The 45,894-nt window shown below is 71.2% G+C and carries 48 protein-coding genes; 21 read left to right on the top strand and 27 right to left on the bottom strand.

Annotated features, from left to right (window positions below):
- Window positions 1–190: 190 nt before the first annotated feature.
- The 7 genes from ACFVQ0_RS12285 to ACFVQ0_RS12255 form a co-directional block, all read right to left on the bottom strand.
- Entirely contained in the window at window positions 191–1,774 is a 1,584-nt protein-coding gene (locus ACFVQ0_RS12285; RefSeq protein WP_390087072.1) for a dipeptide ABC transporter ATP-binding protein, read from the bottom strand.
- The gene (locus ACFVQ0_RS12280) at window positions 1,771–2,760 is read right to left on the bottom strand and encodes an ABC transporter permease (protein WP_390087070.1); all 990 of its coding nucleotides are present in this window, start codon (window positions 2,758–2,760) and stop codon (window positions 1,771–1,773) included. Before ACFVQ0_RS12280 ends, ACFVQ0_RS12285 begins: the two co-directional genes overlap by 4 nt.
- Window positions 2,757–3,740, bottom strand: coding sequence for an ABC transporter permease (locus ACFVQ0_RS12275; protein WP_390087068.1), 984 nt, complete (start codon window positions 3,738–3,740; stop codon window positions 2,757–2,759). The genes ACFVQ0_RS12280 and ACFVQ0_RS12275 overlap by 4 nt, the downstream gene beginning before the upstream one ends.
- 2 nt (window positions 3,741–3,742) lie before the next feature.
- Window positions 3,743–5,470 carry an ABC transporter substrate-binding protein gene (locus ACFVQ0_RS12270; RefSeq protein WP_390087066.1) on the bottom strand — a complete coding sequence of 576 codons (1,728 nt, stop codon included), beginning with the start codon at window positions 5,468–5,470 and terminating at the stop codon, window positions 3,743–3,745.
- A gap of 220 nt (window positions 5,471–5,690) precedes the next feature.
- Window positions 5,691–5,786, bottom strand: coding sequence for an Ms4533A family Cys-rich leader peptide (locus ACFVQ0_RS12265; protein ID WP_371776274.1), 96 nt, complete (start codon window positions 5,784–5,786; stop codon window positions 5,691–5,693).
- Window positions 5,787–5,943: 157 nt separating this feature from the next.
- On the bottom strand, window positions 5,944–7,275 hold the full coding sequence (locus ACFVQ0_RS12260) for a DUF3152 domain-containing protein (protein WP_390087064.1): 1,332 nt from the start codon (window positions 7,273–7,275) through the stop codon (window positions 5,944–5,946).
- Window positions 7,276–7,283: 8 nt separating this feature from the next.
- Window positions 7,284–8,252: an alpha/beta fold hydrolase gene (locus tag ACFVQ0_RS12255; protein ID WP_390087062.1), complete on the bottom strand. Its 969-nt coding sequence runs from the start codon at window positions 8,250–8,252 to the stop codon at window positions 7,284–7,286.
- A 109-nt stretch (window positions 8,253–8,361) separates the two neighbouring features.
- Between ACFVQ0_RS12255 and ACFVQ0_RS12250 the strand changes: the two genes are divergently transcribed.
- The 4 genes from ACFVQ0_RS12250 to ACFVQ0_RS12235 all read left to right on the top strand — a co-directional run bounded on the left by ACFVQ0_RS12250 (window position 8,362) and on the right by ACFVQ0_RS12235 (window position 10,285).
- Complete coding sequence (locus tag ACFVQ0_RS12250) at window positions 8,362–8,586, top strand: hypothetical protein (RefSeq protein ID WP_390087060.1); 225 nt, start codon at window positions 8,362–8,364, stop codon at window positions 8,584–8,586.
- Between the two features lie 169 nt (window positions 8,587–8,755).
- Complete coding sequence (locus tag ACFVQ0_RS12245) at window positions 8,756–9,397, top strand: TetR/AcrR family transcriptional regulator (RefSeq protein ID WP_018105511.1); 642 nt, start codon at window positions 8,756–8,758, stop codon at window positions 9,395–9,397.
- Window positions 9,398–9,540: 143 nt separating this feature from the next.
- Window positions 9,541–9,768 carry a DUF3107 domain-containing protein gene (locus tag ACFVQ0_RS12240; protein WP_390087058.1) on the top strand — a complete coding sequence of 76 codons (228 nt, stop codon included), beginning with the start codon at window positions 9,541–9,543 and terminating at the stop codon, window positions 9,766–9,768.
- A gap of 247 nt (window positions 9,769–10,015) precedes the next feature.
- Window positions 10,016–10,285 (top strand): hypothetical protein, encoded by a 270-nt coding sequence (locus ACFVQ0_RS12235; RefSeq protein WP_389215016.1) that lies wholly within the window; start codon window positions 10,016–10,018, stop codon window positions 10,283–10,285.
- Window positions 10,286–10,299: 14 nt separating this feature from the next.
- Here the strand turns inward: ACFVQ0_RS12235 and ACFVQ0_RS12230 are convergent, their stop codons facing one another.
- Window positions 10,300–11,034: a ferritin-like fold-containing protein gene (locus tag ACFVQ0_RS12230; protein ID WP_390087056.1), complete on the bottom strand. Its 735-nt coding sequence runs from the start codon at window positions 11,032–11,034 to the stop codon at window positions 10,300–10,302.
- A 475-nt stretch (window positions 11,035–11,509) separates the two neighbouring features.
- Here ACFVQ0_RS12230 and ACFVQ0_RS12225 point away from each other — a divergent pair, with 475 nt between their 5' ends.
- A complete protein-coding gene (locus tag ACFVQ0_RS12225; protein ID WP_390087054.1) occupies window positions 11,510–13,423 on the top strand; it encodes a DEAD/DEAH box helicase in 1,914 nt (637 codons plus the stop codon).
- A 100-nt stretch (window positions 13,424–13,523) separates the two neighbouring features.
- A complete protein-coding gene (locus ACFVQ0_RS12220) occupies window positions 13,524–14,372 on the top strand; it encodes an alpha/beta fold hydrolase (protein ID WP_390087052.1) in 849 nt (282 codons plus the stop codon).
- A 61-nt stretch (window positions 14,373–14,433) separates the two neighbouring features.
- Here the strand turns inward: ACFVQ0_RS12220 and ACFVQ0_RS12215 are convergent, their stop codons facing one another.
- Window positions 14,434–15,321, bottom strand: coding sequence for an NYN domain-containing protein (locus tag ACFVQ0_RS12215; protein WP_073736584.1), 888 nt, complete (start codon window positions 15,319–15,321; stop codon window positions 14,434–14,436).
- A 222-nt stretch (window positions 15,322–15,543) separates the two neighbouring features.
- On the opposite strand from ACFVQ0_RS12215, the gene ACFVQ0_RS12210 reads away from it, so the two are divergent.
- Window positions 15,544–15,696, top strand: coding sequence for a hypothetical protein (locus ACFVQ0_RS12210; RefSeq protein ID WP_199884445.1), 153 nt, complete (start codon window positions 15,544–15,546; stop codon window positions 15,694–15,696).
- Window positions 15,697–15,793: 97 nt separating this feature from the next.
- Here the strand turns inward: ACFVQ0_RS12210 and ACFVQ0_RS12205 are convergent, their stop codons facing one another.
- From ACFVQ0_RS12205 to ACFVQ0_RS12195, 3 genes are all read right to left on the bottom strand, one after another.
- The gene (locus ACFVQ0_RS12205) at window positions 15,794–16,399 is read right to left on the bottom strand and encodes a MarC family protein (protein WP_073736585.1); all 606 of its coding nucleotides are present in this window, start codon (window positions 16,397–16,399) and stop codon (window positions 15,794–15,796) included.
- A 175-nt stretch (window positions 16,400–16,574) separates the two neighbouring features.
- The gene (locus ACFVQ0_RS12200) at window positions 16,575–17,444 is read right to left on the bottom strand and encodes a PHP domain-containing protein (protein WP_390087049.1); all 870 of its coding nucleotides are present in this window, start codon (window positions 17,442–17,444) and stop codon (window positions 16,575–16,577) included.
- A 99-nt stretch (window positions 17,445–17,543) separates the two neighbouring features.
- Window positions 17,544–18,188 (bottom strand): DUF6758 family protein, encoded by a 645-nt coding sequence (locus ACFVQ0_RS12195; protein ID WP_390087047.1) that lies wholly within the window; start codon window positions 18,186–18,188, stop codon window positions 17,544–17,546.
- A gap of 157 nt (window positions 18,189–18,345) precedes the next feature.
- Between ACFVQ0_RS12195 and ACFVQ0_RS12190 the strand changes: the two genes are divergently transcribed.
- Window positions 18,346–19,578: an MFS transporter gene (locus ACFVQ0_RS12190; RefSeq protein ID WP_390087045.1), complete on the top strand. Its 1,233-nt coding sequence runs from the start codon at window positions 18,346–18,348 to the stop codon at window positions 19,576–19,578.
- Between the two features lie 84 nt (window positions 19,579–19,662).
- On the opposite strand, the gene ACFVQ0_RS12185 is transcribed toward ACFVQ0_RS12190, so the two are convergent.
- The gene (locus ACFVQ0_RS12185) at window positions 19,663–20,247 is read right to left on the bottom strand and encodes a suppressor of fused domain protein (protein WP_390087043.1); all 585 of its coding nucleotides are present in this window, start codon (window positions 20,245–20,247) and stop codon (window positions 19,663–19,665) included.
- 411 nt (window positions 20,248–20,658) lie between these two features.
- Here ACFVQ0_RS12185 and ACFVQ0_RS12180 point away from each other — a divergent pair, with 411 nt between their 5' ends.
- Window positions 20,659–21,780, top strand: a complete 1,122-nt coding sequence (locus tag ACFVQ0_RS12180; RefSeq protein ID WP_390087042.1) for a magnesium and cobalt transport protein CorA — start codon at window positions 20,659–20,661, stop codon at window positions 21,778–21,780.
- A 51-nt stretch (window positions 21,781–21,831) separates the two neighbouring features.
- Window positions 21,832–22,350 carry a hypothetical protein gene (locus ACFVQ0_RS12175; RefSeq protein ID WP_390087040.1) on the top strand — a complete coding sequence of 173 codons (519 nt, stop codon included), beginning with the start codon at window positions 21,832–21,834 and terminating at the stop codon, window positions 22,348–22,350.
- Window positions 22,351–22,365: 15 nt separating this feature from the next.
- Here the strand turns inward: ACFVQ0_RS12175 and ACFVQ0_RS12170 are convergent, their stop codons facing one another.
- Window positions 22,366–23,136, bottom strand: coding sequence for a hypothetical protein (locus ACFVQ0_RS12170; RefSeq protein ID WP_390087038.1), 771 nt, complete (start codon window positions 23,134–23,136; stop codon window positions 22,366–22,368).
- A 205-nt stretch (window positions 23,137–23,341) separates the two neighbouring features.
- On the opposite strand from ACFVQ0_RS12170, the gene ACFVQ0_RS12165 reads away from it, so the two are divergent.
- The 3 genes from ACFVQ0_RS12165 to ACFVQ0_RS12155 are packed head-to-tail and all read left to right on the top strand — an operon-like array spanning window position 23,342 to window position 26,338.
- Window positions 23,342–24,616, top strand: coding sequence for a magnesium transporter MgtE N-terminal domain-containing protein (locus ACFVQ0_RS12165; RefSeq protein WP_073736593.1), 1,275 nt, complete (start codon window positions 23,342–23,344; stop codon window positions 24,614–24,616).
- Window positions 24,606–25,160: a DUF1003 domain-containing protein gene (locus ACFVQ0_RS12160; protein ID WP_390087036.1), complete on the top strand. Its 555-nt coding sequence runs from the start codon at window positions 24,606–24,608 to the stop codon at window positions 25,158–25,160. Before ACFVQ0_RS12165 ends, ACFVQ0_RS12160 begins: the two co-directional genes overlap by 11 nt.
- A 44-nt stretch (window positions 25,161–25,204) precedes the next feature.
- Entirely contained in the window at window positions 25,205–26,338 is a 1,134-nt protein-coding gene (locus ACFVQ0_RS12155; RefSeq protein WP_390087034.1) for an Mrp/NBP35 family ATP-binding protein, read from the top strand.
- 64 nt (window positions 26,339–26,402) lie between these two features.
- On the opposite strand, the gene ACFVQ0_RS12150 is transcribed toward ACFVQ0_RS12155, so the two are convergent.
- The 5 genes from ACFVQ0_RS12150 to sigE form a co-directional block, all read right to left on the bottom strand.
- Window positions 26,403–27,062: a hypothetical protein gene (locus ACFVQ0_RS12150; protein ID WP_390087032.1), complete on the bottom strand. Its 660-nt coding sequence runs from the start codon at window positions 27,060–27,062 to the stop codon at window positions 26,403–26,405.
- A 118-nt stretch (window positions 27,063–27,180) separates the two neighbouring features.
- A complete protein-coding gene (locus ACFVQ0_RS12145; protein ID WP_390087030.1) occupies window positions 27,181–27,657 on the bottom strand; it encodes a sec-independent translocase in 477 nt (158 codons plus the stop codon).
- Between the two features lie 99 nt (window positions 27,658–27,756).
- A complete protein-coding gene (locus ACFVQ0_RS12140; protein ID WP_390087028.1) occupies window positions 27,757–29,439 on the bottom strand; it encodes a S1C family serine protease in 1,683 nt (560 codons plus the stop codon).
- A 110-nt stretch (window positions 29,440–29,549) separates the two neighbouring features.
- The gene (locus ACFVQ0_RS12135; protein ID WP_390087026.1) at window positions 29,550–30,536 is read right to left on the bottom strand and encodes a zf-HC2 domain-containing protein; all 987 of its coding nucleotides are present in this window, start codon (window positions 30,534–30,536) and stop codon (window positions 29,550–29,552) included.
- Window positions 30,533–31,291: an RNA polymerase sigma factor SigE gene (gene sigE, locus ACFVQ0_RS12130; protein ID WP_199884446.1), complete on the bottom strand. Its 759-nt coding sequence runs from the start codon at window positions 31,289–31,291 to the stop codon at window positions 30,533–30,535. Before sigE ends, ACFVQ0_RS12135 begins: the two co-directional genes overlap by 4 nt.
- Before the next feature lie 182 nt (window positions 31,292–31,473).
- On the opposite strand from sigE, the gene ACFVQ0_RS12125 reads away from it, so the two are divergent.
- Window positions 31,474–32,139 carry an O-methyltransferase gene (locus tag ACFVQ0_RS12125; RefSeq protein ID WP_073736600.1) on the top strand — a complete coding sequence of 222 codons (666 nt, stop codon included), beginning with the start codon at window positions 31,474–31,476 and terminating at the stop codon, window positions 32,137–32,139.
- Window positions 32,140–32,280: 141 nt separating this feature from the next.
- On the opposite strand, the gene ACFVQ0_RS12120 is transcribed toward ACFVQ0_RS12125, so the two are convergent.
- Window positions 32,281–32,448 carry a DUF3117 domain-containing protein gene (locus ACFVQ0_RS12120; protein WP_003966491.1) on the bottom strand — a complete coding sequence of 56 codons (168 nt, stop codon included), beginning with the start codon at window positions 32,446–32,448 and terminating at the stop codon, window positions 32,281–32,283.
- A gap of 313 nt (window positions 32,449–32,761) precedes the next feature.
- Here ACFVQ0_RS12120 and ACFVQ0_RS12115 point away from each other — a divergent pair, with 313 nt between their 5' ends.
- The gene (locus ACFVQ0_RS12115) at window positions 32,762–33,565 is read left to right on the top strand and encodes an enoyl-CoA hydratase/isomerase family protein (protein ID WP_390087023.1); all 804 of its coding nucleotides are present in this window, start codon (window positions 32,762–32,764) and stop codon (window positions 33,563–33,565) included.
- A gap of 45 nt (window positions 33,566–33,610) precedes the next feature.
- Here the strand turns inward: ACFVQ0_RS12115 and ACFVQ0_RS12110 are convergent, their stop codons facing one another.
- Both ACFVQ0_RS12110 and ACFVQ0_RS12105 read right to left on the bottom strand, forming a co-directional pair.
- Window positions 33,611–34,198 (bottom strand): DNA-3-methyladenine glycosylase I, encoded by a 588-nt coding sequence (locus ACFVQ0_RS12110; RefSeq protein ID WP_390087021.1) that lies wholly within the window; start codon window positions 34,196–34,198, stop codon window positions 33,611–33,613.
- Window positions 34,195–34,632, bottom strand: coding sequence for a DivIVA domain-containing protein (locus tag ACFVQ0_RS12105; protein ID WP_390087019.1), 438 nt, complete (start codon window positions 34,630–34,632; stop codon window positions 34,195–34,197). The genes ACFVQ0_RS12110 and ACFVQ0_RS12105 overlap by 4 nt, the downstream gene beginning before the upstream one ends.
- A gap of 122 nt (window positions 34,633–34,754) precedes the next feature.
- Between ACFVQ0_RS12105 and folP the strand changes: the two genes are divergently transcribed.
- Window positions 34,755–35,627, top strand: coding sequence for a dihydropteroate synthase (folP, locus tag ACFVQ0_RS12100; protein ID WP_390087017.1), 873 nt, complete (start codon window positions 34,755–34,757; stop codon window positions 35,625–35,627).
- Between the two features lie 38 nt (window positions 35,628–35,665).
- Here the strand turns inward: folP and ACFVQ0_RS12095 are convergent, their stop codons facing one another.
- Window positions 35,666–36,451 (bottom strand): TIGR00730 family Rossman fold protein, encoded by a 786-nt coding sequence (locus ACFVQ0_RS12095; RefSeq protein ID WP_390087015.1) that lies wholly within the window; start codon window positions 36,449–36,451, stop codon window positions 35,666–35,668.
- Between the two features lie 96 nt (window positions 36,452–36,547).
- Complete coding sequence (dapE, locus tag ACFVQ0_RS12090) at window positions 36,548–37,627, bottom strand: succinyl-diaminopimelate desuccinylase (RefSeq protein ID WP_390087013.1); 1,080 nt, start codon at window positions 37,625–37,627, stop codon at window positions 36,548–36,550.
- Window positions 37,628–37,662: 35 nt separating this feature from the next.
- Here dapE and ACFVQ0_RS12085 point away from each other — a divergent pair, with 35 nt between their 5' ends.
- Together ACFVQ0_RS12085 and ACFVQ0_RS12080 are read left to right on the top strand one after the other, a co-directional pair.
- Window positions 37,663–38,607, top strand: coding sequence for a hypothetical protein (locus ACFVQ0_RS12085; protein WP_390087011.1), 945 nt, complete (start codon window positions 37,663–37,665; stop codon window positions 38,605–38,607).
- Between the two features lie 287 nt (window positions 38,608–38,894).
- On the top strand, window positions 38,895–39,272 hold the full coding sequence (locus ACFVQ0_RS12080; protein WP_390087009.1) for an ATP-binding protein: 378 nt from the start codon (window positions 38,895–38,897) through the stop codon (window positions 39,270–39,272).
- 83 nt (window positions 39,273–39,355) lie between these two features.
- Here the strand turns inward: ACFVQ0_RS12080 and dapC are convergent, their stop codons facing one another.
- Both dapC and fdxA read right to left on the bottom strand, forming a co-directional pair.
- Entirely contained in the window at window positions 39,356–40,453 is a 1,098-nt protein-coding gene (gene dapC, locus ACFVQ0_RS12075; protein ID WP_390087007.1) for a succinyldiaminopimelate transaminase, read from the bottom strand.
- A 118-nt stretch (window positions 40,454–40,571) separates the two neighbouring features.
- A complete protein-coding gene (gene fdxA / locus ACFVQ0_RS12070) occupies window positions 40,572–40,892 on the bottom strand; it encodes a ferredoxin (protein WP_018956287.1) in 321 nt (106 codons plus the stop codon).
- Window positions 40,893–41,009: 117 nt separating this feature from the next.
- On the opposite strand from fdxA, the gene ACFVQ0_RS12065 reads away from it, so the two are divergent.
- Both ACFVQ0_RS12065 and ACFVQ0_RS12060 read left to right on the top strand, forming a co-directional pair.
- Window positions 41,010–42,020, top strand: a complete 1,011-nt coding sequence (locus ACFVQ0_RS12065; protein ID WP_390087005.1) for a GNAT family N-acetyltransferase — start codon at window positions 41,010–41,012, stop codon at window positions 42,018–42,020.
- 4 nt (window positions 42,021–42,024) lie between these two features.
- Window positions 42,025–42,864, top strand: coding sequence for a tetratricopeptide repeat protein (locus tag ACFVQ0_RS12060; RefSeq protein ID WP_390087003.1), 840 nt, complete (start codon window positions 42,025–42,027; stop codon window positions 42,862–42,864).
- A 39-nt stretch (window positions 42,865–42,903) separates the two neighbouring features.
- On the opposite strand, the gene ACFVQ0_RS12055 is transcribed toward ACFVQ0_RS12060, so the two are convergent.
- Window positions 42,904–44,922: a GTP-binding protein gene (locus tag ACFVQ0_RS12055; RefSeq protein ID WP_390087001.1), complete on the bottom strand. Its 2,019-nt coding sequence runs from the start codon at window positions 44,920–44,922 to the stop codon at window positions 42,904–42,906.
- A 406-nt stretch (window positions 44,923–45,328) separates the two neighbouring features.
- On the opposite strand from ACFVQ0_RS12055, the gene ACFVQ0_RS12050 reads away from it, so the two are divergent.
- On the top strand, window positions 45,329–45,894 hold a 566-nt coding region (locus tag ACFVQ0_RS12050), incomplete at its 3' end, for a hypothetical protein (RefSeq protein ID WP_390086999.1).

Raw genomic sequence — 45,894 nt, 5'->3', positions numbered from 1 at the left:
TACCCCCCCCCCCATCCCCGTGGGGGGGGCCCACGGTGGGCGGGGCTACCCCCTGGGGCACGACCGCACGGGGAACCGCGGGTGGGGCGCGGGGGGGGGGCCCCCCCCACCACCGAAAGGGGTGAACCGGCGTAACTTTCCCACCCCTGTAGCGTTCCGTCGCGCTATAGAGGCGGTCGACTACGTACGGTCAGGCGGCGGTGGCCTCCGCCCGCGCCGCGCGGCGGACCGCCGCGAGGGCTGGATCGAGCGCCGGGACGGCCGCCAGGAGCTGTCTGGTGTACGGGTCGCGGGGCGCTCCGTAGACCTGTTCCACCGGGCCCTCCTCGACGATCCGGCCGTGGCGCATGACGGCCACCCGGTCGCTGACCTGCCGGACGACCGCGAGATCGTGCGCGATGAAGACCAGCGCGAGTCCCAGTTCCCGCTGGAGCTCGGCCAGCAGCGCGGTGACCTGGGCCTGGGTCGTCACGTCGAGGGCGGAGACCGCCTCGTCGCAGACGATCAGCCTCGGCTCCGCGGCCAGCGCCCGCGCGATGCCGACGCGTTGGCGCTGCCCGCCGCTGAACTCGTGCGGATAGCGGTCGTACTGCTCCGGATCGAGCCCGACGCGCTCCAGCAGGTCCCGTACGCGCGCCCTGATCGCGCTCTCGTCGCGCTGCCCGCGTGCCCGCAGCGGATCCGCGACGGACTCGCCCACGGAGCGGCGCGGGTTGAGCGAGGAGACCGGGTCCTGGAAGACCATCTGCACCCGGTCCACCCGGCTGAGCCGGCCCGAGGTGGGCTCCAGGAGGCCGACAAGCATCCGGCCGAGGGTGGTCTTGCCGCTGCCGCTCTCCCCGACGATGCCGAGCGTCTCGCCGTGGCGGACGGTGAGGGAGACCCCGTCGACGGCGGCGCGGGCGGACTTCCCGCGCCCGAACACCTGCCGCAGACCGTCGGCCTCTACGAGCACCTCGGCCGTGTCCGGGACAGAACGCGCGACCGCACCGCCCGGCTCCGGGGCGATGCGCGGAACCGCGGAGAGCAGCGCCTTGGTGTAGGGCTCGCGCGGCGCGCGCAGGACCTCGGCCACCGGCCCCCGTTCCACCGCGAGGCCCGACCGCATGACCAGCACCTCGTCCACCGACTCCGCCGCCACGCCCACGTCATGGGTGACCAGCAGCAGCCCCATGCCCGTCTCGCGGCGCAGGCCGTGCAGCAGGTCGAGGATCTGGGCCTGGACGGTGACGTCGAGCGCGGTCGTCGGCTCGTCCGCGATCAGCAGCTCCGGTTCGCAGGCGAGCGCCATCGCGATGAGTGCGCGCTGCCGCATCCCGCCGGAGAACTCGTGCGGCCGGGAGCGGGAGCGGCGTACCGCGTCGGGAATTCCGACCCGATCCAGCACCTCGACGGCCCTGGTCCGGGCCGCCCGCCGGGAGACCCGGTTGTGGACCCGGTACACCTGGGCGATCTGGTCGCCCACCGCGTAGTACGGGTCCAGCGAGGAGAGCGGGTCCTGGAAGACCATCGCGGCCTTGGCCCCGCGCAGCCCGCGCAGTTCGGCGTCCCCGGCGGTCTGGACGTCCACGCCGGCGACCCGGACCGAGCCGCCGACCTTCGCGCCGGTCCCCCGGTGCAGTCCGAGCAGGGCGTACGCGGAGGCGCTCTTGCCGGAGCCGGACTCACCGACGACGCCGAGCGCGCCACCGGCCTCCAGCGAGAACGACAGTCCGCGCACCGCGTGCACGTCTCCGAAGGAGATCGAGAGATCGGTGACCTCGACGAGACTCATGACAGCACCACCCGACGGTCGGCCATCGCCTGGAGGATGTCCGCGACGGCATTGGCGAGGACGACGAAGAACCCGGTGACGAGCACCAGACCGACGACGACCGGGAGGTCCACGTTCCGTACGGCCGCGACGAGTTCGCGGCCGACCCCCGGAATCCCGAAGAGGGACTCGGTGAGCACGGCTCCGCCGAACATCGCGCCGATGTCCACGGCGCCGAGCGCGATCACCGGGGCGAGCGCGCCGCGCAGGGCGTGCCGTCCGACGATCGCGCGCTCACTGACCCCGTACGCCCTGAAGGTGCGCACATGGTCCTCCGCGAGCGTCTCCAGCATCGAGGCGCGGGTCATCCGCGCGTACGGGGCGGCGGAGACGAGCGCCAGGGAGATCCAGGGCAACAGCAGGTTCCAGGCCCACTGCTCCGGATCGTCCGTGAACGGCACGTAGTCCGGGAACGGCAGGATCTGGAGCGCGGTGACGCAGATGATGATCAGCAGCAGGCCGATCACGAAGACCGGCGTGGCCATGCCGGCCAGGGTGATCCCGGTGAGGACGCGCTCGGTGGCGCGGCCGCGCCGCCACACCGAGAGCACTCCGGTGCCGACCCCGAGCACCATCCACAGCACGAAGGCGCCGACGGCGAGCGAGGCGGTGGCCGGCAGCTTGGCGACGATCAGCTGGGTGACCTGCTGACCGCTCTGGTACGAGAGCCCCAGGCAGGGGGCCTGGCAGTGCACCACACCGGTTCCGGTGGAGTAGTCGCGGCCGGTGACCAGCGCCTGGAGGAAGTGCGCGTACTGCACGTACACCGGGTCGTCGAGCCGCAGTTGCTCGCTGACCTGGGCGACCTGGGCGGGCGAGCAGCGAGGACCGCAGGCGATCTGCGCGACGTCGCCCGGTGCCACGTAGAACGCGGCGTAGACGACGACGCTGAGGGCGAGCAGCACGAAGAGTGCTCCGCCCAGGCGCCGCAGCAGGAAGGACGTCATGCCCCGGCCTCCTTCTTCGCGCCGGTGCCGATCCGCAGCCGGGAGGCGGCGCGGGGGTCGAGCGCGGTGCGCACGCCCTCACCGAGGACGGTGAGGGCCAGCACGGTGACGAAGAGCAGTCCGGCCGGGATCAGCAGATACGTGGGCGCGGCCTGGTACCAGGTGTCGGCGTCGCTGAGCATCTGTCCCCAGGACGGCGTGGGCGGCTTGATGCCGACGCCGAGGAAGGACAGTGCCGCCTCTACGACGATGTTGGAGGGGAAGAGCAGGACGGCGTACGTGATGACGGGCGCCGCCAGGGCGGGCAGCAGTTCGCGCCGGGCGATCTGCCAGGGACCCCAGCCGCTAAGCCGGGCGGCGGCGACGTGGTCGAGCGATTTCAGGGCGAGGGTCTTCGCGCGCACGACCTTGGAGATGTGGGTCCAGCCGACCAGTCCGACGAGCAGCGCGATCAGTACCGGGCGCGGGAATCCGGCCGGGACGACGGCGAGCGCGCCGAGGGCGGCCACCATGACCGGCAGGGCGACCATGACGTCGGTGATCCGGCTGAACACCTGGTCGACGAAGCGGTTGCCGAGTCCGGCCGCGAGGCCGACGCCGACGCCGATGGCGACCTGGAGCAGCGTCGCGCCGAGTGCCACGCCGAGCGAGACGCGGGCGCCGTAGACGATGCGGGCGAAGAGGTCGCGCCCGGTGAGCGGTTCGACGCCGAGCCAGTGCTCGGCGCTGATCCCGCCGAAGGAGCCGAGCGGTACCCCGCCGGTGGCCGAGTCGACGAGATCGGGGTGGTACGTGGTGGGGTTCTGGCCCTCGATGCCCGCGAGCAGCGGCGCCGCGAGGGCGGTCAGGACCAGCAGGGCGACGAGGACGGCGGCGACCAGGGCGGAGCGCCGGGCGCGCAGCCGCCGCCAGAACGGATGGGCCCCGGAGGCGGGGGCCGCGACGGCCCCCGCCTCCTTGACCAGCAGAGCTTCGGTCATGGCTACTTGACCGCGACCTGCGAGATGTCGAGCACGCCGGTCCAGTCGCTGATCACGATGTTCTTGACGGACTCGCCGTACAGACGCTTGTAGACCGGGTGGAACAGCGGCACGGTCAGCGCCTGCTCACCGACCTTCTTGTCGAGCGCGCCCCAGCGCTTGGCGGCGGCGCTCAGGTCGGTCAGCTTGTTGATCTCGTCGATCTCCTTGTTGACCGCGGGGTCGTTCAGCTGGGAGGAGTTGAAGTTGTACCCGGCCTTGACGATCTGGCGCCCGTCGAAGATCGGGGCGAAGAACGGGCCGCCCGAGGGCCAGTCCGCGCCCCAGCCACCGAGGAAGAAGCCGGGCTCGGTCTTCACGTTGTAGACGGTGTCCGAGTAGGCGTTGGACTCCAGGCCGCGGAGCTTGACGGTGATCCCGGCCTTCTTCAGCGCCTCCTGGAGCGCGGTGGCGATCTCCGGGCTGGTCGCGAAGTTCTTCTCGTTGTTGTGCGTCAGGGTGACGGTCAGCCCCTTGGGGTAACCGGCCTCCTTCAGCAGTTCCCTCGCCTTGGCCGCGTTGCCGTTCTTCCCGGCCGGGAAGGCGTCGTACGGCGTGTAGCCGAAGGAGGTCTGGTCGGGCAGGAAGGTGGTGGCGGGCTCGGCGAGCGAGGAGCCGCCCGCGGCGTTGACGACGGAGGTGCGGTCGACGGCGTACGAGATCGCCTGGCGCACCTTCGGGTTGTCGAACGGCTTCACCTTCGGGTTGAAGGCGATGTAGTTGGTGTAGCCGAAGTGGCCGGTGCCGACCCGGGCGGCGAGCTTCTTGTCGCCGCTGACCTTGGCGAGCTCGGCCGGGCCGAGGTTGGTGTCGGTGGTGACGGCGGCGGCGTCGGCGCCCTGCGAGGCGGACAGCCGCTGGTTGATGACGGCGGAGTCGAGACCGGAGCGGACGTCGATCCGGTCGGGGTAGGCCTTGCGCTCCTCGTCGGTGGCGGCCGACCAGTGGGTGTTGCGCTCCAGGATGAGGCGCTCACCGTCGCCCTCGTTCTTGACGACCTTGTACGGGCCGGAGGAGAGCGGGTGCTCCTCGTACTTCGTGCCGGTGTCCTTGGCCTTGGGTACGGGGGTGGTCTGGGTCTGGCTGGCCAGGAAGGGGAACTCGCCCTCGGGCTTGTTGAGGTGGAAGACGATCGTCTTCGCGTCGGGCGTCTCGATCGAGTCGAGGCCCTTCTTGTCCTTGTAGGGGCCCTGGTAGCCGGCCCCGCCGATCAGCCAGTCGCGCAGGTAGGGCGCGCCACCGGAGAGTTCGGCGGCGAAGGAGCGCTCGACGCCGTACTTGATGTCGGCGCTCGTGATCGCGGTGCCGTCCTCGTACTTGAGGTTGTCCTTGAGCGTGTACGTCCAGACGGTGGCGTTCTTGCTCGGCTTGCCGAGGTCGGTCGCCAGGTCGGGGACGACCTTCGAGCCGGCCGCGCCGTCCTCCCGGTTGCGGGTGGTGAGGGTGCGGAAGACGAGCGAGGGGACGTTGCCGCCGCCGGACGTGTAGAGCCGGCCGGGGTCGAAGTCCTCCTGCGGAGCGCTGTTGAGGACGGTCAGCGTGCCGCCCTTCCTGGGCGCGCCCGCCGCACCGGAGCTGTCGTCGCTCCCCTTGCCGCTGCCCTCTGGCCCGCAGGCCGCGGCGGTTGCGGCCACGACGAGTACTGCGGCGGCCGCTGCTGCGCGGCGCGATATGACGGACGGTTGACGCATCGGAAGATGACCTCTCGGAGAACTGCCTGGGTGAGGGATACGGAAGTGGATCCGTGCAGGCGGCGAGAGGGACATGTGCGTACGACCGGTCGGTACCGGGACCGGAACACTGGTAACTGCCGCGCCTGCGGACGGAGTACGCCCGGTGCGGCAGTCGGGGAGGGGCCGGCCGGCCCGTCAGGGCTGGGACGGCGGGAGCCGACGCGCACTCGGGCAGGCGTCAGCAACAGTCGACGTCGGCGACACTGTGCCCGGTCACACCGATGAGCGCCAGCTCGATGGCTGCGCGCTCGGAGGTGACGGGGCTGTGTGACATGCCGAGAAATATGGGCGACGGCCCACACGATGTCAACGCGATATGAGACGGCGGTCTCAGTATTCGGACAGGCGGTGCCGGGAGACCGCCCCGACGGCCCGGCGACAGGCCTCCCGGACACCCGGCCCGCACCCCCTCACGCGGCTGCGGGCGGGGCTCAACCCTTCGGGTACACCCAGGCGTTGGGCCGGCACTTGATGTTGTCGATATCGAGTGATTTGGTCTGCTGCTGCATCACCGGAGCGAGGGTGCCCGGCGTGCGGCAGCTCACATGGTTGTGGCCCAGCCGGTGGCCCACCTCGTGGTTGATGAGCATCTGGCGGTAGGAGTAGAGCTTGTCCGGGCCGAAGGTGGACGAGCCCTGGGCCCAGCGATAGGCGTTGATCATCACGCGCTCGGTGGCGGCGGAGTCGCAGGAGACGTTGTCCACGGTCGTGTCCAGGCCCGACTTCTCGCACCAGACGCCGGTGGTTCCCGGACTGGCCAGCGTGATCACGAAATCCGGATCGCCGGTGGAAATCCGTTCGAAGGTCATCGCGCCGTCGTGCGCCCAACTGCGTTCATCATTAAGGGTCTTCTGGACCGCCTCGGCGAAGAGCGAGGAATCGAGCCCGAGTCCCTTCTCGACATCGATCCGGTAGACGTACCGGTGCCCCTTGCCCGGAGCCTTCGCCGCTCCCGGCACCGCCTCGAATTTCCCGGAAGCCTTGAGCTTCGGTGCCAGCGGATAGGGCTTGGCCATTTTCTGCTCGTACGTCAGCGGCTTGACCGCCACCTTGGGCTCGGGGGTCTTCCTGCCGTCCGAACGGGAGGCGCTGTCCGCGCCGTCCCGGTCGACGCCCGCGGCCTGGGCGGCACCCGAACGGCCGCCGCCGTCGTGGGCGACCTGGCCCGCCACGATCACCGCGAGCACCGTGGTCACCGCGGCGGCCGCGATCCCGGTGAAGGTGCGGCCCCTGCCGCCCCTGGAGCCCTTGGGCGCGCCGTCCTCGCCGCCGGGCGGCCGCCCGTCCCGGTCACCGGCGGGGCTGCGCGGGCCGGCGGGGGCGTCCTGCTCCGGCACCGGGCCGCGAGGGGGCCGGCCGGACGGGGCGGACCGGGCCGGCTGGGCGTCGAACGCCTCGACGAACTCCCTGCGCGGTCCCGGTATCAGCGGCTTGGTGCCGGTCCCCTGAGCCTGCGGACGCGGCGACGCCGACGCCTGGACACCGGTGCGGCCGGGCCCACCGGCCGGCGGACCCGGCCGCGCGACGGGTCCGGTGCCCCAGCCGCCACCGGGTTCGCGCTGTTCGGGGTGGCCGCCGCGCACCTGGGGTGTGCCCTGGAACGGGGTGGGGGCGCCGGTGGCCGGTGGCGCCTCGCCCGGCCGCCTGCGCCGGCCGTTGCCGGGTGCCGGCCTGGTGTCCTCGCGCCCGGCACCCGCTTCCGCCGGGGCGGACCCGGCCTCCGGGGCCTCGGGCCCAGGGCCCTTTCGACTGTGTCGTCCCACGCCCCGGATCAGCTCCCGCCGTCTTCGTCGAGCAGTTCCCGGAACGCCTGGGCGACCGCCTCCGGGTACTCCATCATCGCCACGTGCCCCGCGTCGGGCAGTGTCAGCAGCCGCGAATCGCGGAATGCCGCGGACGCCCTGCGTGCCATCCGGTACGAGACGAGCCGGTCCCGTCCGCCGTACACGAGCTGGGTCGGTGCGAGCACCCGCTCGGCCTGACGCCACAGCCCGTGCTGGCCGCCCAGCGTGTACGCGTCGACGATGCCACGTGCCGAGCGCGCCATGGCGTCCCAGAAGTACGGCAGTTCCAGCCGTCGCTCCATTTCGGCCACCGCCGCACGGAAGCCCTCCTGCGAGACCCGTGCCGGATCGCCGTAACAGAGTGCCATGACTCCGCGGGTGCGTTCTTCCGCGGTCCAGTCCCGGGACATCCGGGAGAACAGGGAGACGAGTCCCGGAACCGCGAGCAGTGCGGTCGGCGCGGCCGACAGCTGCACCCGGATCTCGGGGAGCGCGGGCGAGATCAGGGTCAGCGTGCGCACCAGGTCGGGGCGGACGGCCGCGACCCTGGTGGCCACCGAGCCGCCGAGGGAGTTGCCGAACAGGTGGACGGGCCCGCGCTCCCCCGCGTCCAGGAAGCGGATCACCGCGCGGGCGTGACCGGTGACCGAGTAGTTGCCGTCGTCCGGCGGCGGGGAGTCCCCGAAACCCGGCAGGTCCAGCGCCTCACCGTCCACCACGTCCTGGAGCAGCGGCATCAGCGCCGACCAGTTCTGCGAGGAGCCGCCGAGGCCGTGCACGTAGAGGGCGGGCGCGAGGCCCGCCCGCTCCGGTGGCCGCGATCGGACGTTCAGGGTGAGTCCGGCCAGCGTGACGGAGCGGAGTCTCTCGCCCTCCGCGACCCTGACGGTGCTCACCGTGGGTGCCGCCGCCGCTGCGGCGGCGGCACGGACTCCCGGCAGCTCGGTCGAAGACATGCGGCAATGTTACGAGACGATCACACCGCGATTCGTGTGTTCGCCGTCACACACCGCATAGCGGCATCGGTGCCCTGCTCCTAGGCTCGGAGCAAGGAAGGGAGCCACCATGACGGTCGACCCCACTGACCCGGAGTCCTTCGAGGACGTCCAGCCCGACGGACCCGGCCAGGAGACGCCGCAGGCGGACGCCGCCGAGCAGCAGGCGGAGCTGCGGCCCGAGAGCGACGAACCGCTGACGGACGTCGACCGGAACCGCGCGAACGAGGCGGACGCGGCCGAACAGGCCCGCACCGTCTCGCGCGACGAGCACGACGAAGACGATTACCGCTGATACGTCCCGCTATACGGCAGAGGTCGACAGGATCTGTGGCTACCGCGGGCGTCCGGTCCGTGAAATTCTGCGTCCGCGCCGCGCATACCCCGGTTACCCGAAAGTACGATGGAGGTATGGCGCAGCGAGTACGGAACGGCTGTGTCGGAACACAAATTTGGGAGGCGGCGTGACAGCCATCGAGCAGACCGAGGCGGCGCGCCCGCGGGGCACTCGCCTGCCGCGTCGCGCCCGACGCAATCAGCTCCTGGGCGCCGCCCAGGAGGTCTTCGTCGCGCAGGGCTACCACTCCGCCGCGATGGACGACATCGCGGAGCGGGCCGGGGTCAGCAAGCCGGTGCTCTACCAGCACTTCCCGGGCAAGCTGGAGCTGTATCTGGCCCTGCTCGACCAGCACTGCGAGTCGCTGCTCCAGGCGGTCCGCACGGCGCTCGCGTCGACGACCGACAACAAGCTGCGCGTGGCCGCGACGATGGACGCCTACTTCGCGTACGTCGAGGACGAGGGCGGCGCCTTCCGGCTGGTCTTCGAGTCCGACCTGACCAACGAGCCCGCCGTGCGCGAGCGGGTGGACCGGGTCTCTTTGCAGTGCGCCGAGGCGATCTCCGACGTGATCGCCGGTGACACGGGCCTGTCCAAGGACGAGTCCATGCTGCTCGCGGTCGGCCTGGGCGGGGTGTCCCAGGTGGTCGCCCGCTACTGGCTCTCCAGCCGGTCCGCCATCCCGCGCGACACAGCGGTCCAGCTCCTCACCTCGCTGGCCTGGCGGGGCATCGCGGGCTTCCCGCTGCACGGCATCGATCAGCACTGAGATCAGCACGGAGCGGGCGGCCGGCGCCCGTGTTCGCTGCGGGCGTTGCCCGCGGACCCCTGGTCACCGTCCGCAGCGGGCTAATGTGTGCTGCGTACGGCGCGGTTCACCGCGCAGGGACTGACCGTCGGAGGGACATAGCCGTGGAGGTCAAGATCGGGGTGCAGCACACGCCCCGGGAGATCGTTCTGGAGAGCGGGCTTTCCGCCGAAGAGGTCGAGAGCGCGGTTTCCGAGGCTCTCGCCGGCAAGGCGCAGCTGCTCAGCCTCACGGACGAGAAGGGCCGCAAGGTCCTGGTGCCGGCCGACCGGATCGCCTACGTGGAGATCGGCGAGCCCAGCACACGACGGGTGGGGTTCGGCACGCTCTAGTGGCGCGCACGGACACAGCGACCGTGGAAGCGGCCCGGCGGGGAATCCCCCGCCGGGCCGCTTTCCGTTGCGCGTCCGGCGCCCGGCCCCGCACGGCGGTGGCCGCTTGATGTACGACAGCCGAATTCCTGTGCGTTCCTGTGCGACGGCTGGGCGAAGCGTGTCCGCACAATGATTGTGTTCCGCTGCCCGGGGGTAGTACCGCGTAGACCGAATTGCCCGCCCCGTACCTGCGAGGTGATCGTCTGTGATCTTGGAAACCCTGGGCTCCGTCGTGCTCGGACTGGCCCTCTCCTGGGCGGCCCTGCGCTCCCTGTCGCCCCGCCTCCCGTCCCGCCGGACCGTCTTCGGTGCCGGAGCGCTGGGAGCCCTGTTCGGCCTGTATCTGATGCACTCGGTGCTGGGCCCCGGCCACGCCGCGGCGACGATGATCGGCGCGGCACTCATCTCCGCGGTGACGGTGTCCCTGCTGATCCGGCCGCGCAGCCGCCGGATCAGCCGGTCGGCGGCTGCCTGACGCCGGGGGGCGGCCTAGGCCGCGAGTCCGAGGGTGGCCATCCGCTTGGTGTGTGCCTCGGTGATCCGCGAGAACATCCGGCCGACCTCGGCCAGATCGAATCCGTCGGCCACCCCGCCCACCAGCATGGTGGACAGCGCGTCGCGGTCGGCCACCACGCGCTGCGCCTGCGAGAGCGCCTCGCCCATCAGGCGGCGGGCCCACAGCGCGAGCCGGCCGCCGAGCCTCGGGTCCGCCTCGATCGCGGCGCGCACCTTCTCCACGGCGAAGTTGCCGTGGCCCGTGTCGTCGAGCACGGCGAGCACGAGGGAACGGGTGTCGGAGTCGAGCCTGGCCGCGACCTCACGGTAGAAGTCACTGGCGATCGAGTCACCGACATAGGCCTTGACCAGGCCTTCCAGCCAGTCCGACGGGGCGGTCTGGCGGTGGAAGTCGTCGAGTGCCTTCGCGAACGGCTCCATGGCGTCGGTCGGCTCCACCTCGATCGCCGTCAGCCGGTCGGTCAGCCGCTCGAAGTGGTGGAATTCCGCGGACGCCATCCTCGCCAGCGCCGCCTTGTCACCCAGCGTCGGCGCGAGTTTCGCGTCCTCGGCGAGCCGCTCGAAGGCCGCCAGCTCCCCGTAGGCGAGTGCTCCCAGCAGGTCCACGACGGCGGCCCGGTACTGCGGCTCGCTGGACGCGGTGGCCCAGTCCTGGTCGGCGATTCGGGTGGATGCGGGGGTTTCGGTAGCGTTGTCAGGCGTCTCCATGGACCGCAGAATAGCCCGCCCGACGAGGCGTGGAAGGGCCCGGCCGCAGACTGACGTCACACCGTTCCGATGAATTCGCCCAACACAGATGCGCGAATCCGGGGTACAGTGGTATTGCGCTTACTGAGCATTTTGCAACTGCTCGTGGCGCGAAATTGAATGAGGATGCCCGGTCGGTGGCCCGATCGGCTCCGACCCGACAGCCCTCCACGCGAGGCGTACGACACGTACGACCGCAGATGAGGGGCCCCCTCAGCGGCACGAGCGCTCGAGCGACGGCAGTGGTCCCGCGCCACCCGGCCCATCCACGGCCGGATGACCAACCCCGGCACGGTACGACCCCCTTCGTTCGCCTCGGACCGCGTTTCACAGAAGAGGCAATACCCTGACTACGTTCCGAGACCTCGGGATTCTTTCCGAGACGGCCGAGGCCCTTGAGTCCGTCGGCATCACGTCCCCCTTCCCCATCCAGGAGATGACGCTCCCCGTAGCGCTCTCCGGCTCCGATGTCATCGGACAGGCGAAGACCGGCACCGGCAAGACGCTCGGTTTCGGGCTGCCGCTGCTGGAGCGCGTCACCGTCCCGGCGGACGTCGAGGCAGGCCGGGCCGCGCCCGAGAAGCTGACCGACGCCCCGCAGGCGCTGATCGTCGTCCCCACCCGCGAGCTGTGCCAGCAGGTCACCAACGACCTCCTGACCGCCGGCAAGGTCCGTAACGTCCGCGTTCTCGCGATCTACGGCGGCCGGGCGTACGAGCCCCAGGTGGAGGCCCTCAAGAAGGGCGTCGACGTCGTCGTCGGCACCCCGGGCCGGCTGCTCGACCTCGCGGGCCAGCGCAAGCTCGACCTCTCGCACATCCGCGTCCTCGTCCTCGACGAGGCCGACGAGATGCTGGACCTGGGCTTCCTGCCCGACGTCGAGCGCATCATCACGATGCTGCCGGCCAAGCGGCAGACCATGCTGTTCTCCGCGACCATGCCGGGCGCGGTCATCAGCCTCGCGCGCCGCTACATGTCGCAGCCGACGCACATCAACGCCACCTCGCCCGACGACGAGGGCACGACCGTCAAGAACACCGCGCAGTACGTCTACCGCGCGCACAACATGGACAAGCCCGAGATGGTCTCGCGCATCCTCCAGGCCAACGGCCGCGGACTCGCGATGATCTTCTGCCGCACCAAGCGCACCGCCGCCGACATCGCGGAGCAGCTGGAGAAGCGCGGTTTCGCCTCCGGCGCCGTCCACGGCGACCTCGGCCAGGGCGCCCGCGAGCAGGCGCTGCGCGCCTTCCGCAACGGCAAGGTCGACGTGCTCGTCTGCACCGACGTCGCGGCGCGCGGTATCGATGTCGAGGGTGTCACCCACGTCATCAACTACCAGTCGCCCGAGGACGAGAAGACGTACCTGCACCGGATCGGCCGTACCGGCCGCGCGGGTGCCAAGGGCATCGCGATCACGCTGGTCGACTGGGACGACATCCCGCGCTGGCAGCTGATCAACAAGGCCCTGGACCTGAAGTTCCCGGACCCGCCGGAGACGTACTCCACCTCCCCGCACCTGTACGAGGAGCTGGACATCCCGGCCGGCACCAAGGGTGTCCTGCCGCGTACCGAGCGCACCCGCGCCGGTCTGCGGGCCGAGGAGATCGAGGACCTCGGTGAGACGGGCGGCCGCGGCCGCAAGTCCGCCGCCGTCGCCGCCCCCGCCGTCCGCGAGGAGCGCCCCCCGCGCACGCCGCGTCAGCGCCGTCGCACCCGGGGCGGTTCCGCCGCGGAGGAGAACGCCGCCACGGTGCCCGCACCGGCCGCGGAGGCCGTCGAGGCCCCGGCCGCCGTCGAGACGCCCGCCGCCGAAGGCGCCACGGAACCGCGTACGCCGCGTCGGCGCCGTCGCGGCCGCGTCGGTGCCCCGGAGGTCGCGGCCGAGGCCGCGGTGGAGGTGGCGCAGGCCCCGGTCGTCGTCGTCGACGCCGAGCCCGTGGTGAAGACCAGGACCAGGGCGTCCAGGGCCAAGGCCGATGTCACGGTGGAGGTGGCGGCCGAGGCCGTGACCACCGCGAAGCCGCGTCGCAGCCGCGCCCGGGTCGTGAAGCCGGTGACGGAGGAGGTCGACTTCCAGACCGCTCCGGTGGCCGAGCCCGCCACGGAGGCGAAGACGGTGACCAAGCCGCGCCGCCGCGCCCGGGTGATCAAGCCCGCGGAGGACGAGGTCGACTTCCAGATCGCGCCGATCGCCGAGCCCGAGAACGACTCCAGGCCGCGCCGTCGCACCCGTGCGGCCGCGAAGCCGAAGACCGAGGCCGTGGTGGACGCCCCGGTCGCCGAGGGCGAGTCCAAGCCGCGCAGGCGTCGGGCACCGCGAGCGGCCGCCGCGAAGACCGACAGCTGAGACTGAACAGCTGAGACCGGTGCCCGAGGGCGCCGGGGTGCCCGAGGGGCCCGGGGGATCTCCCCGGGCCCCTCGGGCGTTCACGGCATAACCTCGTCCCATGAGCCGGCCACCCACCTTCGTCCCGCCTCCCCGCACCCGGGCCCGCGCGCTGCACACCGCGCGCGGTGACTTCGCCGTCCTGGACGCGACCCCGCGTACCGCACCACGCGGCACCGCGCTCCTGCTGCCCGGCTACGGCGGCAGCAAGGAGGACTTCATCGCGCTGCTGGAACCGCTCACGGAAGCCGGCTACCGCGTGGTCGCCGTCGACGGGCGCGGGCAGTACGAGAGCGACGGGACGGACCGCCAGGAGTCCTACGCACAGGACGAATTGGCGCGTGACACCCTCGCGCAGACGGCCGCGCTCGGCCTCGGCGGCAGCGCGGTCCACCTGCTCGGGCACTCGCTCGGCGGGCTGGTCGCACGCGCCGCCGCCATCCTGGATCCGGCACCGTTCCGGTCACTGACCCTGATGTCCTCCGGACCCGGCGTGGTCGTCGAGAGCCAGCGGGTCAAGCTGAAGATCCTGGGCGACGCGCTGGCGACCATGGGCATGGACGAGGTCTGGGAGGCCATGCGCGCCTTCGACCCGCCCGCGGAGGCCGAGGCGGACGACGGTGAGGACCTGCGGCGGCGCTGGATGCGTCACCGGCCCGCCCAGCTGATCGCCACCGGCCGCCGGCTGGCCACGGAGCCCGACCGGGTGGCCGAGGTCGCCGCCACCGGGCTGCCGGTCCACGTGATCTCCGGCGAGCGCGACGACGTCTGGCCGGTGCCCCAGCTCGACGCGATGGCCGAGCGGCTGGGCGCCCGGCGGACCCGGATCGAGGGCGCGGAGCACTCCCCCAACACGGACCGGCCGGGGCCGACGGCCGCCGCGCTGGCCTCCTTCTGGGACAGCCTGTAGGCAGCGCGGGGCTCAGCGACGGCGACGGCGACGGCAGTGCAGTGGCCGTCCAGTACCGCGTTCAGTACTGCGACTGGAGGTGCTGCCAGAAGCCGTCGCGCAGCGCCCGCCGCAGATGGGCGTGGCCGCGCAGCGAGTGCTGGAGCAGGCGTTCGGCCTCGACCAGCAGGTCCTGGTCGACGGAGCCCGGCAGGTACGGGTGTCCGGGGAGCAGGTCTGCCAGGGAGTCGCGGCCGCGGGCGGAGAGCCAGGTCGCGGCGATCTGCGTGCCGACGAAGCGGACGTCGTCGCGCGAGGGTGCCGGGGAGTCGTCCTCGTAGGTGGTGACGGGCCGTCTGGTCACGTAGGGGCGGCAGAAGTCGAGGTCGAAGGTGCGCTGGCTGTCGACCTCCCAGAGCAGCGGTTCGGCCTGGTTGCGCCCTTCGCCGGCCTCGATGCCCCACAGGTGGACGCGGGCCCCGTACCCCTGTGCGGCCTCGACGGCGGAGACCAGGTCCTCGTCGCCGCCGACGAGCGCGGCGTCACTGATGGCGCGGTGGCGGGCGAGGGATTCGAGGTCGGTGCGGATGAGTGAGTCGACGCCCTTCTGCTGGTTGTTGGCGTTGAGGTTGCCGAGTCTGACCTTGACGTCGGGGAGTTCCGCGATGGACTGCTGTTCGACGGTGTGGATCCGGCGCCTGGCCCCGTCGTACCAGTAGACGCGCAGCAGGCGGCTGTCCGCGAAGATCGTGCGGGCCTTGTCGATGAAGGCCTCGATCAGCCCCTCCGAGTCGAGGTCGAAGGAGCGCCGGTCCTCCGTGCCGGTGACGAGCAGCCCGGCCGCGGCGTACACGTAACCCGCGTCGACGAAGATCGCGTGGGTCGAGGGGGTCTTCGACACCTCGGCGAGCACCCGCTGGAGCAGCTCATTGGTGCGGTCCAGGCGCTCGCCGATCTCTGCCTCGTTCATAGGGGCCTCGTCGCGGCTGTCGTCGTCCGCGCATGCTCGGTTACCTGCTGGTACTTAGACATCCAAAAAATTTCCTTAGCGTAGGGAATGATTGCAGGGAGCAAGTCGTTGTACACCCCGTGGGGCGCGAGACGTACCAGCCTGGCGCTCCTCATCCTTGCGGACGGGTCACCCGTCCTCCCAGTAGTTCTCCAGCAGGAGGATCAGACGAAGGGAAGCCATATGCGCTTCGAGATCATGCGACTCGACGATGTCGACGGTACCGCCGTGGACAGCACCGTCGTGGACGCCGCCTCCGTCAACCGGATCGTGCAGCAGGCCGCGGCATTGGGCCAGCGCATCTATATCCGCCCGGCCGACACCTCGGCCTCGTAACACCTTGCCCGTTTGTGAGTTGCCCGCGTGAACCGCGTAAAGACGAGCGCCCCCGCACGGATCGATCGTGCGGGGGCGCTGTGCTGTGCGGGGCGGGTCAGGCGTTCTGGATGACCTGGGTGACGCCGTTGATGATCTGCTGCACGGCGATGGCGGAGAGCATCATCCCGGCGAGCCTGGTGACCAGGACGACGCCGCCGTCCTTGATGACCCGGATGATCAGCAGCGAGTAGCGCATGGTCAGCCAGAGCACGACGTGCATGGCGACGATCGCCGTCCAGACCGAGAGCTGGCTCCCGACGCTGTCGGCGTGCTGCACGGCGAGGATCACCGAGACGATCGCGCCGGGTCCCGCGAGCAGTGGCATGCCCAGGGGGACGAGCGCCACGTTGACGTCCTTCGTCTGCGTCGGCTCGTCGGTCTTGCCGGTCAGCAGGTCCAGCGCGATCAGCAGCAGGAGCAGTCCGCCCGCGATCATCAGCGCGGGTACGGAGACGTGCAGGTAGTCCAGGATCTGCTGGCCGAGCACTCCGAAGACGGCGATCACGCCGAAGGCGACGGAGACCGCCTGGAGCGCCATCTTGCGCTGCGTCTTGGCGGGGCGGCCGGCGGTGAGGGCCAGGAAGATCGGGGTGATTCCGGGCGGATCCATAATCACAAAAAGCGTGAGAAAAAGGGATCCGAAGACAGCGACGTCGAACACAGTGAGCCTTGCGGGGAGAGAGCGGGAATGCGGTGGGGGCGGCGCACCGGACAGGTGCCGGACCGGCATCCGCCGGAGCGTTCCGGCGGACACCGCGGCAGGCCGGTGCGCGGGGGTGAGGCATACGGCGGTGCGATGTGGGCGCCGCCGGGGTGCGGGAGTTACGCGTGGGCCGTTACGGGACGAGCGGTCCGCCGGCTCCCGGCACCGGGAAGGCCCCGGTGGCGCGCCGGGTGATCTCGCCGTAGATCTCGGGGTCGGTGACGTTCTCGCCGAGCCGTACGGTCTTGCGGCTGCCGTGGTAGTCGCTCGACCCGGTGGTCAGCAGCCCCAGCTCGCGGGCGAGCCCGCGCAGCCTGGCCCTGGTCGGCTCGTCGTGGTCCATGTGGTCGGCCTCGATACCGCCGAGCCCGGCCGCGGCCAGCTCCGCGATGGCGGATTCGGGCACCACGTGGCCGCGTTTGACGGCGCCCGGGTGAGCGAGGACGGTGACGCCGCCGGCGGCCTTGACCAACCGGACCGCGTCGAAGGGATCGAGCTCGTGCTTCTCGGCGTGCGCGCGCCCGCCGTCGGCCAGCCACTGCGGGGTGAAGGCGTCGGAGACGCTCGGCACGACGCCGAGCTCGACCAGGGCGGTGGCGATGTGCGGCCGCCCGACCGATCCGTCACCGGCGATCCGCGCGACCCGCTCCCACTCGACCGGCACGCCCAGCTCCTGGAGCTTGCGCACCATGGTCCTGGCGCGCGGCACCCGGTCGTCGCGCACCAGCTCGCGCTCGCGCGCCAGCTCGGGCTCGTCGGGGTCGAAGAGGTACGCCAGCATGTGCAGGCCGCCCACGCCGTCGAGCCGGCAGGACAGCTCGGCGCCGGTGACCAGGGTCAGCCCCTCGGGCAGCGCCGCTATCGCCTCCGCGTGTCCGCGGACCGTGTCGTGGTCGGTGAGGGCGACGACGTCCAGACCCGCGGCGGCGGCGTTCCGCACCAGCTCTGCGGGGGTGTCGGTACCGTCCGACGCGGTGGAGTGGGTGTGCAGGTCGATGCGCACGACGCGGACTCCAGTGCTCGCGGCCGGATGGGGGGACGCCCAAGGATAACCGGCGCAAGCGCGGATTCCGGACCCGGCCGGAGGCCGCCCGTCAGCCGCTCAGGGCCCGCCGAGCAGCCGGGGGGTGAGCGCGCCGCAGGGCACCAGGTCGACCTCTCCCCCGGCGTCACGCAGATCGGTGAGCACGAGTTCGTCGTACATCAGGAGTCCGGACTGCTCGGGCCAGACGATCGCCCAGAGCCACAGGCCGCACGCCTCACCGGCGAAGACGGCCCGGTCGTCGGGGGCGTCCTTCACGTGCCAGAGCGGGGTCGGGCGTCCGGCGGCGAGCACCTTGACGTCCGGCGGGCCGTCCACCCGCAGATACGGGCCCGGATCGGGCCCGTCGATACCGGCGTACCGCGCACCGAGTCCGACGCCGAGCTCCTCCGCGACGAGCAGCAGCTCACCGATGCCGCCGAGCGGCCCCGGTCCGGAGCAGGCGACGGCGGTCGCCCGCCCACCGCCGCGGTCGTCGCCCGCGCAGGCCACACCGGTGAAGAGCCAGCCCACCGGCAGCGGCCAGGGCATCCACACCGGCACCTGGGCCCGGTGCACCACCACTCCGAGCGCCTCGACGCTGGGCGGGATGACCGGCTGCATCGGCTGCACGCTGCCGTGCACGTCGCACTGCCAGGTGTCGTCGAAGAAACCGGGCGCCTTGACCCGGCCTCCGCACTTCGGGCAACTGGGTTCGCCCCTCATAACAACCAACCGTCCTCCCCGGCCGTCGCCGCGTCAAGGACGATCACCCTTCCGCCGCGCGGCTCTCATCAGGGGATTTAGATGTAGCTTGCATTTATTAGCCCCTCTAACTTATTCTGTGCATAACGCATCGATCTAGTGGAGAGCGAGTAGTCCCATGCAGGGAGAGGATCCGTTCGATCAAGGAACGGTCAGCATCCTGCGCCAGCCGAAGGCCGTATGGGCCACAGCGGGCGCTTCTGTTGTCGCGTTCATGGGAATCGGCCTGGTGGACCCGATTCTGCCGTCCATCGCCAAGGGCCTCGAAGCGACGCCGAGCCAGGTCTCGCTGCTCTTCACCTCCTACTTCCTGATCACCGCCGTGGCGATGCTGGTGACCGGATTCGTCTCCAGCCGCATCGGCGGGCGCAAGACGCTGCTGGCCGGACTGGCGCTCGTCGTGGTCTTCGCCGCGCTGTCCGGCACCTCGTCCTCCGTCGCGGAACTCGTCGGCTTCCGGGCCGGCTGGGGCCTGGGCAACGCGCTCTTCGTATCGACCGCGCTCGCCGTGATCGTCGGTGCGGCGGCGGGCGGCAGCTCGGCGGCGATCCTGCTGTACGAGTCGGCGCTCGGCCTCGGCATGGCCTGCGGGCCGCTGCTCGGCGCGCTGCTCGGTGACGCCAGCTGGCGCTACCCCTTCTTCGGCACGGCCGCGCTGATGGCGATCGGCTTCGTCTGCATCACGGCGTTCCTCAAGGAACAGCCCAAGCCGGCCCGGAAGACCTCGCTGCTGGACCCGATCAAGGCGCTCGGCCACGGCGGGCTCGCCTCCGTCGCTACCTCGGCGTTCTTCTACAACTACGCGTTCTTCACGATCCTGGCGTTCACGCCGTTCGTACTGAACATGTCGCCGTACAAGTCCGGCGCCGTCTTCTTCGCCTGGGGCCTGCTGCTCGCGGTCTTCTCGGTACTCGTCGCACCGAGGCTGCAGAAGCGCTTCGGCTCGCTCAGGGTGGTCGGCGCCTCACTGGTGCTGCTCGCCGCCGACCTGGTGATCCTCGGCTACGGGAACCACACCACGGCCATCGTCTGCACGATCGTCTCCGGCGCCTTCATCGGCATGAACAACACCGTCTACACGGAGCTGGCACTCGGGGTGTCCGACGCGCCGCGTCCGGTGGCCAGCGCCGGTTACAACTTCGTCCGCTGGTTCGCCGCGGCCGCCGCGCCCTTCCTGGCCCCGAAGATCGAGGAGTGGAGCAACATCCACATCCCGTTCGTGATCGCCGCCGTCGCCGCGGTCATCGGCGCGATCGTCATCTGGGTGCGGCGCTCGGCCCTGAGCCACGAGGCGGAGGAGCTGGAGCCGAAGCACGCGACCGAGGACGGCGTCACGGTCTTCGCCAACTGAACGGCCCCGCCTCCGTACGGAAGCCCCGCCGCCCGGCTCCTGGCCGTGCGGCGGGGCTTCCGTACGGAGGGCGCACCGCCCCGGTCAGTCCAGGGCCACCGAACCACGCAGCGGATCGCGCAGGTCCGTCCCCCGCGACAGCCACCGCTCCTGGAGCTCCTGCGCGCCCCTGACCCGCTTCCAGGCCGCTTCGTTGGGCGTCATCGGCAGCAGCGGCAGGAACCGCACCGCCTCCATCGGGGCCGCCAGCTCCAGATCCTCGACCAGCCCCCCGGGCTCAGCCACGAGCACCGAGCTGAAGGGTGCTCCGGGCCACAGCGGTTCGCCGAGGTCCAGCGAGGCGCCCGGCGCCACGATCACCCCCTCCACCTGCGGCGAGGCCGCCAGCACCGCGAGCTTGCGCAGCACCTGGTCGGTGTCCGCGAGCCCGGCCCGGACCGAGAGGACCAGCTCGGCCCGAGGTCCCTTCACCGGGTCGGCGAACGGGTCGGAGGGGTCGGCCATCGGCTGCGCGGACATGCCGAGCGTGGCGTACCTCACCACGTCGCCGTCGATGAAGCGGAGCACCTCGATCCGGTCGGTGCCGAGGAACGTCACTGCCGCGCGTGCGTCCGGTTCGCCCAGGGCCGTGCGCAGACGGGCCTCGACCGGAGCAAGAATTTCTGCCATGCGGCGAGCATAGGACGCGTATGGAACGGGCAAAGTAAGAGATTGGCCCTCTGCCTGCTGATAGCCTGGGCCCGCCGGTCGGGACAGCACGCAGAAGCGTCGCTCTCAAGTCCCGACGCAACGTCGTCCCTCACGGGGGACCGACCGGAGGAGGTGGGGCTGCGGTGGATCCAAGTCGACCGTGCAGTACCAACCGCTCTTCCGCCCGACACCTTTCTTCTGTGATCTGACGCCTTCCCGGCCACGGCCCATGGCGTTTCGCACGACGGAAGAGCACCCCCTTTTTGCCTGTCTGTAGCGAACGCCGTCATCGCGCCGCCGCGGTGCCGCCCGCTTTGCGGACGTGAGCCCACGTCCCCATTCCGGGCTGTTCCACGCCCTCGCCGACGGCCCTCCGTGAAGGAGCCAGCCATGTCGATGATCCGTGACCTGCGCGCTGTGGTGCGCCCGTCCCTGCGCAAGACCAACACCCTGCACAGCAGTTACGACGCCACGCGTGACCCGTCCGCCTCCAGCGCGGTCGTCGACTGCGCGGTCTACCGCGACGGACGCCGCGTCGCGGAGGAGGACGGCACCTGCCGTACACCGCACGAGGCGATGCTCCGGGTGCGGGAGAAGGGCGGCTTCGCCTGGATCGGCCTCCACGAGCCGACCGAGGAGGAGTTCGCCGGCATCGCCCGGGAGTTCGGGCTGCACCCGCTGGCCGTGGAGGACGCCGTCCACGCCCACCAGCGGCCGAAGCTGGAGCGGTACGACGACACCCTGTTCACCGTCTTCAAGACCATCCACTACGTCGAGCACGCAGAACTGACCGCGACCAGCGAGGTCGTGGAGACCGGCGAGGTGATGTGCTTCACCGGCCGGGACTTCGTCATCACCGTGCGGCACGGCGGCCACGGCTCGCTGCGCGCGCTGCGCCACCGCCTCCAGGACGACCCCGAGCTGCTCGCCAAGGGCCCCTCGGCAGTGCTGCACTCCATCGCGGACCATGTGGTCGACGGCTACATCGCGGTGGCCGGCGCGGTGCAGGAGGACATCGACGAGGTGGAGATCGAGGTCTTCTCCACCCCCGACAAGAGCGGCCCGCGCGGTTCGGACGCCGGCCGGATCTACCAGCTGAAGCGCGAGGTGCTGGAGTTCAAGCGGGCCGTATCGCCGCTGCTGCGCCCGATGCAGCTGCTCAGCGAGCGGCCGATGCGGCTGATCGACCCGGACATCCAGAAGTACTTCCGGGACGTCGCGGACCACCTCGTGCGCGTGCAGGAAGAGGTCATCGGCTTCGACGAGCTGCTGAACTCCATCCTCCAGGCCAACCTGGCGCAGGCGACCGTCGCGCAGAACGAGGACATGCGCAAGATCACCTCCTGGGCGGCCATCATCGCCGTACCGACGATGATCTGCGGGGTCTACGGCATGAACTTCGACCACATGCCGGAGCTGGCCTGGACGTACGGCTATCCGATGGTGCTGGGTTTCATCGGAGTGGTCTGCTTCTCCATCCACCGCATGCTCAAGCGCAACGGCTGGCTCTGACCCTCCCCTGCCGCCCGTCTGCCTGTCCGGGGCCGGTCTAAGCTCTGCTGCATGACTGCTGCTGACACGCTGCTCGGACCGGCCCTCGTCGAGGAGGCCACCAAGAAGTCGGGGCTGGTCTGGGTGCGCGGCACCGGGCCCGCGCGGGCGCTGTGGCACGTGTGGCACGAGGGCGCGGCGCTGCTCGTCGGGGACGGCCCCGGCGAGCAGCCCCTCCCGGCCGGGCTCAAGGACGGCGGCAACGCGGAGGTGACCGTCCGCAGCAAGGACAAGGGCGGCCGGCTCGTCGCCTGGACCGCGTCCGTCGAGCTGCTGGCCCCGCACTCCGGGGAGTGGGAGGCGGCGGTGGCCGAGCTGAAGGGCAAGCGGCTGAACGCACCGGACGCCGAGCAGCTGACCGAGCGCTGGGCGCGCGAGTGCCGGATCCTGCGGCTGACGCCGCTCGATTCCCGTACGGACCTGCCGACGGGCTCGGGGGCGGCGGCGCCGCTGCCCACCACCGCCACCACCCGGCTGCCGGTACCGGCCGGGCTGCCGCGGCTGCTGAAGCGCTCGCTCAGGAAGCCGTAGCCGGTCCTCGCTCCCTCAGGAGGACGACTTGGGCAGCTGCTGCCCGTAGTCCACCGTGTCGCCCTCGGCCGGGGCCTTCAGCGCGAAGTCCTTGCCCCAGTCCGCGAGCGTGATGATGCCCCCGCCGCCACCGCGTGCGAAGCGCAGCGGGTACGGCTTGCCCTCCAGGGACACGTCGAGCGCGCCGCCCTCGCCCTTGCCGCCGGCGATCCGGATGGTGCGCTGCCCGCCGACCTTGTCCCGGTCGCCCTTGCCGACCTCGCCGTGCAGGGTGAGCAACCCGTCGAGCAGCACCTTCTTGTCGGTGAACCCGCGCAGCTGCTTGTACGTGGGGTCGTCCTCCGGGACCTTCACGTACTTGTCGTCGAGCTTGTCCGCCGCCGCGCCGTCGGCCTCACTCGTCTTCCCGGCGTCGGCCGTGCCGTGGTTCCAGAAGCCGGCGTCCGCCTTGAGGTAGAGCACGTCCCCGATCCGGAGCAGCTCGAAGGTGCTGTTCTTCGACGTGACGGAGCCCGCGCCGCCCTTGTCCTTGAGCCGCATGTTGAGTTTGTACGTGCCGCCCTTGCTGACCAGGGTGCCGGCCAGCCGGACCGTCTCCGAGGAGTCCGCGGCGGCCCGCGCCTTCTTCTCGATCTCCGGCGCTTCCAGTCTGCCGACGCCGTTGGTCCCCTTGTCCGGATCCTCGTCCGCGCACGCGGTCAGCGCCGCGGTCAGCCCGGCGCAGAGCACGACGGCGAGGGTGGCGGTCCGGCGGCGGGCCCGGACGGCCGGAACGAAGGAGGTCACAGGCGCACTGCCTCTCAGCTGCGTGGCGGTGGGTGGCAGACGGCAGCGTACCTGTGCGGCCTACACCTTCCGGCAGAGAGTCGCGACGACCGCTCTCCAGGGCGACCTGCGACAGTACGGGCTAGCCTGATCCCGTCATAACGGTGCAATAAATGTCACATCAGACCGGATACGTAAGCCGGCGACGAAGGGAGGAGGCGCGGGCATGGCAGCAGGAACGCCCCGGGTCTTCGTCTCGCACCTCTCCGGTGTGCCGGTCTTCGACCCGAACGGGGACCAGGTGGGGCGCGTCCGCGACCTGGTCGCGATGCTCCGGGTCGGCGGCCGGCCGCCCCGGCTGCTCGGCATCGTCGTCGAGGTGGTGAGCCGGCGCCGGATCTTCCTTCCGATGACCCGGGTGACGGGCATCGAGTCGGGTCAGGTCATCACCACGGGCGTGGTCAACATGCGGCGCTTCGAACAGCGGCCCACCGAACGTCTGGTGCTGGGCGAGTTCCTCGACCGGCGGGTCAGCCTGGTGGAGACCGGCGAGGAGGTCACCATCCTGGACGTGGCGATCCAGCAGCTGCCGGCCCGGCGCGACTGGGAGATCGACAAGTACTTCGTGCGCAAGGGCAGGGGCGGCGCGCTGCGCCGCAAGGGCGAGACCCTGACCGTCGAGTGGTCGGCCGTCAGCGGCTTCTCGCTGGAAGAGCACGGGCAGGGCGCGGAGTCGCTGGTCGCCACGTTCGAGAAGCTGCGCCCGACCGACGTGGCCAACGCCCTGCACCACCTCACCCCGAAACGGCGTGCGGAGGTCGCCGCCGCGCTCGACGACGACCGGCTTGCCGATGTCCTGGAGGAGCTCCCCGAGGACGACCAGGTGGAGATCATCGGCAAGCTCCAGGAGGAGCGTGCGGCGGACGTCCTGGAGGCGATGGACCCCGACGATGCGGCCGACCTGCTGTCCGAGCTGCCGGAGGAGGACAAGGAGCGGCTGCTGACGCTGATGCGCCCGGACGACGCGGCGGACGTCCGGCGCCTCATGTCGTACGAGGAGCGGACGGCGGGCGGCCTGATGACCACGGAGCCGATCATCCTGCGCCCGGACGCGACGGTGGCCGACGCGCTCGCCAGGGTCCGCCAGCAGGACCTCTCCCCCGCGCTCGCCGCCCAGGTGTACGTGTGCCGGTCGCCCGACGAGACGCCCACGGGCAAGTACCTGGGCACGGTGCATTTCCAGCGGCTGCTGCGCGATCCGCCGTTCACCCTGGTCAGCTCGATCGTCGACAGCGATCTGGTGGCGCTGACACCGGACACCCCGCTGTCGGTGGTGACCAGCTATCTGGCGGCGTACAACCTGGTCTCCGTGCCCGTGGTGGACGAGAGCGGCTCGCTGCTGGGTGCGGTGACCGTCGACGACGTGCTCGACCACCTGCTGCCCGACGACTGGCGGGAGACCGACTTCCACGGGCGCGAGGGGGTGCTCCGTGGCCGGTGAGGAGCGCTCCAGGGCGTCGAACGGCTCGACGGCCCTGACCCGTACCTCCAGGACCCGGCTCGACCAGCCGAAGGACCCCCGGCGGCGGCTGCTCCCGGAGTACGACCCGGAGGCGTTCGGCCGGTTCTCGGAGCGGATCGCGCGGTTCCTGGGGACGGGCCGGTTCATCGTCTGGATGACGCTGATCATCATCGTCTGGGTGGTGTGGAACATCTTCGCGCCGGAGAAACTGCGGTTCGACGAGTACCCGTTCATCTTCCTGACCCTGATGCTCTCCCTCCAGGCCTCGTACGCGGCCCCGCTGATCCTGCTCGCGCAGAACAGGCAGGACGACCGCGACCGGGTCACCCATGAGCAGGACCGGGCCCAGAACGAGCGCTCCATCGCCGACACGGAGTACCTGACCAGGGAGATCGCGGCTCTGCGGATGGGCCTCGGGGAGGTCGCCACCCGGGACTGGATCCGCTCCGAGCTGGAGGACCTGGTGAGGGATCTCGACGACCGCAGGACATCGGCCGGGGCCGAGAGTGACGAAGACCGCTGACAGGGCTACCCGCGCGTAGCGGACGGCGCCGTACCATCGTCGGTATGGCTACGGAAGACGCGGTGCTTGAGGCACTGGCGACAGTGAACGACCCGGAGATCCACCGCCCGATCACCGAGCTGGGCATGGTGAAATCGGTCGAGATCGATCCTGACGGTGTAGTCGCTGTCACGGTGTATCTCACCGTATCCGGCTGTCCGATGCGCGAGACGATCACCAATAACGTGACCGACGCGGTGGCCCGCGTCGAAGGAGTGTCCCGGGTCGAGGTGACCCTCGACGTGATGAGCGACGAGCAGCGCAAGGACCTGGCGTCCTCGCTGCGCGGCGGCACGGCGGAGCGCGAGGTGCCGTTCGCCAAGCCCGGCTCGCTGACCCGGGTGTACGCGGTGGCCTCCGGCAAGGGCGGCGTCGGCAAGTCCTCCGTGACCGTGAACCTGGCGGCCGCGATGGCCGCCGACGGCCTCAAGGTCGGCGTCGTGGACGCGGACATCTACGGGCACAGCGTGCCCCGGATGCTCGGCGCGGACGGCAAACCGACCCAGGTCGAGAACATGATCATGCCGCCGTCCGCGCACGGCGTGAAGGTCATCTCCATCGGCATGTTCACCCCGGGCAACGAGCCGGTGGTCTGGCGCGGCCCGATGCTGCACCGCGCGCTCCAGCAGTTCCTCGCCGATGTGTACTGGGGCGACCTGGACGTCCTGCTGCTCGACCTGCCGCCGGGCACCGGTGACATCGCCATCTCCGTGGCCCAGCTGGTGCCGAACGCGGAGATCCTGGTCGTCACGACCCCGCAGCAGGCCGCGGCAGAGGTGGCGGAGCGGGCCGGCTCGATCGCCGTCCAGACCCACCAGAAGATCGTCGGCGTCGTCGAGAACATGTCGGGCATGCCCTGCCCGCACTGCGACGAGATGGTCGACGTGTTCGGCTCCGGCGGCGGCGCCCGGGTCGCGGAGGGGCTGACCAGGACCATCGGCGCCGAGGTGCCGGTGCTCGGCTCCATCCCGATCGACGTACGGCTGCGCGAGGGCGGTGACGAGGGCAAGCCCGTCGTCCTGTCCGACCCCGACTCCCTCGCGGGCAAGGCCCTGCGCTCCATCGCGGACAAGCTGAGCGGCCGTCAGCGCGGTCTGTCCGGCATGTCCCTGGGAATCACCCCGCGCAACAAGTTCTGACCCGGAACGGGCCCGTGGCGGGCCGGGGCTGATGCTCCCGGCCCGCCACGGGCCCGTCGGCGGCTTACGCGTACGACGTGATGTCACCGACGACGGAGAAGCCCAGACCGTACGCGCTCATACCGCGCCCGTACGCCCCGATGTGCACGCCCCCGTGGGCGGAGCCGGCCAGCACCCAGCCGAACTCGGACTCGCGGTAGTGGAACGCCACCGGCACCCCGTCGACCGGCAGCGAGAGCGCCGACCACGCGGGGCCGTCCAGATCGTCGGCCAGCTCGAAGGCCGTCTCCGTCTGCTGGTCCAGCCAGTCGTCCCGCAGGGTGTGGTCCATCTGCGCGGGCCAGGTGTAGGCCAGCAGGCCGGAGCCGGCCAGCCAGGCGGCGGAGGAGACCGTCGTCGCGTCCAGGACGCCCGTGCCGTCGCCGCTGCGCCGCACCGGGCTGCTGGCCACGGTCACGACGACCGCGAACCGCTGTCTGTCCTCGCCCGCGTCGCTCCGCACCGAGGGCTCGTCGCCGTGGCCGGTGGAGCCGTGCTGCACCGTGCCGTCCGCGGCGGTGCCCACCTGCATCAGCCAGCGCGGCCCGGTGAACGCCTCGTCAAGTCCGTACCAGGGGAACGGCGCCTTCAGATAGCCGTCGACCGTGAGCCGGGCCGCCGGCACCCCCTCTGCCGTGCCTGTGTCCGGCGCACCATCCGCGCCCACCCGACTCGTTGTCTCCATCTGTCCGGCCGCCTCCTCGATCCGTAGGGTCCGGAGCGGCCCGCCCCCCTCGGGCGTCCTCACAACCGGACAGATGGAGAATAGCCATACCGTCCGGACGAGTCGGGATTGACGGGGGTCAGGTGGCGTCTGCGTCGAACGGCGGGTGATCGTCCTTCTTCGGCTGCTCACGCTTCTTCAGCAGGTCAGGGCCGCCCGCCGAGCCGTTGGCCGCGGTGACCGCGGAACCGCCCGACACGCCGCTCTTCGCCTCCACGGACGAGGTCGCGCGGCCGTTGACCGCGTCGGTGACCTCGGAGACCTCCTTGCGCAGGTCGAAGCTCTCGCGGATCTCCTTCAGCCCCAGGTCGTCGTTGCCGTCCATGAGCTGCTTGCGGACGAACGTCTTGGGGTTGAGGTCCTCGAACTCGAAGTCCTTGAACTCCGGGCCGAGCTCCGTACGGATGTCCTCCTTGGCGCTCTCCGAGAACTCACGGATCTTGCGGATGAAGCGCGAGACGTCCTGGATGACCTTGGGCAGCTTATCCGGACCGAAGATGAGCACGCCGATGATCGCGAGCGCCACCAGCTCCAGCGGGCCTATGTCATTGAACACCTTGCGGCTCCTCGTGTTCTCCGCGACCAGGTCGGATGAGGTCCGGACCCGGACCACGGTACCCGTCGAAGCCATCCGCGCGGTAGCTTCCCGTGGCCGTCACGTGCCCGTTGCCGAACCGAGCGTCAAACTCATGGTCAGGTCTTTACCACCGCGGGTCAGCTTGAGGTCCAGCCGGTCACCCGGCCGGTGCGAACGGATCTTCACGATCAGCTCCTCGCCGCTGTGCACCCGACCGCCGTTCACCTCGGTGATGACGTCACCGGGCCGGATCCCGGCCTGGGCGCCCGGACCCCCCTCCGTGACCGAGGACTTGCCGTCCGCGCCCCGCTGCCCGACCTTGGCGCCGTCACCGGTGTACTTCATGTCGAGCGTGACGCCGATCACCGGGTGGGTGGCCTTCCCGGTGTTGATCAGCTCCTCCGCGACACGCTTGCCCTGGTTGATCGGGATGGCGAAGCCGAGGCCTATGGAACCGGCCTGGCCGCCCTCCGTGGTCGAGCCGCTGTCCGCGGCACGGATGGCGCTGTTGATCCCGATGACGTGCGCGTCGGTGTCGACCAGCGGTCCGCCGGAGTTGCCCGGGTTGATCGGCGCGTCGGTCTGCAGCGCGTCGACGTAGCTGATGTCGCTGCCGTCGCCCTTCTCGCCGCCTGCCGTGATCGGCCGGTCCTTGGCGCTGATGATGCCGGAGGTGACCGTGTTGGACAGGTCGAACGGGGCCCCGATGGCCACCACCGGATCACCCACCCGCACGTTGTCGGAGTTGCCGAGCGGCAGCGGCTTGAGCCCCGAGACACCGCTGACCTTGACCACGGCCAGGTCGTAGCCGCTGTCCTTGCCGACCACCTCGGCACTGGCCGTCTCGCCGCCGCTGAACGTCACGGTGATCTCGCCGGACGAACCGGCCGGTGCGACGACGTGGTTGTTGGTGAGGATGTGGCCCTTGTCGTCGAGGACGAAGCCGGTGCCGGTGCCGGATTCGGTGCTGCCGCTGACGTGCAGGGTGACCACGCTGGGCAGCGCGCTGGCCGCGATACCGGCGACGCTGTCGGGGGCGCGGCCGCCGCCGTTGCGCTCGTCCTGGGACAGCTCGATCTGGGTGAGGCCGCCGTTGCGCTCTATGTACGCGCCGATGCCGCCGCCGATGCCGCCCGCCACCAGGGCCAGCAGCAGCGCCCCGACGAGGACGGAGCCGCGCCGGTTCTTCCGCTTGCCGCCGTCGGAGGCGAGCGGCGGGCCGGGGTTGGTGATCAGGGGCTGCCTGGGCGCGCCCCAGGGGTCGTACTGAACCCATTGCGGCGACGGCGGGTGGTGGGGCTGGGGCTGGGCTTGGGGCTGCGGAGGCTGTTGGCCCTGCGGCTGCTGGTGGCGCTGCGGAGGCGGGAAGGCGGCCGGGGGCGTCGGGGACGGGGCGGGTGCCGTCGCGACACCCGCCCCGTTCGTCCCCGAGTAGGGCGGCGGCACGGGGGTGCCGTGCGCCGGTGTCTGGACCGGGTGCTGCACGGGGGGCGCGGGCGCCCAGGGGCCGGGGCCGCCGTAGGGCGGGGTGCTGTACTGGTCGGGCTCGTGGAGCGGCTTCGCCGCCTGCGGCGCGGGCTCGGCGGCCACGGGTTCCGCGGCTACGGGCTCCGCGGCCACGGGCTCTGTCGGCTCCGCGTCCGACGGGGGTACCGCGTCCTCAACGGGCGACGGCTCCTGAGGCGCTGCGCTCGTACCGCGCCCCGGCGTGGGCCGGCTCCACCACTTCGCCTTCGGCTCGGTGGGCTTCCCGTCGTCCATGCTCTCCCCGCAACTGCCTCAACTGGCCTCTGCACGCCCCGGAGGGAGCGTCCCTCCGGAAATCCTGCCGGAATTCAACCAGGTTTGTGCATGCCCTGCGCCGGACCGGGTCACCGACGGGGAAGGAGCGGCAGTCCGTGGTTGGCGGGAACCGGCAGTCCGGCGGCCGAGGTGGGCGTCCGGGACGGCTCGGGGGAGGCCGTGGAAAGCCCGCTGCCGAGTGCCTGCGCGAACAGCGGGCTGGTGCTGTTGGGACGTATCAGCGACGGCGCGGACACGTCGGTCCGGACAGGAAGCGCGTACCGGCTTCCGGTGAGGCCGCCGGTGCCGAGCAGGGAAGGGGCGGACGAGAACGCGAGCGGCGCGGCGGTCATGACAAGGGAGACCGGGCGGTCGCCGGTACCGGCCGCCGCGAGTGTGCCGTGGCCACCGCCGCGGCGGCTGACGGTGCTGCCGCGCTCGGCGCGCGCGTCGGCGTCCAGCGGTGCGACGCTGCTTCCCGGGCCCTCGGCCCGGGTCGGGGAATCGGGCCCCGCGTCCGTCGGGAGGGCACCGCCCAGGGCGATGGCGGCCAGCGAGACGGCGCTGGCGGCGGCGAACGCGAACCTGCGGCCCCGCCACGGCGAGCGGTCGGCCTCGCGGCTGACCTCGTGGATACGGAACGTGGGCCGATCGGCCCCGGCCGGAAGGACCGCGGCGGAACCGTGCGAGGTCGGGAGGTAGCCGAAACCGTCCAGCGGGGAGCCGCCGGAGGACGAATCCGCCCGGCCGCCGGAAGGACGCGTCACGGGGAAGACTCCGTCACCGAAACGGCCCGAGCCGCCCATTGGTCTTCCCCGACCTTCGCCATCACCCCCCGGACCACCGGGAAGGCCCTGCAGCCGGGCAAGGAAGCCCTCGGAGGGGCAGGGCGGGGCCGACTCGGCGAAGACACTCTTCAGGCGCCGCTGGGCGGCAGCCTCGGCCTTGCACTTGGCGCAGGTCGCGAGATGGGCGAGCACCCGGTCACGGGCGTCGTGCTTGAGCTCGCCGTCGACAAGCGCGGCGAGCCTGTCCCCCAGGTGTTGTTCCGCGGAGGTCGGACCTGTGCCACTCACGCCGCTCCGCCCTCCCCTGCCGCGAGGACCCCGGTCAGCGAGCGCTGCTCCGCGCGGGCCTCCGGCGAACGGTGCTTCAGCGCCTTGCGCAGGTGGGAGCGCCCGCGGTGGATGCGGCTGCGCACGGTGCCGAGCTTCACGCCGAGCGTCGCGGCGATCTCCTCGTACGAGAGTCCCTCGATGTCACAGAGCACGACCGCGGCCCGGAACTCGGGCGCGAGGGTGTCCAGCGCCTGCTGGACGTCGGCGTCGAAGTGGGTGTCGTTGAAGACCTGCTGCGGCGAGGGCTCGCGGCTCGGCAGCCGCTCGGCGGCGTCGTCACCGAGGGAGTCGAAGCGGATCCGCTGCTTGCGGCGCACCATGTCCAGGAACAGGTTGGTCGTGATGCGGTGCAGCCAGCCCTCGAAGGTGCCGGGCGTATAGGTGGACAGCGAACGGAACACCCGGACGAAGACCTCCTGAGTGAGGTCCTCCGCGTCGTGCTGGTTTCCCGTCAGTCGATAGGCAAGGCGGTAGACACGACCGCTGTGCGTGCTGACGATCTCTTCCCATGAGGGCGGCGTCCACGCCTGGGAGGCATCCGAGGCGAAGGTCGCGGTCGTTGCGGAGTCGTTGGAAGAACGGTCAGCAATGTTGGTCACGGATTTCGGCTCACCCGCCGACCTGAGGAAGCGCCACAGCACTCCTCCCCGATCCACAGGCGCAGCCGCACCTCCCCTGTCGGCTCTGGTGGTGTCCAGTGGAGCCCCTACCATAGCCACCTCGCCCGTTAGCTCCGGATAAGCCTTTTTCCTGCTGGGGCCGGGGACGACCCCCGGAACCGCCTGCCCGTTGATCCCGGACCCGATCCGCGGGGCCGATCCACGGGCTTTCCCCTGTCCTTTCATAACGCCCGGTCCCATCTGCGGGTTCCCGGGTGCAGCGGATACAGTCACCGTTGCGTCAACTACGGGGACAGGAGAGGGCCATCACAGCCAACCGGCAGACGAGCTGGGCGTTCGCCGACGCCTTTGTCGCCGAGGACGAAGCACTGCGCTGGGCCCGGGACCGGGCCCGGGACGCGGGGCTCCGCTCGGTGTCACCGGGCACCGGCGCAGCGCTGCGCCTGCTCGCTGCCACGACGGACGCCAAGGCGGTCGCCGAAATCGGCACCGGCACGGGCGTGTCCGGCATCTATCTGCTGCACGGCATGCGGCCGGACGGGGTGCTGACCACGGTCGACCCGGAACCCGAGCGCCAGCAGTTCGCCCGTGAGGCCTTCCGGGCGGCGGGCTTCGCCGCCAACCGGGCCCGGTTCATCCCCGGCCGCGCCCTGGACGTACTCCCCCGGCTGGCGGACGGCGGATACGACCTCGTCTTCTGCGACGGCGACCGGATGGAGAGCCTCGACTGCCTCGCTGAATCGTTGCGCCTGCTGCGACCTGGTGGCCTGGTGTGCTTCGAGGGCGTCTTCGCGGACGGCCGTACGGTCGACTCCGCGCCGCAGCCCCCGGAGGTGCTGCGCCTGCGCGAGCTGCTGCGCGCGGTCCGCGAGAGCCAGGAGCTGATGGCGACGCTGCTGCCGGTGGGCGACGGTCTGCTCTGCGCGGTACGACGCGGCTGAGGCCGTCCCGCAGTCCCGGTCCCCCGTTGGCGCTCCCTCACATGTCACGCGGATCACATCCGGATCACCCGGCACCGAACGCACTACTGCCCCGGCGCGGATTCCGTGCCGGGGCAGTAGTGAAGTGTGGGCTCCTCTGCGTCAGCCGACGACCTTCTTGAGGGCATCGCCCAGCGCATCGGCCTCGTCCGGAGTCAGCTCCACGACAAGCCGACCGCCGCCTTCGAGCGGAACGCGCATGACGATGCCCCGCCCCTCCTTTGTCACCTCGAGCGGGCCGTCGCCCGTCCGCGGCTTCATGGCCGCCATGCTCGTTCCCCTTCCTGAAACCAGCTCATCGCAACCGGCGGCCCCATGACAGGCGCTGCCTCACCGGCATCGAACACATTGCTTCCAGGCCATTATCCCGCATCACAGACCCCGATGACCAACATCGCTCTGCATCGCTTGCGCAACGCGCTCGCTCAAAACCACCCAATTCGGCGAAGGGACTGCGATACTCCGTCCCCCTCAGCCCTCCATCGGGGCGGAATTGTTAGACGCAGGTCACATGTTCGCCTCCGTCGAAGTCGGCCATGCTTGCCTCGACAGACTTTGGACGAGGCGCAAAAGGGGATCCCACATGGCCGACGCCGTGCTCTGCGACGTGAGCGACGGGCTCGCGACGATCACGATCAACCGTCCCGACGCGATGAACGCGATGAACACCGCGACCAAGGTGGCGCTGCGTGACGCGCTGACGTCCGTCGCCACCGATCCCGCCGTGCGGGCGGTCCTGCTCACCGCCGCGGGCGAGCGTGCCTTCTGCGTCGGCCAGGACCTCAAGGAGCACGTCGCCAAGCTGGCGGAGGCCCGCGAGTCGGCCGGCGGCAACGCTCTGAGCACCGTGCGGGAGCATTACAACCCCATCGTGCGGGCCATCACCGAGATGCCGAAGCCCGTCGTCGCCGGGGTCAACGGGGTCGCGGCCGGTGCCGGTTTCGGTTTCGCGCTCGCCTGCGACTACCGGGTGGTCGCGGACAACGCGTCGTTCAACACCTCGTTCGCCGGTGTCGCGCTCACCGCGGACTCGGGCGTCTCCTGGACGCTGCCCCGGCTGATCGGCCCGAGCCGCGCCGCCGACCTGCTGCTGTTCCCGCGCTCGATCTCCGCGAAGGACGCCCACGACCTGGGCATCGTGAACAAGCTCGTACCCGGCGCCGAGCTCGCCGCCGAGGCCGCCGCGGTGGCCCGCGCGCTGGCGGACGGCCCGACCGTGGCCTACGCGGCGCTCAAGGAGTCCCTCGCGTACGGGGCGGGTCACACCCTGGCAGAGGCGCTGGAGAAGGAGGACGAACTCCAGACACGGGCGGGCGCGTCGCAGGACCACGCGATCGCGGTCCGGGCCTTCCTCGACAAGGAGCGGCCCAAGTACCTGGGGCAGTAGTCACCCCGGGACCGCCTCCCGGCCGTCCCCCGACCGGGTACGCCCCTACGCCTCGGTGCCGCGTGCCACGCAGTCGACGAGATGGTCGTCGACCAGCCCGCACGCCTGCATCAGGGCGTAGGCGGTAGTGGGCCCGATGAAGCGGAGCCCACGCTTCTTGAGGTCCTTGGACAGCGCCGTGGACTCCGCCGTGACCGCCGGGACGTCCCCGAGCGTGCGCGGGGCGGGCCGGGTGGCCGGGTCCGGGGCGTACGACCAGATCAGCTCGTCGAGCTCACCGCCCTGCCAGTCGGCCAGCACCTTGGCGTTGGCCATGGTGGCGTCGATCTTCGCGCGGTTGCGGATGATTCCCACGTCGGCCAGCAGCCGTTCCCGGTCGGCGTCGGTGAACAGTGCCACGGCGGGGATGCTGAACCCGGCGAACGCGGTGCGGAAGCCTTCCCGGCGGCGCAGGATCGTCAGCCAGGACAGCCCGGACTGGAACGCCTCCAGGCAGAGCCGCTCGAAGAGCGCGTCGTCGCCGTGGACCGGGCGGCCCCATTCCGTGTCGTGATAGGTGAGGTAGTCCTCGGTGGACAGGCCCCACGGGCAGCGCAGACGGCCGTCCGCCGCGGCTTCGGCTCCGCTGCTCATCGCCCGCCCTCCTCGTCCGGTCGCGGCGCGGCGCCGCCGGTCCCCTGACTCCCCGGCTGCTCCTCCCGCTGGGGCTGCCAGGGTGTCTGAGACGACTCCTGGGGCCCCTTGAGGAGATCCGGGCCGCCCGCCCTGGTGGCCTGCGCCCCGGCGAGCGTCGACTCCAGCTCCGCGATCCGCGCGTCCCGCTCGGCGAGCTCGGCGCCGAGCCGGCCCAGCGCCTCGTCGACATCCGTCATCCGGTAGCCGCGGACGGCGACCGGCAGTCTGAGCGCCTCGACATCCGCGCGGCCGACCGGGCGCGTCGCGGGCAGCGGATCCGTCAGCTGCTCGGGCGCCACGTCCTGAAGGATGGCGCTCCTCCCTCCGCCGATCACCGCGAGGGTGACCGCGGCGACCACAACCACCATCGCGAGCAGCAAGAACCAGAACACGCGCATCTCCCCGGGAGCGGAATTTCGTCCGGGTCCGATCGTGCCATGCGGCACTGACAGTTAGGGTCGCAGTCAGTCCCGGCGGGCGTTCTGCCGGGGGATTCACAGGGAGAAGACACGGGATGCGAAGCGGTGCGCTCAGGCTGGGGCGGCGCGAGTTCGGTGCGCACGAGCCGGTGATCATGGCGATCGTGAACCGCACCCCGGACTCCTTCTACGACCAGGGCGCGACCTTCCGTGACGAGCCGGCGCTCTCCCGCGTCGAGCAGGCGGTGGCCGACGGTGCCGCGATCATCGACATCGGCGGGGTGAAGGCGGGGCCCGGCGAAGAGGTGACCGCGCAGGAGGAGGCCCGCCGGACCGTCGGGTTCGTCGCCGAGGTGCGCCGGCGTCACCCGGACGTGGTCATCAGTGTCGACACCTGGCGCCACGACGTCGGTGAGGCGGTCTGCGAGGCCGGCGCCGACCTGCTGAACGACGCGTGGGGCGGCGTCGATCCGAAGCTCGCGGAGGTCGCCGCCCGGTACGGGGCGGGTCTGGTGTGCACGCACGCGGGCGGCGCCGAGCCGCGGACCCGGCCGCACCGGATCGGGTACGAGGACGTGATGGCCGACATCCTCCGGGTGACCGTGGGGCTGGCCGAGCGGGCCGTCGGGCTGGGGGTCCGGCCGGACGGCGTCATGATCGACCCGGGTCACGACTTCGGGAAGAACACCCGCCACTCCCTGGAGGCGACGCGCCGTCTCGGCGAGATGGCGGAGACGGGCTGGCCGGTGCTGGTCTCGCTGTCCAACAAGGACTTCGTGGGCGAGACGCTCGACCGCCCGGTGAAGGAGCGCCTGACCGGCACCCTGGCGACGACCGCGGTGTCGGCGTGGCTGGGGGCGCGGGTGTACCGGGTGCACGAGGTGGCGGAGACCCGGGACGTCCTGGACATGGTGGCGACCATCGCCGGGCACCGGGCACCGGCCGTGGCGCGGCGCGGGCTGGCGTAGCCGGGCCGGGCCGGTGCGGGCGGGTGCCGCCTGCGGCGTTACCGGCCGACCTCCTTCGTGACCAGGTTCACCGCCTCGTCCACGTCGTCCGTGACGTGGAACAGGAGCAGGTCCTTCGCGGACGCCTTGCCCTGGGCGATCACCGTGTCCCGCAGCCAGTCGACCAGGCCGCCCCAGTACGCCGTGCCGAACAGCACGATCGGGAAGCGGGTGACCTTGCCCGTCTGGACCAGCGTGAGCGCCTCGAAGAGCTCGTCCAGGGTGCCGAGTCCGCCGGGCAGGACGACGAAGCCCTGGGCGTACTTCACGAACATCGTCTTGCGGACGAAGAAGTAGCGGAAGTTGACGCCGATGTCGACGTGCGGGTTGAGGCCGGACTCGAAGGGCAGCTCGATGCCCAGGCCGACCGAGACCCCCTTCGCCTCCCGCGCTCCCTTGTTCGCCGCCTCCATCGCTCCGGGCCCGCCCCCGGTGATCACCGCGAAGCCCGCCTCGACCAGCGCCCTGCCGATCCGTACGCCCGCCTCGTACTCCGGTGAGCCGGCCGGGGTCCGGGCCGAGCCGAAGACGCTGATGGCGCTCGGCAGTTCGGCCAGCGCGCCGAACCCCTCGACGAACTCCGACTGGATGCGCATGACCCGCCAGGGGTCGGTGTGCACCCACTCGGAGTCACCCTCGGAGTCCAGCAGCCGCTGATCGGTGGTGCCGGGCTGTACCTGGTCCCTGCGGCGCAGCACCGGGCCGAGTCGCTGTTCCTCCGGCCTGACCGCGCCCTCGGGGATCTCCGCACCTTCGGGGATCCGCGCATCCTCGGGGTTGCCCATGACCTGCTCCCTCCGCCGACATCGGAGGCGTCCTGCGACGCCCCGTCTGCCGCCAGCGTAGATCGCCGGAGGTTACGGACAGGGGAATGCCGGAGGTCAGGTCGTGAGCCAGGAGCGGAGCCGCTCCTCGCAGTGGGTGATCCGCTCGACCGCGACGTGCTCGTCGCGCTTGTGGGCGAGGATCGGATCGCCGGGGCCGTAGTTCACGGCGGGGACGCCGAGCGAGCCGAAGCGCGATACGTCCGTCCAGCCGAACTTGGGCCGGGCGGTGCCGCCGACCGCGTCCATGAACGCCTTGGCCGCGGGGTGCGAGAGGCCGGGCATCGCCGCACCCGAGTGGTCGTCGACGACGAACTCGGCGACGCCGCAGCCGGCGAAGACCTCGTGGACGTGAGCCAGCGCCTCCTCCCCAGTCAGGTCGGGGGCGTAGCGGTAGTTGACGACGACGGTGCAGGCGTCGGGGATGACGTTGTTGGCCACGCCGCCCTCGATGCGTACGGCGTTGAGCCCCTCGTGGAACTCCAGTCCGTCGATCACCGGCTTGCGCGGCTCGTACGCGGCGAGCCTGGCCAGGATCGGGGCGGCGCCGTGGATGGCGTTGGACCCCATCCAGCTGCGCGCGGAGTGCGCCCGCTCCCCCTCCGTACGGAGGAGGACGCGCAGGGTGCCCTGGCAGCCGCCCTCGACCTCGCCGTTGGAGCCCTCCAGGAGGACCGCGAAGTCGGCCGCCAGCCAGTCGGGGTGGGCGTCCGCGATGTGTCCGAGGCCGTTGAGGTGTGCGGCGACCTCTTCGTTGTCGTAGAAGACGAAGGTGAGGTCGCGGTTGGGTTCCGGTACGGTCGCGGCGATCCGCAGCTGGACGGCGACGCCGGACTTCATGTCGGAGGTCCCGCAGCCCCACAGGAGCCCGTCGGCGTCGAGCCGGGAGGGGACGTTGTCCGCGATCGGCACGGTGTCGATGTGCCCGGCCAGCAGGACGCGCTCGGCGCGGCCGAGATTCGTCCTGGCGACGATGTTGTTGCCGTACCGCTCCACGGTCAGGTGCGGGAGCGGCCGCAGCGCCGTCTCGATGGCGTCGGCGAGGTCCTTCTCCTCCCCGCTGACCGAGGGGAAGTCGACGAGCCGGGCGGTGAGCGCGGGTCCGTCCAATGTGAGGTCAAGGGTGCTTTCGGCCATGGCTACGACCCTAGTGCCTCGCGTACGGTGGCCCCGTGCCCCGGACCGATTCCTCTGCCCGCCGACACACCGGCCGCCGCAGCCGCCGGCTGCGCGTCGCGGCCGCCTTCGCCGTGCTCGTGGCCGTGGGCGGCTATCTGACCGTCTCGTACCTGTCGGGCGGCACGAGCTCCGACCAGTGCACCGTGCACTCCGCGGACGGTTCGTCCGGAGAGGGGCGTACGTACCGGCTGAGTCCGGAACAGGCCGCGAACGCCGCGACGATCTCGGCTGTCGGCACCACCCGCGGGATGCCGGAGCGGGCGGTGACGATCGCGCTGGCGACGGCTCTCCAGGAGTCCGGGCTGCGCAATATCGACCACGGCGACCGGGACTCCCTGGGGCTGTTCCAGCAGCGTCCCTCACAGGGCTGGGGCACCGGGCAGCAGATCCTGGACCCGGTCTACTCGGCCGGGAAGTTCTACGAGCACCTGGCCGAGGTCCCGGGTTACTCGCGGCTTCCGCTGACGGTGGCCGCGCAGCGCGTGCAGCGCAGCGGTTTCCCGCAGGCGTACGCGAAGCACGAGCCGGACGCCGCGCTGCTGGCGGCCGTGCTGACCGGCCGGACGCCGGCCGCGCTGACCTGTGCGCCGCCACGCGCCACGGCCGGGACGGGCGATGTCAAGAAGGTGCGGGCCGCGCTGACCCGCTCCTTCGGCAAGGGCGTGCTGCCGGCCGCGGACGCTGCGGACGAGACCCCGACGGCGGGCGCGACGGCTCGGGGTTCGCTCTCGGTGCCGGTGCGGTCGGGCGGCGCGGCCACGGAGGGCGGCGTTCCGCAGCACGGCTGGGAGCTCGCGCACTGGGCGGTGGCGCAGTCCGAGGTGCTGGGCATCGACGAGGTCGGGTACGCGGGCCAGGTCTGGAAAGCCGGATCGGGCTGGCGGACGGAAAGCAGGAAAACGGGCACCACAGAGGTCCGTATGCGCTTCGTGCATTAGTACGGCGGGTCCCTCTTGCGGGGGGTCCGGGCATTCTCGTAACGGCCTCCGCACACGGGTTCGCGTGCCGCCTTCCGGATGGCCCAATTCCCTTGTGATCAAAGGGCAGTGACGGTTCATCATGCGGTCGGGGAATGCATTGTTTGCCCGGGTTCCTCCGTTGCGGATTATCTGACGCATTGCCGACTCTTTACGCCGGTTCACCGCAACCTCCCCCGCCCCCACGACGGTTGTCATGGCGTCCGGTCCACGGACAGACAGATTCCACATCCCGTCGAAGGAGCATCATGTCCCTCCCCCTGACCCGTCGGATCGCCCGTACCGCGCTGCTGATCGCGGCGGGTGCGGCCCCCGTGGTCGGTGCGGCCGGCGCCGCCGGTGCCGCTGAGCTCCCGCAGGCCCCGGAGCTCGGCGGTCTCACCTCCGTCGACGGCGCCGGTCTCGGCAAGACGGTCGACGGCTCGGGCCTCGGCAAGACGGTCGACGGCGTGTCCAAGCAGGGCGCCGAGACCGGTGGCAAGGTCGTCGGGACCACGCTGCCGGTGGCGAGCAAGACCCTCGGCGAGACGGCCGGCAAGGCCGCCCCCGCCGTCGGCAAGGCGGCGACCGGCGGCGCGACCGGCAGCCTCGGCGGCCTTCCCACGCAGGGCCTGCCGCTCGGCTGATCCACACCGACCGGTGCGGTCACGCGCGAGGGCCTGAGGGGTGCGTACCCCTCAGGCCCTCGCGCGTGTCGGCCGGCCGGTGCTCAGCCCAGCCGCTTGACCGCGGCCGCCACCCGCTCGTCCGTGGCCGTGAGCGCCACGCGTACGAAACGGTCGCCGGCCGGCCCGTAGAAGTCCCCGGGCGCCACCAGGATGCCCAGCTCCGCCAGGTGGGCCACGGTGTCCCAGCACGGCTCGTCGCGGGTCGCCCACAGGTAGAGGCTCGCCTCGCTGTGCTCGATGCGGAAGCCGTGGGCCTCCAGCGCCGTCCGCAGGGCGGCGCGGCGGGCGGCGTACCGGGCGCGCTGCTCGGTCACGTGCGCGTCGTCACCGAGGGCCGCGACGGTGGCGGCCTGGACCGGTGCGGACGTCATCATCCCGCCGTGCTTGCGGATCAGCAGCAGCTCACCCAGGACGGCCGCGTCGCCCGCGATGAAGGCGGCCCGGTAACCGGCGAGGTTGGAGCGCTTGGAGAGCGAGTGGACGGCGACGACGCCCTCGTACGTACCGCCGCAGACGTCCGGGTGGAGCACGGAGACCGGTTCGGCCTCCCAGCCCAGCTCCAGGTAGCACTCGTCGCTGAAGACCAGCACGTCGTGCTCGCGCGCCCAGGCGACGATCCGGGTCAGCTCGTCCTTGTCCAGCACCTCTCCGGTGGGATTGGACGGGGAGTTGAGCCAGAGCAGCTTGAGCCCGGCCGGGTCCAGCTCGGTCGGGTCGTCGTACGCGACCGGCTCGGCGCCGCAGAGCCGGGCGCCGACCTCGTAGGTCGGGTAGGCGAGCCGCGGGTAGGCGACCCTGTCGCCGGCGCCGAGGCCGAGCTGGGTCGGCAGCCAGGCCACCAGCTCCTTGGAGCCGACGACGGGCAGCACGTTCTCGTGGGCCACGGAGACCGCGCCGAGCCGCCGCTCCACCCAGCCGGTGAGCGCGTCGCGCAGCGCGGGGGTCCCCCACACCGTCGGATAGCCGGGGCTGTCGGCCGCGGCGACGAGCGCCCGCTGGATCAGCTCGGGCACCGGGTCGACGGGGGTGCCGACGGACAGGTCCACGATGCCGTCCGGGTGGTCCCCGGCCGTCGACTTGTAGGGCGCGAGCCTGTCCCAGGGAAAGACGGGGAGGCGGGAGGAGACTACTGCGGACACGGATCTCTGCTTTCTCGTACGGGGGTTCGGGCGGGAGCCCCGGCTGCACGCGGAAACGCCTCGGTCCCGCACGGTGACGAGCCGTACGGGACCGAGGTGACGCACGTGCCGGACGCTGTTACTGGTTCTGCGGCGGCAGTGCCGCGATGAACGCGTGGTCGCGCTCGATCAGACCCAGCTTGGAAGCCCCACCCGGCGACCCGAGGTCGTCGAAGAACTCGACGTTCGCCTTGTAGTAGTCCTTCCACTCCTCCGGGGTGTCGTCCTCGTAGAAGATCGCCTCGACCGGGCAGACCGGCTCACAGGCTCCACAGTCGACGCACTCGTCCGGGTGGATGTACAAGGACCGCTGGCCCTCATAGATACAGTCGACGGGGCACTCTTCGATGCAGGCCTTGTCCTTTACGTCGACACAAGGCTGCGCGATGACGTAGGTCACGCTGTCGTTCCTCCTCGGTAGGGCGTTGGCTCTCGCGCGGGAGCGCGGCGTCGTCGATGCCCGCACCTAGTATCTCCGTTCCCGGGCACGATCCGAACAGGAGGGGCGGACAGAGCTGTGGAATTCACCATCGGCGGACGGCTGGAGATCCGGATCACACCGACTGACGTGGGCAAACGGGTATCAGTCCGGCGCCTGCTGGAAGACGGTCCGAACGGCCCGAAATTCACTGACACGGTCGGTGTTCTCACATCGTGGAACGACGGTGTGCTGTCCGTCACACCCAAGAGCGGTGAATCCGTCCGCATCATGGAATCGGCTCTGGTGGCCGGCAAGACCGTGCCCGCCGCGCCGGCCCGGCGACGGGGCCCCGCGGCCTCCTTCGGTGAACTGGCCCGGGTCTGCGCCCGCGCCTGGCAGCCGGTGGAGAGCGAGCCGCTAGGTGACTGGCGGCTGCGCGCCTCCGCGGGGTTCACCCGGCGCGCCAACTCCGTGCTGCCGCTCGGGGATCCGGGCGTTCCGCTCGACACCGCGCTCGCGCGGGTCCGGCAGTGGTACGCGGACCGGGGGCTGCCGCCGTACATCCAGACGGCGACCGGCGCGGAGGGCACCCAGGAGGAGCTGTGCGCGGCGCTGGAGAGCGCCGGGTGGCGGCGCGAGGTGACGGCGGAGGTACGGATCGCGGCGCTGGCCCCGATCGGTGATCTGCCGGCCGAGGTGTCGCGGGTGCGGCTGAGCCGTGCGGTGGACGCGGCGTGGCTCTCCCGCTACCAGCGCTTCGAGAGCCCCCGCCCGGAGGTGTCGGCGGTGCTCGGCAGCGGCCCCTCCGTGTGGTTCGCGACCGTGCCGGGCGACGACGGTGACGCCGCGCCCGCCGCGATCGGCCGCTGTGTGGTGGACGGGCGGTGGGCCGGGTTCATGGCCGTCGAGGTCGCTCCCGAGCACCGGCGCAGGGGGCTCGCCACCGCGGTGATGACCGCGCTGGCCCGGCAGGCGATGGACGAGGGCGCCTCGGCCGGGTGGCTCCAGGTGGAGGCGGAGAACGAGGGCGCCCGCGCGCTGTACGACGGGATGGGGTTCGCCACCCATCACCGGTACCACCACTTCCGCCCCTCCGGACAGGCGTAGCGCGATGGCTTCCGGGAGGCACGACAGGGAAGAGCTCCGCCGCCGGTTCGCTGCGGAGGCGCGGGCCGAGCGGCCGGACCTGGCGCTGCTCTGCCTGCTGCTGGCGGCAGAGGCGGACCCCGCGCTGGACGCGAACGGCATCGACGCGGCGCAGATCGAGCTGGACCGGCTCGCGGGCCTGCTGCCGTACGGGCTGCGCGGCGGCCGGGCCTGGGCCTCCGCGCTCGCTGAACTGCTCGGTGAGCGGTACGGGTTCGAGGGTTCGTCGGCGGAGTACCAGCGGCTTGAGTCGTCGCTGCTGCACGAGGTGCTGCGGCGCCGGCGCGGGCTGCCGATCCTGCTGTCCGTGGTGTGGATCGAGGTGGCCAGGCGGGCGGGCGCCCCGGTCTACGGCCTGGCGCTGCCGGGCCATTTCGTGGTCGGTTTCGGCGATCCGGAGGAGCGGGTGCTGGCCGATCCGTTCGCCGGCGGCCGCCCGCTGTCGGGCCAGGACGCGGAGCTGCTGGTGACGAGCACCACCGGGGAGGCGCTCGACCCGTCGGCGCTGGTGCCCGCGCGGCCGCTGGAGACGGTGCTGCGGATCCTGAACAACATCCGGGCCTGGGCGGCGACCCGCCCGGAGCGCTCCGACGTGGCGCTGTGGGCGGTGGAGCTGTCCCTCCTGCTGCCCTCGCACCCGGCCAGGCTGCGCTACGAGCGGGCCCAGCTGCTGGTCCGCAGCGGGGAGTTCCTGCGCGGGGCGGCGGAGCTGGAGGAGTACGCGGACGTGGTCGCGGACGTCGAGCCGGAGGCCGCGGAGGCGGTCCGGCGCAGCGCGCGGGCGGTCCGCGCCCGGCTGAACTGACCGGGCACGGGCCGCCCGCGCGGCGCCCCGCGTGTGCGGTCAGCCGCCGGATGGGCCCTGTCCCCGCAGCGCCGCGTGCAGCAGGTACTCCTTCCGGTCGAGCGGGTTGTGGTCGGTGCGGGAGCGGCTCGGGACGGAGCCGATGACCGCACGGTGCGAGGCGAACGCGGATTCGAGCACCCCTTCGCCCCGGGTCAGCGACGGGAGCCGCTGCTGCAGCTCATGCACCCTGGCCGCCGGGATCTCGCCCTCCAGCACGCAGTTCGCGCCGTCCAGGGACGGAGGGCCGGGGACGGCCGTCAGGTGGGCGAGGACGGGCAGGAGCGGGCCGAGCGCGTCCGTGGGCAGTTCCAGCCTGAACCGGTGCATCGGCTCGTACACCGTGGTGCCCGCCCGCCTGAGCGCGGTCATCAGGACCAGTGGGGTCAGGCTGCGGAAGTCCCCGGCGGTGCTCGACATGGACTTGTCGAACGTGCCGTGCGCGTGGCTCTGGCGGGGCCAGTAGCCGGAGTGCGTCATGGTGACCGTGCAGTCGGTCACCTGCCATCCGTTCAGGCCCTGTCCGAGCGTTTCGAACACGGTCTCCTCGACCGCCCGCATCAGGGAGTACGGCATGGAGCCGAGCTCCACCTCCAGCCGGTAGTCCACCCCGCTGCCGGCCGGGGCGGGATCGACGCGCAGGCCGACCGTCGCGAGAAAGGGATTGTCGTCCTTGTCGATGATCTCGAATGCGGCACCGGTGCCGGACGGCCTTTCCAGACAGATCGTCGTGGTCTCGCGGAAGGTCACGTCGATACCGAATTCCTCCGCGAGCGTCGCCTCGATGACTTCCTTCTGGACTTCTCCGTAGAGCGATACGGAGACCTCCTTACGGATGTCGTCCTGCCGCAGGTCGATCAGCGGATCCTGTTCGGCGAGCTGCGCGAGGGCGAAATGCAGTTCACCCCTGGACGCGGGCGCTTCCGGTACGACGACGGATTCCAGGGTGGGCGGGGCGAAATGGTGTTCCCCGGCCCCTTCCGGGGCGACACCGACCGCGTCCCCGATCCGGATGTCACCCAGTCCGCGGAGCTTCGCGATGCGTCCCGGTCCGACCGATGGACGGGGACCGTCGGAGCCGTCCGCGAAGACGTTGATCCCGGTCACCCTGCCCTCACCGGCCGCGCCCGGCCCGCGCCCGAACGGCAGCCGGTCGCGGGTGCGTACGGTGCCGGAGAACATCCGGACGTACGCGAGCTTCTCGCCCGCCGGGCCGCGTTCGACCTTGAAGACGGTGCCGGAGACCGGCCCGTCGGCATCCCCGCGCGCGCCGGGCAGCAGCTCCTTGATCCCGCTGGTCAGCGCGGCGATTCCGGCGCCCGTCACGGCCGAGCCGAAGTACACGGGGTGGACGAGCGCCCGCCCGGTCTGGGCCGCCAGCTCCTCGTGGAGCCGGCCGGACGCGAGCGTGCCGCCGCCCTCGACGTACTCGGTCAGCAGGGCGTCGTCGTGCTCGGTGAGCAGGTCCGTCAGCCGGCCGGTGAGCCCGGGGTCGTCGGCAGCGTAGGACGGGGAGTGCGCGTCGCGGGTGCCGAGACCGGTGACGGCCGGGCCCATCGCGACGGCGTTCGGCGTGAGCTTCTCCGTGATGCCGCGCAGCACCCGCCCGTACCGGGCTCCGGCGCGGTCGGTCTTGTTCACGAAGACGAGTGTCGGGATGCGCAGCCGCTGGAGCGTCCGCATCAGTACGCGGGTCTGCGCCTGGACGCCCTCCACGGCGGAGATGACCAGCACGGCGCCGTCGAGCACGCTCAGTACCCGTTCCACCTCGGCGATGAAGTCCGGGTGGCCGGGGGTGTCGATCAGGTTGACGGTGACGTCGTCGAGGTCGAACGAGACGACCGCGGACTTGATCGTGATGCCGCGTCGCCGTTCGAGCGCGAGGGAATCGGTGCGGGTGTTCCCGTCGTCGACGCGGCCCAGCTCGTCGATGATTCCGGCGGTGTGGAGCAGCCGCTCCGTCAGGCTTGTCTTACCGGCGTCGACATGCGCCAGAATGCCAAGATTCAGCGTGTGCACAGAACTCCATGTTCTCAGTTTCGGTGTGAATTCCCGTCTGAACGAACACGTGAGATCGGCGCATGGAAGTCTCCTGGCTCTGTCGGCTTGTGCGGTGAGTAGAGCAGCTGGGCCGGCGGCGGTGCAACCGAATTACCGGGCCGCGGAACCGGGCTCCGGTGCGGTGAGGAACTGTCAGCGGACGACCGGTCCGGGAAAGTCCAAACATCGCCCCGGCGCGGCGTGCCGTCCAACGGGTGATTATCCGTGCTCCGCCACTCGATGAGCCCATGGCGTAGCTCCAATGCGGCGCTCTCCGATGGCGCGCCCCGGAGTTCCGACTGACGGTGGATCACGTAGCCACTGCGCCACTACGAGTCGACATTCCGTCACTCTTCGCAGTCGCGACGAAAGGAAATGTGTTCAGATGCGCTCTGCCCGCACACTGTTCGCTACGGCCGCCGTCACGGCGGTCCTCTCGGTCACCGCTCCCTCCGCCTACGCCATCGCCGTCTCCAACGACGGGGGTCACGACAGCGGCTCCTCCTCCAGGAGCGAGGAGCACGGCAAGTCCGACGAGCACGGCAAGTCCGACGAGGGCGGCAAGTACAAGGACAACGACAAGCCGCACGGTGGCGTCCACACCGGCGGCGGCGCCCTCTCGATGACGGTCGCCGGCGACCGCGACGAGCACGGCAAGTCCGACGACGAGCACGGCAAGTCGGACGACGACTGGAAGAAGGACAAGCCGCACGGTGGCGTGCACACCGGTGGCGGCGCGCTGTCGATGACGGTCGCCAAGGAGTGGAAGCCCGGCGACGAGGGCGGCAAGTACAAGGACGAGGACAACGAGAAGCCCCGCGGCGGCATGCACACCGGCGGCGGCGCCCTGTCGTCGACGGTCGCCAAGGAGTGGAAGCCCGGCGACGAGGGCGGCAAGTACAAGGACGAGGACAACGAGAAGCCCCGCGGCGGCATGCACACCGGCGGCGG

Origin of the sequence: Streptomyces sp. NPDC057900 (genome assembly GCF_042887885.1) — a bacterium.
In the GTDB taxonomy this organism is placed as follows: domain Bacteria; phylum Actinomycetota; class Actinomycetes; order Streptomycetales; family Streptomycetaceae; genus Streptomyces.
The sequence above is the reverse complement of the archived record's forward strand: the minus strand, read 5'-3'. Positions and strand labels throughout refer to the sequence as shown.

Bases quoted from the DNA above. Each gene is read 5' to 3' on its own strand.
- ACFVQ0_RS12285 (WP_390087072.1), bottom strand. From the start codon at position 1,774: ATGAGTCTCGTCGAGGTCACCGATCTCTCGATCTCCTTCGGAGACGTG.
- ACFVQ0_RS12280 (WP_390087070.1), bottom strand. From the start codon at position 2,760: ATGACGTCCTTCCTGCTGCGGCGCCTGGGCGGAGCACTCTTCGTGCTG.
- ACFVQ0_RS12275 (WP_390087068.1), bottom strand. From the start codon at position 3,740: ATGACCGAAGCTCTGCTGGTCAAGGAGGCGGGGGCCGTCGCGGCCCCC.
- ACFVQ0_RS12270 (WP_390087066.1), bottom strand. From the start codon at position 5,470: ATGCGTCAACCGTCCGTCATATCGCGCCGCGCAGCAGCGGCCGCCGCA.
- ACFVQ0_RS12265 (WP_371776274.1), bottom strand. From the start codon at position 5,786: ATGTCACACAGCCCCGTCACCTCCGAGCGCGCAGCCATCGAGCTGGCG.
- ACFVQ0_RS12255 (WP_390087062.1), bottom strand. From the start codon at position 8,252: ATGTCTTCGACCGAGCTGCCGGGAGTCCGTGCCGCCGCCGCAGCGGCG.
- ACFVQ0_RS12250 (WP_390087060.1), top strand. From the start codon at position 8,362: ATGACGGTCGACCCCACTGACCCGGAGTCCTTCGAGGACGTCCAGCCC.
- ACFVQ0_RS12230 (WP_390087056.1), bottom strand. From the start codon at position 11,034: ATGGAGACGCCTGACAACGCTACCGAAACCCCCGCATCCACCCGAATC.
- ACFVQ0_RS12225 (WP_390087054.1), top strand. From the start codon at position 11,510: ATGACGCTCCCCGTAGCGCTCTCCGGCTCCGATGTCATCGGACAGGCG.
- ACFVQ0_RS12220 (WP_390087052.1), top strand. From the start codon at position 13,524: ATGAGCCGGCCACCCACCTTCGTCCCGCCTCCCCGCACCCGGGCCCGC.
- ACFVQ0_RS12215 (WP_073736584.1), bottom strand. From the start codon at position 15,321: ATGAACGAGGCAGAGATCGGCGAGCGCCTGGACCGCACCAATGAGCTG.
- ACFVQ0_RS12210 (WP_199884445.1), top strand. From the start codon at position 15,544: ATGCGCTTCGAGATCATGCGACTCGACGATGTCGACGGTACCGCCGTG.
- ACFVQ0_RS12195 (WP_390087047.1), bottom strand. From the start codon at position 18,188: ATGAGGGGCGAACCCAGTTGCCCGAAGTGCGGAGGCCGGGTCAAGGCG.
- ACFVQ0_RS12190 (WP_390087045.1), top strand. From the start codon at position 18,346: ATGCAGGGAGAGGATCCGTTCGATCAAGGAACGGTCAGCATCCTGCGC.
- ACFVQ0_RS12185 (WP_390087043.1), bottom strand. From the start codon at position 20,247: ATGGCAGAAATTCTTGCTCCGGTCGAGGCCCGTCTGCGCACGGCCCTG.
- ACFVQ0_RS12180 (WP_390087042.1), top strand. From the start codon at position 20,659: ATGTCGATGATCCGTGACCTGCGCGCTGTGGTGCGCCCGTCCCTGCGC.
- ACFVQ0_RS12175 (WP_390087040.1), top strand. From the start codon at position 21,832: ATGACTGCTGCTGACACGCTGCTCGGACCGGCCCTCGTCGAGGAGGCC.
- ACFVQ0_RS12165 (WP_073736593.1), top strand. From the start codon at position 23,342: ATGGCAGCAGGAACGCCCCGGGTCTTCGTCTCGCACCTCTCCGGTGTG.
- ACFVQ0_RS12155 (WP_390087034.1), top strand. From the start codon at position 25,205: ATGGCTACGGAAGACGCGGTGCTTGAGGCACTGGCGACAGTGAACGAC.
- ACFVQ0_RS12150 (WP_390087032.1), bottom strand. From the start codon at position 27,062: ATGGAGACAACGAGTCGGGTGGGCGCGGATGGTGCGCCGGACACAGGC.
- ACFVQ0_RS12140 (WP_390087028.1), bottom strand. From the start codon at position 29,439: ATGGACGACGGGAAGCCCACCGAGCCGAAGGCGAAGTGGTGGAGCCGG.
- sigE (WP_199884446.1), bottom strand. From the start codon at position 31,291: ATGGTAGGGGCTCCACTGGACACCACCAGAGCCGACAGGGGAGGTGCG.
- ACFVQ0_RS12120 (WP_003966491.1), bottom strand. From the start codon at position 32,448: ATGGCGGCCATGAAGCCGCGGACGGGCGACGGCCCGCTCGAGGTGACA.
- ACFVQ0_RS12115 (WP_390087023.1), top strand. From the start codon at position 32,762: ATGGCCGACGCCGTGCTCTGCGACGTGAGCGACGGGCTCGCGACGATC.
- ACFVQ0_RS12110 (WP_390087021.1), bottom strand. From the start codon at position 34,198: ATGAGCAGCGGAGCCGAAGCCGCGGCGGACGGCCGTCTGCGCTGCCCG.
- folP (WP_390087017.1), top strand. From the start codon at position 34,755: ATGCGAAGCGGTGCGCTCAGGCTGGGGCGGCGCGAGTTCGGTGCGCAC.
- ACFVQ0_RS12095 (WP_390087015.1), bottom strand. From the start codon at position 36,451: ATGGGCAACCCCGAGGATGCGCGGATCCCCGAAGGTGCGGAGATCCCC.
- dapE (WP_390087013.1), bottom strand. From the start codon at position 37,627: ATGGCCGAAAGCACCCTTGACCTCACATTGGACGGACCCGCGCTCACC.
- ACFVQ0_RS12080 (WP_390087009.1), top strand. From the start codon at position 38,895: ATGTCCCTCCCCCTGACCCGTCGGATCGCCCGTACCGCGCTGCTGATC.
- ACFVQ0_RS12060 (WP_390087003.1), top strand. From the start codon at position 42,025: ATGGCTTCCGGGAGGCACGACAGGGAAGAGCTCCGCCGCCGGTTCGCT.